At 71.6% G+C, this 57,671-nt stretch carries 51 protein-coding genes and 1 riboswitch (1 of these 52 running past the window's edge); of the genes, 22 read left to right on the top strand and 29 right to left on the bottom strand.

Annotated elements, in window-relative coordinates:
• A protein-coding gene (locus AWC30_RS14930) for a CocE/NonD family hydrolase (protein WP_085111021.1) crosses the window boundary here: on the bottom strand, positions 1-750 show its beginning. 1,044 nt of this gene lie to the left of the window's left edge; the window shows 750 of its 1,794 coding nt (coding positions 1-750); its start codon is at positions 748-750; its stop codon lies beyond the left edge, outside the window.
• Positions 751-884: 134 nt separating this feature from the next.
• Entirely contained in the window at positions 885-1,364 is a 480-nt protein-coding gene (gene bfr, locus AWC30_RS14925; RefSeq protein ID WP_085111072.1) for a bacterioferritin, read from the bottom strand.
• 265 nt (positions 1,365-1,629) lie between these two features.
• Here bfr and AWC30_RS14920 point away from each other — a divergent pair, with 265 nt between their 5' ends.
• Complete coding sequence (locus tag AWC30_RS14920; RefSeq protein ID WP_066854981.1) at positions 1,630-1,833, top strand: (2Fe-2S)-binding protein; 204 nt, start codon at positions 1,630-1,632, stop codon at positions 1,831-1,833.
• 3 nt (positions 1,834-1,836) lie between these two features.
• Here AWC30_RS14920 and AWC30_RS14915 read toward each other — a convergent pair whose 3' ends face one another.
• Both AWC30_RS14915 and AWC30_RS14910 read right to left on the bottom strand, forming a co-directional pair.
• The gene (locus AWC30_RS14915) at positions 1,837-2,595 is read right to left on the bottom strand and encodes an enoyl-CoA hydratase/isomerase family protein (RefSeq protein ID WP_085111020.1); all 759 of its coding nucleotides are present in this window, start codon (positions 2,593-2,595) and stop codon (positions 1,837-1,839) included.
• Between the two features lie 10 nt (positions 2,596-2,605).
• Positions 2,606-3,565 (bottom strand): hydrogen peroxide-inducible genes activator, encoded by a 960-nt coding sequence (locus AWC30_RS14910; RefSeq protein ID WP_085111019.1) that lies wholly within the window; start codon positions 3,563-3,565, stop codon positions 2,606-2,608.
• 106 nt (positions 3,566-3,671) lie between these two features.
• Between AWC30_RS14910 and AWC30_RS14905 the strand changes: the two genes are divergently transcribed.
• The 6 genes from AWC30_RS14905 (at position 3,672) to AWC30_RS14880 (ending at position 10,177) form a co-directional block, all read left to right on the top strand.
• On the top strand, positions 3,672-4,259 hold the full coding sequence (locus AWC30_RS14905) for a peroxiredoxin (protein WP_085111018.1): 588 nt from the start codon (positions 3,672-3,674) through the stop codon (positions 4,257-4,259).
• Positions 4,260-4,271: 12 nt separating this feature from the next.
• On the top strand, positions 4,272-4,805 hold the full coding sequence (locus AWC30_RS14900; RefSeq protein ID WP_085111017.1) for an alkyl hydroperoxide reductase: 534 nt from the start codon (positions 4,272-4,274) through the stop codon (positions 4,803-4,805).
• A 29-nt stretch (positions 4,806-4,834) separates the two neighbouring features.
• Positions 4,835-5,320: a nucleoside deaminase gene (locus tag AWC30_RS14895; protein ID WP_085111016.1), complete on the top strand. Its 486-nt coding sequence runs from the start codon at positions 4,835-4,837 to the stop codon at positions 5,318-5,320.
• A 142-nt stretch (positions 5,321-5,462) separates the two neighbouring features.
• On the top strand, positions 5,463-7,550 hold the full coding sequence (locus tag AWC30_RS14890) for an adenylate/guanylate cyclase domain-containing protein (RefSeq protein ID WP_234808109.1): 2,088 nt from the start codon (positions 5,463-5,465) through the stop codon (positions 7,548-7,550).
• Positions 7,547-8,947: a mechanosensitive ion channel family protein gene (locus AWC30_RS14885; protein WP_085111014.1), complete on the top strand. Its 1,401-nt coding sequence runs from the start codon at positions 7,547-7,549 to the stop codon at positions 8,945-8,947. The genes AWC30_RS14890 and AWC30_RS14885 overlap by 4 nt, the downstream gene beginning before the upstream one ends.
• 3 nt (positions 8,948-8,950) lie before the next feature.
• A complete protein-coding gene (locus AWC30_RS14880) occupies positions 8,951-10,177 on the top strand; it encodes an alpha-hydroxy acid oxidase (RefSeq protein WP_085111013.1) in 1,227 nt (408 codons plus the stop codon).
• A gap of 8 nt (positions 10,178-10,185) precedes the next feature.
• On the opposite strand, the gene AWC30_RS17855 is transcribed toward AWC30_RS14880, so the two are convergent.
• Positions 10,186-10,335: a hypothetical protein gene (locus AWC30_RS17855; RefSeq protein ID WP_165756487.1), complete on the bottom strand. Its 150-nt coding sequence runs from the start codon at positions 10,333-10,335 to the stop codon at positions 10,186-10,188.
• Between the two features lie 184 nt (positions 10,336-10,519).
• Between AWC30_RS17855 and AWC30_RS14875 the strand changes: the two genes are divergently transcribed.
• Complete coding sequence (locus tag AWC30_RS14875) at positions 10,520-11,752, top strand: NAD(P)/FAD-dependent oxidoreductase (RefSeq protein WP_085111071.1); 1,233 nt, start codon at positions 10,520-10,522, stop codon at positions 11,750-11,752.
• Between the two features lie 7 nt (positions 11,753-11,759).
• Here the strand turns inward: AWC30_RS14875 and AWC30_RS14870 are convergent, their stop codons facing one another.
• Together AWC30_RS14870 and AWC30_RS14865 are read right to left on the bottom strand one after the other, a co-directional pair.
• The gene (locus AWC30_RS14870; RefSeq protein ID WP_085111012.1) at positions 11,760-13,232 is read right to left on the bottom strand and encodes an acetyl-CoA acetyltransferase; all 1,473 of its coding nucleotides are present in this window, start codon (positions 13,230-13,232) and stop codon (positions 11,760-11,762) included.
• Positions 13,233-13,287: 55 nt separating this feature from the next.
• A complete protein-coding gene (locus tag AWC30_RS14865; RefSeq protein WP_085111011.1) occupies positions 13,288-15,663 on the bottom strand; it encodes a CaiB/BaiF CoA transferase family protein in 2,376 nt (791 codons plus the stop codon).
• Between the two features lie 69 nt (positions 15,664-15,732).
• On the opposite strand from AWC30_RS14865, the gene AWC30_RS14860 reads away from it, so the two are divergent.
• Together AWC30_RS14860 and AWC30_RS14855 are read left to right on the top strand one after the other, a co-directional pair.
• Positions 15,733-18,108, top strand: a complete 2,376-nt coding sequence (locus tag AWC30_RS14860; protein WP_372507219.1) for a phosphoketolase family protein — start codon at positions 15,733-15,735, stop codon at positions 18,106-18,108.
• 10 nt (positions 18,109-18,118) lie between these two features.
• Positions 18,119-18,886 (top strand): CPBP family intramembrane glutamic endopeptidase, encoded by a 768-nt coding sequence (locus tag AWC30_RS14855; RefSeq protein WP_085111009.1) that lies wholly within the window; start codon positions 18,119-18,121, stop codon positions 18,884-18,886.
• A 239-nt stretch (positions 18,887-19,125) separates the two neighbouring features.
• Here the strand turns inward: AWC30_RS14855 and AWC30_RS14850 are convergent, their stop codons facing one another.
• From AWC30_RS14850 to modA, 4 genes are all read right to left on the bottom strand, one after another.
• Positions 19,126-20,061: an alanine and proline-rich secreted protein Apa gene (locus tag AWC30_RS14850; RefSeq protein WP_085111008.1), complete on the bottom strand. Its 936-nt coding sequence runs from the start codon at positions 20,059-20,061 to the stop codon at positions 19,126-19,128.
• 114 nt (positions 20,062-20,175) lie between these two features.
• A complete protein-coding gene (locus AWC30_RS14845) occupies positions 20,176-21,267 on the bottom strand; it encodes a sulfate/molybdate ABC transporter ATP-binding protein (protein WP_085111007.1) in 1,092 nt (363 codons plus the stop codon).
• Positions 21,268-22,056 carry an ABC transporter permease gene (locus tag AWC30_RS14840; protein ID WP_207568456.1) on the bottom strand — a complete coding sequence of 263 codons (789 nt, stop codon included), beginning with the start codon at positions 22,054-22,056 and terminating at the stop codon, positions 21,268-21,270.
• Between the two features lie 11 nt (positions 22,057-22,067).
• Positions 22,068-22,826 carry a molybdate ABC transporter substrate-binding protein gene (modA, locus tag AWC30_RS14835; protein ID WP_085111006.1) on the bottom strand — a complete coding sequence of 253 codons (759 nt, stop codon included), beginning with the start codon at positions 22,824-22,826 and terminating at the stop codon, positions 22,068-22,070.
• A gap of 162 nt (positions 22,827-22,988) precedes the next feature.
• Between modA and AWC30_RS14830 the strand changes: the two genes are divergently transcribed.
• Positions 22,989-23,666 (top strand): SDR family oxidoreductase, encoded by a 678-nt coding sequence (locus AWC30_RS14830; protein ID WP_207568455.1) that lies wholly within the window; start codon positions 22,989-22,991, stop codon positions 23,664-23,666.
• 127 nt (positions 23,667-23,793) lie between these two features.
• Positions 23,794-25,182: a type II NADH:quinone oxidoreductase Ndh gene (locus AWC30_RS14825; RefSeq protein ID WP_085111005.1), complete on the top strand. Its 1,389-nt coding sequence runs from the start codon at positions 23,794-23,796 to the stop codon at positions 25,180-25,182.
• Between the two features lie 15 nt (positions 25,183-25,197).
• Here the strand turns inward: AWC30_RS14825 and AWC30_RS14820 are convergent, their stop codons facing one another.
• A complete protein-coding gene (locus AWC30_RS14820; protein ID WP_085111004.1) occupies positions 25,198-25,620 on the bottom strand; it encodes a PaaI family thioesterase in 423 nt (140 codons plus the stop codon).
• A 236-nt stretch (positions 25,621-25,856) separates the two neighbouring features.
• Here AWC30_RS14820 and AWC30_RS14815 point away from each other — a divergent pair, with 236 nt between their 5' ends.
• The 9 genes from AWC30_RS14815 (at position 25,857) to AWC30_RS14775 (ending at position 37,753) form a co-directional block, all read left to right on the top strand.
• The gene (locus AWC30_RS14815; protein WP_085111003.1) at positions 25,857-26,273 is read left to right on the top strand and encodes a BlaI/MecI/CopY family transcriptional regulator; all 417 of its coding nucleotides are present in this window, start codon (positions 25,857-25,859) and stop codon (positions 26,271-26,273) included.
• A 14-nt stretch (positions 26,274-26,287) separates the two neighbouring features.
• On the top strand, positions 26,288-27,220 hold the full coding sequence (locus AWC30_RS14810) for a M56 family metallopeptidase (protein WP_085111002.1): 933 nt from the start codon (positions 26,288-26,290) through the stop codon (positions 27,218-27,220).
• A 74-nt stretch (positions 27,221-27,294) separates the two neighbouring features.
• On the top strand, positions 27,295-28,752 hold the full coding sequence (gndA, locus tag AWC30_RS14805; protein WP_085111001.1) for an NADP-dependent phosphogluconate dehydrogenase: 1,458 nt from the start codon (positions 27,295-27,297) through the stop codon (positions 28,750-28,752).
• 85 nt (positions 28,753-28,837) lie between these two features.
• Positions 28,838-30,286, top strand: a complete 1,449-nt coding sequence (locus AWC30_RS14800; RefSeq protein WP_085111000.1) for a GuaB1 family IMP dehydrogenase-related protein — start codon at positions 28,838-28,840, stop codon at positions 30,284-30,286.
• 22 nt (positions 30,287-30,308) lie between these two features.
• Positions 30,309-31,643 carry a hemolysin family protein gene (locus tag AWC30_RS14795; RefSeq protein WP_085111068.1) on the top strand — a complete coding sequence of 445 codons (1,335 nt, stop codon included), beginning with the start codon at positions 30,309-30,311 and terminating at the stop codon, positions 31,641-31,643.
• Positions 31,643-32,695, top strand: a complete 1,053-nt coding sequence (locus tag AWC30_RS14790) for a hemolysin family protein (protein ID WP_085110999.1) — start codon at positions 31,643-31,645, stop codon at positions 32,693-32,695. The genes AWC30_RS14795 and AWC30_RS14790 overlap by 1 nt, the downstream gene beginning before the upstream one ends.
• Positions 32,696-32,705: 10 nt before the next feature.
• The gene (locus tag AWC30_RS14785; protein WP_234808108.1) at positions 32,706-33,593 is read left to right on the top strand and encodes a 3-methyladenine DNA glycosylase; all 888 of its coding nucleotides are present in this window, start codon (positions 32,706-32,708) and stop codon (positions 33,591-33,593) included.
• A gap of 74 nt (positions 33,594-33,667) precedes the next feature.
• Positions 33,668-35,854 carry a malate synthase G gene (locus AWC30_RS14780; RefSeq protein ID WP_085110998.1) on the top strand — a complete coding sequence of 729 codons (2,187 nt, stop codon included), beginning with the start codon at positions 33,668-33,670 and terminating at the stop codon, positions 35,852-35,854.
• 54 nt (positions 35,855-35,908) lie between these two features.
• The gene (locus tag AWC30_RS14775; RefSeq protein ID WP_085110997.1) at positions 35,909-37,753 is read left to right on the top strand and encodes a substrate-binding domain-containing protein; all 1,845 of its coding nucleotides are present in this window, start codon (positions 35,909-35,911) and stop codon (positions 37,751-37,753) included.
• 57 nt (positions 37,754-37,810) lie between these two features.
• Here AWC30_RS14775 and gcvP read toward each other — a convergent pair whose 3' ends face one another.
• From gcvP to AWC30_RS14715, 12 genes are all read right to left on the bottom strand, one after another.
• Positions 37,811-40,672, bottom strand: a complete 2,862-nt coding sequence (gene gcvP, locus AWC30_RS14770; protein WP_085110996.1) for an aminomethyl-transferring glycine dehydrogenase — start codon at positions 40,670-40,672, stop codon at positions 37,811-37,813.
• 34 nt (positions 40,673-40,706) lie between these two features.
• A riboswitch (glycine riboswitch) is annotated at positions 40,707-40,814 on the bottom strand.
• 124 nt (positions 40,815-40,938) lie between these two features.
• Complete coding sequence (locus AWC30_RS14765) at positions 40,939-41,550, bottom strand: MerR family transcriptional regulator (RefSeq protein ID WP_066850975.1); 612 nt, start codon at positions 41,548-41,550, stop codon at positions 40,939-40,941.
• Positions 41,551-41,765: 215 nt separating this feature from the next.
• Complete coding sequence (locus tag AWC30_RS14760) at positions 41,766-42,257, bottom strand: bifunctional nuclease family protein (RefSeq protein ID WP_085110995.1); 492 nt, start codon at positions 42,255-42,257, stop codon at positions 41,766-41,768.
• A gap of 58 nt (positions 42,258-42,315) precedes the next feature.
• Positions 42,316-43,041: a transcriptional regulator FtsR gene (ftsR, locus tag AWC30_RS14755; RefSeq protein ID WP_085110994.1), complete on the bottom strand. Its 726-nt coding sequence runs from the start codon at positions 43,039-43,041 to the stop codon at positions 42,316-42,318.
• Positions 43,042-43,512, bottom strand: coding sequence for a glycogen accumulation regulator GarA (garA, locus tag AWC30_RS14750; protein ID WP_234808107.1), 471 nt, complete (start codon positions 43,510-43,512; stop codon positions 43,042-43,044).
• Between the two features lie 196 nt (positions 43,513-43,708).
• Positions 43,709-44,113: a glycine cleavage system protein GcvH gene (gene gcvH, locus AWC30_RS14745; RefSeq protein ID WP_085110992.1), complete on the bottom strand. Its 405-nt coding sequence runs from the start codon at positions 44,111-44,113 to the stop codon at positions 43,709-43,711.
• Between the two features lie 25 nt (positions 44,114-44,138).
• A complete protein-coding gene (locus AWC30_RS14740) occupies positions 44,139-44,909 on the bottom strand; it encodes a DUF881 domain-containing protein (protein WP_085110991.1) in 771 nt (256 codons plus the stop codon).
• A 7-nt stretch (positions 44,910-44,916) separates the two neighbouring features.
• Entirely contained in the window at positions 44,917-45,249 is a 333-nt protein-coding gene (locus tag AWC30_RS14735; protein WP_066850980.1) for a small basic family protein, read from the bottom strand.
• Positions 45,250-45,311: 62 nt separating this feature from the next.
• Positions 45,312-46,211 (bottom strand): DUF881 domain-containing protein, encoded by a 900-nt coding sequence (locus tag AWC30_RS14730; RefSeq protein ID WP_085110990.1) that lies wholly within the window; start codon positions 46,209-46,211, stop codon positions 45,312-45,314.
• Positions 46,204-46,791 (bottom strand): CDP-alcohol phosphatidyltransferase family protein, encoded by a 588-nt coding sequence (locus AWC30_RS14725; RefSeq protein WP_085110989.1) that lies wholly within the window; start codon positions 46,789-46,791, stop codon positions 46,204-46,206. The genes AWC30_RS14730 and AWC30_RS14725 overlap by 8 nt, the downstream gene beginning before the upstream one ends.
• Before the next feature lie 11 nt (positions 46,792-46,802).
• Positions 46,803-49,124 (bottom strand): accessory Sec system translocase SecA2, encoded by a 2,322-nt coding sequence (gene secA2 / locus AWC30_RS14720; protein WP_085110988.1) that lies wholly within the window; start codon positions 49,122-49,124, stop codon positions 46,803-46,805.
• A 50-nt stretch (positions 49,125-49,174) separates the two neighbouring features.
• Positions 49,175-50,794, bottom strand: a complete 1,620-nt coding sequence (locus AWC30_RS14715; RefSeq protein WP_085110987.1) for an acetolactate synthase — start codon at positions 50,792-50,794, stop codon at positions 49,175-49,177.
• Positions 50,795-50,893: 99 nt separating this feature from the next.
• Here AWC30_RS14715 and AWC30_RS14710 point away from each other — a divergent pair, with 99 nt between their 5' ends.
• Complete coding sequence (locus AWC30_RS14710) at positions 50,894-52,807, top strand: ABC transporter ATP-binding protein/permease (RefSeq protein ID WP_234808106.1); 1,914 nt, start codon at positions 50,894-50,896, stop codon at positions 52,805-52,807.
• Between the two features lie 6 nt (positions 52,808-52,813).
• On the opposite strand, the gene AWC30_RS14705 is transcribed toward AWC30_RS14710, so the two are convergent.
• From AWC30_RS14705 to AWC30_RS14685, 5 genes are all read right to left on the bottom strand, one after another.
• A complete protein-coding gene (locus AWC30_RS14705) occupies positions 52,814-53,614 on the bottom strand; it encodes a crotonase/enoyl-CoA hydratase family protein (protein ID WP_085111065.1) in 801 nt (266 codons plus the stop codon).
• A 13-nt stretch (positions 53,615-53,627) separates the two neighbouring features.
• Positions 53,628-55,085 carry an FAD-binding protein gene (locus AWC30_RS14700; protein ID WP_085110986.1) on the bottom strand — a complete coding sequence of 486 codons (1,458 nt, stop codon included), beginning with the start codon at positions 55,083-55,085 and terminating at the stop codon, positions 53,628-53,630.
• Between the two features lie 98 nt (positions 55,086-55,183).
• Complete coding sequence (locus AWC30_RS14695) at positions 55,184-55,807, bottom strand: Rv1815 family serine proteinase (protein WP_109562087.1); 624 nt, start codon at positions 55,805-55,807, stop codon at positions 55,184-55,186.
• Positions 55,808-55,986: 179 nt separating this feature from the next.
• Positions 55,987-56,556 (bottom strand): LysM peptidoglycan-binding domain-containing protein, encoded by a 570-nt coding sequence (locus tag AWC30_RS14690; protein WP_085110984.1) that lies wholly within the window; start codon positions 56,554-56,556, stop codon positions 55,987-55,989.
• A 51-nt stretch (positions 56,557-56,607) separates the two neighbouring features.
• Positions 56,608-57,489: a sterol desaturase family protein gene (locus tag AWC30_RS14685; RefSeq protein ID WP_085110983.1), complete on the bottom strand. Its 882-nt coding sequence runs from the start codon at positions 57,487-57,489 to the stop codon at positions 56,608-56,610.
• Positions 57,490-57,671: the final 182 nt, after the last annotated feature.

Here is a 57,671-nt window from a genome sequence, read left to right as displayed (position 1 = left end):
GTTGGCGGCGATGTCGGCGAGCACCTCCGACGGACGCATGGAGTCCCAGAACGGGCCGTCGAAGGCGGTCTCTCCCCCACTGCGAACATCGGCGGTGAGCGGTCCGAAATAGCCGCGCTGGGTGCGGCCGCGCCGGCGCACCGCCGCCCGCCCTCCCGACCTGGGACGGGGGTGATCTCCGGTGGTGAGGGCCTCCAGAGCGGGGTTGATGATGTTGAGCAGGCGGTAGGCCACGGCGTAGCCACGGATCGCCCACAGGTGGGGCACCCCGCCCATGGTGGCCGCGTCGCGGTAGAAGTCGGTCGCCGCCATCACCGGGAAGATCGCCCGCAGCGGCGACTGCTGACCGACCGCCGCGGCGGTGAACAGCTGGTTGATGCCCAGATACGACAACCCGAACAACCCGACCCGGCCGTTGGCGTTGGGCAGCGTGGCCGCCCAGTCGACCAACTCCACCCCGTCGCGGGTCTGGCGGTCCCCGAACATCTCGAAATCCCCGTCGGAGGTTCCGGTGCCACGGACGTCGACCAGCACCTCGATATAGCCGCGGGTGATCAAGTACGGGCTGGCGCCCCCACCGAGCTGCGCCGCGGGCGGAGGCGCCTTCTTGCCGTAGGGGGTGACACACACCAGCACCGGGAACGGTCCCGGCGCGGCCGTGCCGGTCGCCGGATCGGTGGGATAGTGCACCTCGGCGCGTAGGGTCACGCCGTCGCTCATCGGCACCGCGACGTTGTGGTGGACTCCCACCCCGTAGCGCGCCGGCCCCGGGGTCCACTCCGGGGTGAACGGTGGGGCGACCCGCCGTCGGGTCCGCCCTGACCGGGCACGCCTGCTCGCACGACGGCCCAACAGTGCCGCGGCCGCCGCCGCGGCACCGGCGCTCAGGACGGCGGCCGGGAGACGCACTGCGCGCTGTAGAGTTCCTCGCCGAGCTTGTCCATCAGCTGCAGCTGCGTTTCGAGGTAGTCGATGTGCTCCTCCTCGTCGGCCACGATCTTCTCCAGCAGGGCCGCGCTGGTGCTGTCCTGCTTCTCGCGGCACATGATGACCCCCGGTTTGAGCCGGTCGAGCACGTCGTATTCGATGGCCAGGTCGCTCTCGAACTGCTCGCGCAGGGTCTGGCCGATCCGCAGCGAACCCAGCCGCTGGTAGTTCGGCAGCCCGTCGAGCAGCAGAATCCGGTCGGTCAGCAGCTCGGCGTGGCGCATCTCCTCGAAGGATTCCGCGCGGGTGTGTTCGGCAACTTCGGTGAAACCCCAGCTCTCCTGCATCTTCGAGTGCAGGAAGTACTGGTTGATCGCGGTCAGCTCACTGGTGAGCTGCTCGTTGAGGAGGCGTAAGACCTCCGGATCGCCCTGCATGGTCACTCCCTTGTCGCAATCGTCTGAATAGCCAGCGGCGCCGGCGGTGCGGGCTGTGCACCGCCGAGGGCTGCGTCTTCGAATTTAGTCCAGTGCGCCACCGGGCGGCGACCTTTGGCCGCAACCGACCCCCGGGCGTGGCGCCGGTCGGTGCGGCACGCCCGCCGAGTTAGGTTAGACTCTGCTAACGAGCTTAGGTTAGACTGGGCTAACACGAGGTTCTTCTGCGAACCGGGACGCGATCAGACTGTGTAGGGGTGCATTGATGTATGTGTGTCTGTGTGTCGGTGCGACCACCCAGACCGTGTCCGATGCCGTCGCCGCGGGCGCCTCGAATTCTCGCGAGGTAGCGGCGATGTGCGGGGCCGGCTCGGACTGCGGCCGCTGCCGGTGCACCGTCCGATCCATCATCGCCACCGTTTCGGAGAGCCTCTGCCCGCCCGGCGCCAAGATGCTCGAGCTGGTCTGATCCTCACTCCCCCCGGCGGCCGGTGAAATCGGCCAGGGCATCGGCGTTGGCCTGACCGCCGAGCAGCTCGGCGAAGTGGGCGTTCTCCCGTCGGCTCGCCGCTGCGATCTCCGGCCGGATCGGCTCGACCATGGTGTGCTTGACCGCGACCAGGCTGGCGATCGGCCGGGCCGCGATGACCTCGGCGTGCCTGCGCGCCTCGGCCATCAGGTCCCCGGGCTCGCAGACGGCGAAGACCAAGCCCATCCGCCGGGCCTCGGCGGCGTCGATCCACTCCGAGGACAGCAGCATCCACGCCGCGTTCTGCCGCCCGATCAGCTGCGGCAGCAGGTACGACGAGGCCGCCTCCGGCGCCACCCCGAGGCTGGTGAACGGGCATTTCAGTCGCGCGGTCGTCGACATGAACGCCAGGTCGGCGTGTCCGAGCACGGTGGCGCCGATCCCCAGCCCGACACCGTTGACCGCGCAGATCAGCGGCTTGGGAAACCGGCTGAGCGCGTCGATCAGGCCGGTGAACCCGTGGCGGCCCGGGACGAAGTCGGGGTCGGTGACCCGGGCCTGCATCTCGGTGAGGTCGGTTCCCGCGGAGAACGCGCGCCCGGCTCCGGTCAGCAGCACCACCGCGACCGTCGGATCCTCGGCGGCGGCCAGCAGCGCCTCGGTGGTGGCGTCGTAGAGCGCCTCGTTGAAGGCGTTGAGCGCCTCGGGCCGGTTGAGGGTGAGGGTGCGCACCCGGTTGTGGTCCTCGATCTGCAGTATCACGCCCGGCAGCCTAGCCGCGCGCCGTCGACACCGCGCCGCGCCACGGCCGCACCGCGGGGTCCGCGCCGAGGGCGTCGATGAAGGCCTCGGCCAGCCGGCGGTAGTGCTCCTCGCGTCCGCTGGAGCTGCGGAACACCAGTCCGATCCGCCGGCCCGGCCGCGGGACGCCGAACCTGGCCAGGGCCAGTTGACTGCGGGCGGCCTCGACCGCAACCGCGCTCGCCGGAATCAGGGTCACCCCCAGCCCGCCCGCCACACACTGCACCGCCGTGGCCAGCGACGCCGCCCGGGTGTCGGCCACCTCGGCGCGCACGCCCGCCCCACGGCAGACCTCCAGTGTCTGATCCCGCAGGCAGTGGCCCTCGTCGAGCAGCAGCAGCGGCAGCCGGCCCAGCACCGACGGGTCCACCTTCCGCTTGCCGGCCAGCGCATGCCCGGGGGGCAGCGCCAAGACGAAATCCTCGTCGTAGAGCGGGATCTCGGTGAGTCCACCGGCCTCGGCGGGCAGTGCGAGCAGTGCGGCGTCGAGTGCGCCCTCGCGCAACGTGGTCAGCAGTCGCGCGGTCTGGTCCTCGACCACGCGCAGCTTCAACTGCGGTAACCGGTGCGCCAGTCCGGTGAGCATCGCGGGCAGCACGTAGGGCGCCACCGTCGGGATCAGCCCGACCCGCAGGGTCCCCTGCAGTGGGTCGGCGGATCCGGCCGCGGCCGCGGAGAACGCGGCGGCCGCCTCGACCACCGCCTGCGCCGGCGGCAGGAGTTGTTCGCCCTCCGGGGTGAGGAAGACCTGGCGGGTGGAGCGTTCGATCAGCTGCACGCCGAGGCCGGCTTCCAGTGCTGCCAGCGCTTGCGACAGGGTGGACTGACTGACACCGAGAGCCGTTGCCGCGCTACTGAAGTGATGGTTCTCGGCGACCGCGGCGAACGCCCGCAGCCCGGCGAGGGTGGGTTGATAGCTCTTATCGGTCATGCTTATGAGTATAGTGTGAAGTATCACCTTTCATTTATAGTGGTGATGCGGCAGTATGGGTGGTGCCGAGTTTTAACCACCTGAAGCAACTCGAAAAAGGAGTGTCATGTCTCTGTTGACCATCGGTGACCAGTTCCCCAGCTACCGGCTCACGGCGTTGGTGCCCGGAGATCTGTCGAAGGTCGACGCCAAGGCGCCGGAGGACTACTTCACCACCATCTCCAGCGACGACCACCCCGGTAAGTGGCGCGTCGTGTTCTTCTGGCCGAAGGACTTCACCTTCGTCTGCCCCACCGAGATCGCCGCGTTCGGCAAGCTGAACGACGAGTTCGCCGACCGCGACGCGCAGGTGCTCGGCGCCTCGGTGGACAACGAGTTCGTGCACTTCCAGTGGCGCGCCCAGCACGAGGACCTGAAGGACCTGCCCTTCCCGATGCTCTCCGACATCAAGCGCGAGCTGGTGGAGGCGACCGGTGTCCTCAACGACGAGGGCGTGGCCGACCGCGCGACCTTCCTGGTCGACCCGAACAACGAGATCCAGTTCGTCTCGGTTACCGCCGGCTCGGTGGGCCGCAACGTCGACGAGGTGCTGCGGGTGCTCGACGCCCTGCAGTCCGACGAGCTGTGCGCGTGCAACTGGAAGAAGGGCGACCCGACGCTCGACGCCGGTGAGCTGCTGCAAGAGTCGGTGTAAAGGAGAGCGCTGATGAGTGTCGAGAACCTCAGGAACGCCCTGCCCGAATACGCCAAGGACCTCAAGCTCAGCCTCGGCTCGCTGACCCGCACCACCGCCCTCGACGAGGAGCAGTTGTGGGGCACCCTGCTCAGCTGTGCGGCGAGCACCCGCAACCCGCGGGTGCTCGCCGACATCGGCGCCGAGGCCGCCGACATCCTGTCGGCGGAGGCCTACAACGCCGCCCTCGGTGCCGCCTCGATCATGGGCATGAACAACGTGTTCTACCGAGGCCGCGGTTTCCTCGACGGCGCCTACGACGACCTGCGTCCGGGTCTGCGGATGAACATCATCGGCAACCCCGGGGTTTCCAAGGCGAACTTCGAGCTCTGGTGCCTGGCGGTGTCGGCGATCAACGGCTGCTCGCACTGCGTGGTCGCCCACGAGAACACGCTGCGCCAGGAGGGGGTCGGCCGGGAGGCGATCTTCGAGGCGCTCAAGGCCGCCTCCATCGTCGCCGGCGTCGGTCAGGCCATCATGGCCGCCGAGGCGCTTGCCGGCAGCTGACCGCGCCAAGGCGACCGTAGACTGGCCTCGTGGCGCTGAGCGAGGCTGATCTGCAGCGGTTGGGTCGCTGCGTCGAACTGGCCGGGCAGGCCCTGGCCGAGGGCGACGAGCCGTTCGGCTCGCTGCTGGTCGACGGCGACGGGAACATCCGCGCCGAGGACCGGAACCGGACCGGCGGCGGCGACCCGACCGCACACCCGGAATTCGCGCTTGCGCGCTGGGCAGCGGAACACCTGGCGCCGGTGCAGCGGGTGCGCGCGACGGTCTACACCTCCGGCGAACACTGCCCGATGTGCGCGGCCGCCCACGGCTGGGTGGGCCTGGGCCGCATCGTGTACGCCACCTCCGCGACCCAGCTCAGCGGCTGGCTTCAGGAGTGGGGGGTCCCGGCGGCACCGGTGGCCACCCTGCCCATCGCCACCGTCGTCCCGCGGGCGGTCGTCGACGGCCCCGCCGCCGAATTCGAGGCGGAGATGAAGGCGCTCTACGCCGCGCGGTACCGGCGTTCGACCTGAGCGGCACCGGCGCTCGGGCTAGGCTGTCAGGCGACTCGGGCCCGGACGGGCCCCGGACACACCGACCGCGAAGGAACCGATGAGCGACTCTACGGCAGAGTCCCCCGGCCCCCCGCTACGCTCGGCGCTCCGCCGGGGCCGGGTGAGCATCCAGTCGAAGCTGCTGCTGATGATGCTGGTGACCAGCGTGCTGTCCGCCGCAGTGGTGGGATTCATCGGTTACCGGTCCGGCCGGGACTCGCTGGAAGCCGCCGCGATGGACCGGCTGACCTCGATCCGGTCCGCCCAGAAGCGAACGCTGCAGGCGCAATTCGACGAGATGCGCGACACGATGATCGTGAACACCCGCGGCGAGACGGTCGCCGACGCGCTCACCGCCTTCACCAACGGCTTCGCGAAACTGATCACCGCCCGGATCACCCCCACGCAGGATGACGACATCCGACGCTACTACGAGCAGACCATCGGTGAACGTGAAGAGGTGGAGACCGGCTCCCCGGTCGACATCACCGGGCTGCTGCCCATCTCGCGGGCGCAGAAGTACCTGCAACTGCGCTACACGATCACCCGTGCCGAGCAGTCGGCGGGCATCGACAACGACGACGCCGGCGACGGAAGCTCCTGGTCGGCGGCGAACGCCCGCTACAGCAACTTCTTCCGCACCATGGTGACCAGGTCCAGCTTCGAGGACGCGCTGCTGCTCGACACCCACGGCAACGTCGTCTACTCCGCCTACAAGAACGTCGACCTGGGGACCAACGTGCTCTCCGGCCCCTACCAAACCAGCAACCTGGCCGCCGCCTACCGATCGACGCTGGACTCGCGCGCGGTGGACTTCGTCGGCGTCACCGACTTCGCCGAGTACGAACCGGCCGGCGAACCGACCGCGTGGCTGCTGGCGGCGGTCAACCGCGGCTCGGAGCGCCTCGGCGTGTTGGCGCTGCAACTCCCGATCGAGAAACTCAACCGGTTGATGACCGTGGCCCAGAAGTGGCCCGGCGCCGGTCTCGGCCAGACCGGTGAGACCATCCTGGTCGGCCCGGACAACCTGATGCGCTCGGACTCGCGGGTGTTCCTCGAGGACCCCGACCGCTACCAGCGTGACGTGGTGCGCGCCGGGACCGCGCCGGAGGTCGTCGAGAAGGCCATTCGGCAGGGCGGAACCATGCTGGTGCAACCCATCTCCGAAGAATCCACCCGGCTGGCCGCCCAGGGCCAGACCGGCAACGTCATCACCCGCGACTACCTGGGCAACCAGACGCTGCAGTCCTATGCGCCGGTGACGCTGCGCGGTCTGCACTGGGTCATCGTCGCCAAGATCGACACCGCCGAGGCGTTCGCGCCGGTGGCCGCCTTCACCAGGACCCTGGTGCTGTCGACCGTGGCGATCATCTTCGTCATCTGCGTCGCCGCGATGGCACTCGCGCGCATCTTCGTCCGCCCGGTGCGCCAGCTGATGTCCGGTGCCCGGCAGGTCAGCGCCGGGGATTACGACCTGGACCTGCCGGTGCTCTCCCACGACGAACTCGGCGATCTCACGGTCGCGTTCAACAACATGGGTCGGGCCCTGACCGCCAAGGAAGACCTCATCCGCCAACAGCACGAGGAGAACGAGCGACTGTTGCGGTCGGTGATGCCCGAAGCGGCCGCCGAGCACTACCGGGACGGCGACGAGACCACCGCTATGCAACACGCGGACCTGACCGTGATCGCTGCGGAGATCGACCACCTGGACGTCTTCTCCGCGGAACTCGACTCCGACGAATCGCTGTCAGCGGTCAACACGCTGGTCCGCCAATTCGACGCCGCTGCGGAGAGCCTGGGCGTCGAGCCGGTGCAGACCCTGCACGACTGGTATCTGGCGGCGTGCGGACTGAGCGTTCCCCGCCTCGACAGTGCCAGGCGGGCAGTCGATTTCGCCGTCGAGTTGCAACACATCGTGGACCGGTTCAACCGGGAGAACGACACCGCCCTGCGCCTTCGGGTCGGCATCAACAGCGGGCCGGTCACCAGCGGACTGATCGGCCGGTCCGGCGTCGCCTACGACATGTGGGGGCCGACGGTCAACCTCGCCTACCGGCTGAAGAACGACATGACCGAGCCCGGCATCTACCTCACCTCCGCCGTCCACGAGGTCGCCGGCGACGAGAACCGGTTCGTCTCGGCGGATACCATCACCGTCAACGGTGTCGACCAGACCGTGTGGCGCCAGGTGGAGCCGGACCCGTGACCAGCGTGGTGCACGAGCCCTGGTTCTTCTGGGCGGTCGGTGTCGGACTCGGCCTGCCCCTGGCGCTGCTGATTCTCACCGAAGCGCACCAGGCGCTGCTGCGCCGCGATAGCGCCCTGGCCCGCCCGGTCGCGCTGATCCGCACCTACCTGCTGCCGCTGGCGGCGCTGCTGGTGCTGCTGGTCAAGGCCGGCGACATCTCCCCGGACGTGACCGGTGTGCGCATCGTCGCCACCCTGCTCGGCTTCGCGGTGCTGCTGCTGGTGCTCTCCGGGTTCAACGCCACCCTGTTCCAAAGCGCCCCGGCGGGATCCTGGCGGAGCCGGATGCCGGCGATCTTCCTCGAGGTCGCCCGGTTCGTGCTGATCGCGGTCGGGGTCGCGCTGATCCTGTCCTATGTCTGGGGCGCCAACGTGGGTGGGCTGTTCACCGCGCTGGGCATCACCTCGATCGTGCTCGGCCTGACGCTGCAGAACTCGGTGGGCCAGATCATCTCCGGGTTGTTGGTGCTCTTCGAGCAGCCGTTCCAGCTGGACGACTGGATCGACACGCCGTCGGGGCGGGGGCCGGTCATCGAGGTCAACTGGCGTGCCACCCATATCCGGGCGGGCACCGGCGTGCTGGTGATCCCGAACTCGGTGCTGGCGGCGGCCTCGTTCACCAACCTCAGCAAGCCCCCCGCGGAGCACTCGATCGCGGTGAGCACTGTGTTCGCACTCAGCGATGCACCCGACCGGGTGTGCCTGCTGCTGAACCGGGTCGCCGAGGCGCTGCCGCAGCGGCGGGCCGGGGCGGCGGTGAGCAGCGCACCGACCGGGGCGAACGAGTACTCGACATCGATCCCGCTGGACACCCCCGCCGACAACTGGGCGGCACGCACCACCTTTCTGCGCTGGCTGTGGTATGCCGCCCGCCGCGAGGGCCTGCACCTGGACCGGATCGCCGACGACTACGCCACCCCGGACCGGATCGAGCAGGCGCTGACCATGCTCGCCCCGATCCTGCGCCTGAACGCCGACGACCGGCACGAGTTGCGCAGTCATATCCGGCTCACCCGCTACGGAACCGACGAACTCCTGCAGGCGCCCGGGCAGGTACCCGACCATCTGACGTGCGTGCTGACCGGCCAGGTGCAAGTGAGTGCGATCGGTGCCACCGGAGCACCCGTCGCGGTCCGGACACTGACCACCGGCGGCTATCTCGGCGAGACCACCTTGACCCGCGAACCGGTTTCCACCACCGCCCGCGCGGTGGTGGAAACCGCCGTGGCCGAGGTCGACCGGCACTACCTGGCCGCCCTGGTGCACCGCAAACCCCTGCTCCTGCAGGAGATCAGCCGCACCATCGAAGAGCAGCGCGACGGGCTGCAGCGCGCGCTGGCCGGCACGGAGGCCTGACCGGTGGCCGTCCCCCGCCGGGTACCCCGGCCCGGCGAGTTGGCACCGCTGATCCGGCTGCGCCGCCCCGACCTGCACCCGGCCCGGCGCAGGCTGCGCAACGCGCTGACGATCGAGGATCTGCGGCAGATCGCCCGGCGCCGCACGCCGCGCGCGGCATTCGACTACACCGACGGTGCGGCCGACGACGAGATCTCCCTGGCCAGGGCTCGGCAAGCCTTCCGCGACATCGAGTTCCATCCGTCGGTCCTGCGCGACGTCAGCACCGTGGACACCGGATGGGACGTGCTCGGCGGACCGGTCGCGCTACCGTTCGCGATCGCCCCGACCGGCTTCACCCGGCTGATGCAGACCGAGGGTGAACTCGGCGGGGCCGCGGCCGCTGCCGCGGCGGGCATCCCCTTTTCGCTGTCGACGCTGGGCACCGCGTCGATCGAAGACGTCGCGACCGCGATACCGCAGGGAAGGCGGTGGTTTCAGCTCTACATGTGGCGCGACCGGGACCGCTCGATGGCGTTGATGGAACGCGCCGCCGCCGCCGGCTACGACACCCTGCTGATCACGGTCGACTGCCCGGTCGCCGGGGCCCGGTTGCGCGACAGCCGCAACGGCATGGCGATCCCGCCGTCGTTGACGTTGCGCACCGTGCTCGACGCGGTACCCCGGCCGGCCTGGTGGTTCAACCTGCTGACCACCGAACCGCTGGCGTTCGCCTCACTGGATCGCTGGCCGGGCACCGTCGCCCAGTACATGGACACCATGTTCGACCCCGGTGTCACCGTCGAGGACCTGGCCTGGATCAAAAGCCGGTGGCCGGGCCGCTTCGTGGTCAAGGGCATCCAGACCCTCGACGACGCCCGCCGCATGGTCGAGGTCGGTGTCGACGGGATCGTGCTGTCCAACCACGGCGGCAGGCAACTCGACCGGGCGCCGGTCCCGTTCCGGCTGCTGCCCGCGGTGGCCCGGGAACTGGGTTCCGACACCGAGATCCTCCTCGACACCGGCATCATGTCCGGCGCCGACATCGTCGCGGCGGTCGCACTCGGCGCCCGCTGCACCCTGATCGGGCGCGCCTATCTCTACGGCCTGATGGCCGGCGGCCAGGCCGGCGTCACCCGCGCGATCGAGATCCTCACCGACCAGATCACCCGCACCATGCGGCTCCTCGGCGTGACCTGCCTGGAGGAACTCACCGCCGACCACGTGACCCAGCTGCCCCGGCGGGGTTGAGCCGAGGATCAGAACCGGGGGATCTTGCCCTTGCCCGAAGCCAACCGGTCGGCGATGGTCACCGTCTGGCCGGTGAGGTGGGTGCGGGCCGGCGTCGGGTGCCGGTTGGCCTTGTAGCAGGTGCGGGTTTCCGGCGCACCGGAGCGACGGGTCGTCACGACGGGGACCCTCCTGCTGCCCGGTTCGATCGGCCCACAGCAGCCGAAACCGCCGCTGCCACGACCGATATTCGGTGTGCGCCGCGCGGGGCTTCACTAGCCTCGGATGTGCACCGGGAACAAACTCCACCGGGCACCGGTTGCGCGCAACAGCAGGTCCCCCAGCCGAACGGAGCACATGATCATGGCAGATTCGCAAACCTTCGTCATCGTCGGCGCCGGGCTGGCCGGGGCGAAGGCCGTAGAAGCCCTGCGCGACAAGGGATTCAACGGAAAAATCATACTGATCGGCGACGAGGAGCACCTGCCCTACGAACGCCCGCCGCTGTCGAAGGAATTTCTTGCCGGCAAGAAGACCCTCGCCGAGTTCACCGTGCAGACCGCCGACTGGTACCGCGGCCACGACGTCGACCTGCGGCTCGGGGTGCGCGCCACCGGCCTGGACCTCACCGGCCACACGGTGACCCTGGCCGACGGCACCACCGTCAGCTACGACAAGCTGCTGCTGGCCACCGGCTCACGGTCCCGGCGCCCACCGATCCCGGCCGGCGACGCCGCGGGCGTGCACTACCTGCGCAGCATCGACGACGCCACCGCCCTCGACGGGGTGCTCGGCGACGGCGCGTCGCTGGCGGTGATCGGCGGCGGCTGGATCGGACTGGAGGTGGCGGCCTCGGCCCGCCAGCGCGGCACCGCGGTCACCGTGGTCGAAGCCGCCGCCGCGCCGTTGCTGCGCGCCCTGGGCTCCGAACTGGGCGAGGTCTTCGCCGCGCTGCACCGGGAACACGACGTCGACCTGCGCCTGCGGGTCGGCGTCGCCGAGATCACCACCGCCGACGGGAAGGCCACCGGCCTCAAGCTCGAGGACGGCAGCGAGATCCGCGCCGACGCGGTACTGGTGGCGGTCGGGGCGCAACCGAACCTGGAACTGGCCGAACAGGCCGGGCTGGAGACCGCCGACGGCGGCGTGACCGTCGACGCCGGCCTGCGCAGCAGCGACCCGGACGTCTACGCGGTCGGCGACATCGCCGCCGCCCAGCACCCGCTGCTGGGGGCCCGGGTGCGCACCGAGCACTGGGCCAACGCACTCAAACAGCCGGCGGTGGCCGCCGCCGGGATGCTCGGCGAGGCCGCCGAGTACGCCGAACTGCCCTACTTCTTCACCGACCAGTACGACCTGGGCATGGAGTACGTCGGCCACGCCCCGAAGTACGCGAAGGTGGTGACCCGCGGTGACGTCGCGGGCCGCGAGTTCGTGGCGTTCTGGCTCGACGAGGACAGCCGGGTGCTGGCCGGGATGAACGTCAACATCTGGGAGGGCCTCGACGACATCAAGGCGCTCATCCGGGCCAAGACGGCGGTCGACCCGGACCGGCTGGCCGATCCGCAGGTCCCGGTGGGCGAGTTGGCCGGCTGACCGTCGTTCAGCGCAGGCTCCCCGAGCCGTCGGCGTGCACGGTCACCGGCGCGCCGGCCAGCTCGGTGTCGACGGTGTCGGCGGCCTCGTCGGGGTCGGCGATCCAGGCCAGCGTGCGCGCGTCGTCGGGGGTGCGCACGGTCAAAAACGCCTTCGCGGGCCGGCCGTCCCGATCGAACGGCGTCGTCCACGACTCCACCGTGCCCGGCCCGGCGTACTCCACCACGGCGACCCGGGTCGGCTCGGCGTCGACCGCCTCCTGCACGTCGGCCCAGCGGAACCCGGCCCGCGGCGGCTCGGTGCCGTACACCCCGAAACTGTGCTTGGTCAGGTAGCCGCCGTTGGCGCTGACCAGCCCGTAGCTGCCGGGTGCGGCGACGAGGCGTTCGGCCATCGTCGCGATTGAATGCATGACGTAGTTGTTCCACGGGCCGCCGGCGAAGGTCAGGCCGCCGGTGACGGTCAGCGGGCGGTCCGGGTCGTCGACGGGCAGCCCGATTTCGGCGGCGGCCACTTGCACCGCGGACGGGAAACACGAGTACAGGTCGACGTGGGCGATGTCATCGACGCCGAGCCCGGCCAGCTGCAACACCCGCGCCGCGCCGATCCGGATCGCCGGTGAGCGGTGCAGCTCCGCGCGTTCGGCGATCGCGTAGGTGTCGTGGGCGTCGGTGCCGGCCTGCGGGAAGACCCACCGTTCGGTGGGGATCCGCAGTTGCCTGGCCCGCTCCACCGAGGTGAGCAGCAGGGCCGAGCCCTGGTCGACCATGTTGTTGGAGTTCATCAGCTTGGTGTAGGGCCAGCTGATCATCCGGTTGGTGTGGCTGGGCCGCCAGATCTCCTCGGCGGTGACCGGCCGACGGATCCAGGCGTGCGGGTTGTCCACCGCGACCTCGGCGAAGCGCGCCCACAGCGCACCGATCGCCCGGCGGTGCTCCTCGATTGCGGCGCCGGCGGCGATCCGCACCCCCTGCTCGAAGAGCGGATAGACGTAGGCCGGCCGGTCCAGTCGGATCCGCTCCTCCCCCGGCCCGGCCATCGGGACGTTCTCGTCGAGGCATTCGGCGATCGGCACCGACTCGTCCTGCCGGGTCCAGGCCAGCCGCTTGTCCTGGGCCCGCAGCCGGGTGCGGGTGCGCCAGGTCTCCGCACCGGCCAGCAGGACCAGGTCGGCGCGCCCGTGCTGGATGTCCAGGCAGGTCCGGTTGAGCAGGCTCTGCGGGGTGTTGCCGCCCACCCCGGTGTAGCCGGTCGCCGGCGTGTCGGCGCCGAGGCGCTCACCCAGCAGTCGCCCCGCGTCGCGGTACTGCGCCGAAAGGATGTTGACCACCCGGATCGCGTCGACGGCCGCCAGCACCGGTTCGGCGCCGGCCCGGCGGGCGGCGGTGACCATCAGGTCGACCGGCTCGACGGTGTCGTCGTCGCGGTTGTTGACCTGCCCGTAGCCGATCAACACCGGGGTTCGCGGATCGAGCGTCATCGCAACACCTTTCACCTGGGAAGAGCACTGTCGGACGAGCGCGGCCGTGCCGTGCTCATCCGGTTGCGGAAAACAGTACGCGGGCTTCGATCAGGCGCTCGATCTCGGCGGCGGGCAGCCCCAGCACCGCAGAGCAGATCCGGCGGGTGTCGGCCCCGGCGAGCGGTGCGGGCCGGGTCGGCGCCGCCGGGATGCGCCGATACCTCGCCGGGCCGGTCTCGGCGGGCAGCGGGGTGTCGAAGAGCGGATGGACCATGTCGGCGAAGACCTTCCGGTGGTGCAGCTGCGGGTCCTCGGCCAGCTCGGGCGGGCGGTTCATCGGGGCGGCGGCGATGCCGGCGGCCTGCAATTCGGTCGCCGCCGCCGACGGCGGGCGCCGCGACGTCCAATCCGACAGCTGCGCGGTCAGCTCGGCGCGGTGTGCCCGGCGCGCGGCGCCGTCGGCGAAGCGGGGGTCGTCGGCCAGTTCGGGGCGGCCCAGCACCGCGGTGATCGCGCGCCAGTCGACGTCGTCACAGATCGACACCACACACCATTCGTCGTCGCCGGCGGCGGGAGAGACCAGGTGCAGGTCGGCGCCGTCCGAGACCGCCGCCGTGCCGTCCCGGCGGGCCGCCTCGGTGACGTAGTGGACGGCCAGCTGGTTGACGGCGACCTCGGTCTGGGCGATGTGGACGCGGACCCCCGCGCCCCGGTGATGGCGGTGGATCAGCGCCGCGAGCGCGGCGATCGCGGTGACCCGCCCGGCGACATGGTCGGGGAAGATCGTCGTCGCGTCGTAGAACGGGTGGCGGCCGCTCTCGGCCGTGCCGTCCGGGGCGGTCCACAGCCGGGTGACCCCGGTGGTGGCCCGCACCAGCGGCCCGTAACCCATCCGGTCGCTCCACGGGCCGGTGTCGCCGAACGCACTGCTCTCGGCCAGCACGATGCGCGGGTTGAGGGCGCGCAGCCGCGCGTGGTCGAAGCCGAGGCCGGCCAGCGTGCCGGGTTTGAAATTGGCGAACACCGCGTCGGATTCGGCGACCAGCCGCTCGAACAGGGCGGCGCCCTCGGCGCTGCGCAGGTCCAGCCCCAACGCCGCGCTGTTGCGGTGTGCCCAGGCGAACGATTCGCTCATCGGCTGGCCGGGCCGGGTCTGGCGCAGGCCGTCGGGATGCTCGGCGCTCTCCACCTTGATGACCTCGGCACCCAGGTCGGCGAAGAGCCTGCTGGTCTCGCCGCCGGCGACGATGATGCCCAGATCCAGGATGCGCAGCCCGGTGAACGGCCGGCCGTTCCCGGGGTCGGCGTCGGGGACGGTCGCCGGCGCGCCGGTCGCCCAGTCCGGCCGGTCGGCACCGGGCGCCGGTGCCGGTGTGCGGAACCCGGCGCGCGCACCCTCGACGGTGAAATAGCCGACCGGCACCGCGGTGTCGACGCCGGGGACCAGCTCGACGTCGGCGATCGCGCCGACCGCCCGGAAATGGTCGGAGGTCAGCGCCTCGGCCGGGTCCAGCACCGCCGCGATCGGCACCCGGTGGGACTGCCCGGCGGCCACCAGCTCCGCCCTGGTCCGGTCGGCGAACAGCGCGGCGACCAGTTCGCTGATCTGCGGCCAGGCCGCGAACCGGGCGCCGATCCGGTCGAACTTCGGGTCCTGGAACCGCTCCGGCTCGCCCAGCCAGGCGCGCAGCCCGTGCCACTGGCGCGGCGACATCACGCAGATCCGGACGTAGCCGTCCCGGCAGGCGAAGATCGGGTAGGCGTCCTGGTTGCGGGGCCGGCCCCGCCAGCGCTCCGGCGCCCGCTGGGCGGCCGCGGTCTGGCCGTGGGTGCCGAACACCGGGTCCAGGCCGACGGCCACCGCGTCGAACCGGGAGAAATCCAGGTAGTCGCCGACGCCGCAGCGCAGCCGGCGGTAGTAGGCGGCCAGCGTGGCCCAGGCGGCCTGCACCGCCGCGGTGGCCGAGGCGATCCCGGTCGGCGGCAGCACCGGTGTGCCGTGGGTGGGCCCGGACCGCGACAGCGCTCCGGACAGGGCGTAGAACACCGCGTCGGTGGCCCGCCACGACGCGCGGGGGCCGTCGGTGCCGAAGTCGCTGACCGTCACCGCGACCAGATGCCGATGCCGGTCGGTCAGCGCGGCACAGTCGAGACCGTAGGCGGCGGCACGGCCGTTGCTGTCGACGACGATGTCGGCACCGGCGGCCAACTCGGCCAGCCGGCGCCGGTCGGCCTCGGCGTCCGGGTCGAGCACGGCCGCGCGTTTGTTGGCGTTGTGCAGGCCGAACGGGATGCCGGCGCCGGCCAGTGTCGGCGCGGCGGTGCGCGCCGCATCGCCGCCGGGCGGCTCGATCTTGAGGACGTCGGCGCCCAGGTCGGCGAAGACCCGGGTCACCGCGTCGGCGTCCCCGCCGGACAGATCAAGCACCCGCACCGATTCCAGCAACACCCCGCCAGCGTAGGCAACCGGTTCGCCACGGTGCGGCACCACCGGCCGGAAATCGGGACAATGAGACAGATGACTGCTGACACCGCGCCCGCCCGCACTCTGGGCGAGGACGACCTGGCCGCCATCGACGCCTACTGGCGCGCCGCCAACTACCTGTCGGTCGGCCAGATCTACCTGCTGGACAACCCGCTGCTGCGGGAACCGCTGGCCCCCGAGCACATCAAACCGCGGCTGCTCGGGCACTGGGGCACCACCCCGGGGCTCAACCTGGTCTACGCCCACCTCAACCGGGTGATCCGGCAGCGCGACGCCGACGTCATCTACGTCACGGGCCCGGGCCACGGCGGGCCCGGCCTGGTCGCCAACGCCTACCTGGAGGGCACCTACAGCGAGGTCTACACCGGCATCGGCGAGGACACCGACGGGTTGCGCGCGCTGTTCCGGCAGTTCTCCTTCCCCGGCGGCATCCCCAGCCATGTGGCCGCGCAGACCCCGGGGTCGATCAACGAGGGCGGTGAACTCGGCTATTCGCTGGTCCACGCCTACGGCGCCGCGCTGGACAACCCCGGCCTGGTGGTGGCCTGCGTGATCGGTGACGGCGAGGCCGAAACCGGGCCGCTGGCCACCAGTTGGCACTCCAACAAGATGCTCAACCCGGCCCGTGACGGCGCGGTGCTGCCGATCCTGCACCTCAACGGCTACAAGATCGCCAACCCGACGCTGCTGGCGCGCATCCCCGAGGAGGAACTCGACAGCCTGCTGCGCGGGTACGGGCACCGGCCTATCACCGTCGCAGGCGACGAGCCCGCCGCCGTGCACCGGGCGCTGGCCGCCGCCCTCGACGAGGCGTTCGACGAGATCGCCGCCATCCAGCGCGCGGCCCGCACCGACGGGGTCGGCGAGCGGCCACGCTGGCCGATGATCGTGTTGCGCACCCCCAAGGGCTGGACCGGACCCAAGACCGTCGACGGGCTCGAGGTGGAGGGCACCTGGCGCTCGCACCAGGTGCCGCTGCCGGGCACCCGCGACAACGCCGAACACCGGACACAACTCGAGGAGTGGCTGCGCGGCTACCGGCCCGAGGAACTCTTCGACGAGGCCGGCCGGCTGCGCCCGGAGCTGCGGGCCCAGGCACCCGACGGCGACCGGCGGATGAGCGCCAACCCGCACGCCAACGGCGGCCTGCTGCTGCACGACCTGGACCTGCCCGACTTCCGCGACTACGCGGTCGCGGTGCCGCGACCGGCCACCGAGACCCAGGAGGCCACCCGGGTGCTCGGCGGGTTCCTGCGCGACGTGATGGCCCGCAACCCCGACCGGTTCCGGCTGATGGGCCCCGACGAGACCGCCTCCAACCGGCTCGACGCGGTCTACGACGCCACCGACAAGGTGTGGCTGGAACCGATCCTGCCCAGCGACGAGCACCTCTCCCCGGACGGGCGGGTGATGGAGGTGCTCTCCGAGCATCTCTGCCAGGGCTGGCTGGAGGGCTACCTGCTCACCGGCCGGCACGGCCTGTTCAGCTGCTACGAGGCGTTCGTACACATCGTCGACTCGATGTTCAACCAGCACGCCAAGTGGCTGACGGTCAGCCGGGAGCTGCCGTGGCGGCGCCCGATCGCCTCGCTGAACTACCTGCTGACCTCCCATGTGTGGCGCCAGGACCATAACGGCGCCTCGCATCAGGACCCCGGGTTCATCGACCTGGTCGCCAACAAACGCCCCGAGGTGGTGCGGGTCTACCTGCCGCCGGACGGCAACACGCTGCTGTCGGTGGCCGACCACTGCCTGCGCAGCCGCGACTACGTCAACGTCATCGTCGCCGGCAAGCAACCGCAGCTGAGCTACCTGAACATGACCGACGCCGTCGCGCACTGCACCCGCGGGCTGGGGATCTGGGAGTGGGCGAGCACCACCACCGGCGAACCCGACGTGGTGCTGGCCTGCGCCGGCGACGTGCCCACCCTGGAGACCCTCGCGGCCGCCGACATCCTGCGCCGCGAGCTGCCGGACCTGGCGGTCCGGGTGGTCAACGTCGTCGACCTGATGCGGCTGCTGCCGGATACCGACCACCCGCACGGACTCTGCGACCGGGAGTTCGACACGCTGTTCACCGCCGACAAGCCGGTCATCTTCGCCTATCACGGCTATCCGTGGCTGATCCACCGGCTGACCTACCGGCGCACCAACCACGCCGGCCTGCACGTGCGCGGCTACAAGGACCGCGGCACCACCACCACGCCGTTCGACATGGTGATGCTCAACGACCTGGACCGGTTCCACCTGGTCATGGACGTCATCGACCGGGTGCCGAGCCTGGGTGGGCGGGCCGCGGTGCTGCGCCAACGAATGGTCGACGCCCGGCTGGCCGCCCGCTCCTACACCCGCGAACACGGTGAGGACGACCCCGCGATCACCGGATGGACCTGGTCGAACAGCCGGTAAACTGGGCCGAATGCATCAGGCACCGGCCGTGGCCGCGCCCCACCCGCACCCGTTATCCCTGCAGCTCAGCGCGTTGAGCCAGGCCCGGGTCTACGTCGACATCGCGGTCGTGGTGGTGGTGTTGGCGCTGACCAACCTCATCGCGCACTTCACCACCACCTGGGCCGGGGTGGCCACCGTGCCGCTGGCCGCGGTCGGGCTGGTGGTCCTGGTCCGCGCCCGCGGGCTGGGCTGGGCGGAACTGGGCCTCGGCCGCGACCACTGGCGCTCCGGGGCGGGCTACGCGCTGGCCGCGGTCGGCGTGGTGGTCTCGGTCATCGCCGTGGGGGCGGCGCTGCCGTGGACCCGTGCGATGTTCCTCAACAACCACTACGCGACGCTGTCCGGCGCGCTGGTCGCCTCGATGATCATCATCCCGCTGCAGACGGTGATCCCCGAGGAGTTGGCGTTTCGGGGGGTGCTGCACGGCGCGCTGGACCGCGCCTGGGGGTTCCGTGGGGTCGCCGCCGCCGGATCCCTGCTGTTCGGGCTGTGGCACATCGCCACGTCGATGGGGCTGACCAGCAGCAACGTCGGGTTCACCCGGCTGTTCGGCGGCGGTGTGCTGGGCATGCTCGCCGGGGTGGTGTTGGCGGTGTTGGCCACCGGGGCCGCCGGCTTCGTGTTCACCTGGCTGCGGCGGCGCAGCGGCAGCCTGATCGCGCCGATCGCGCTGCACTGGTCACTTAACGGGATGGGCGCCCTGGCCGCCGCCCTGGTCTGGCAGCTCTCCGCCTGACCGCGGCCAACGCGTCGCGGGCGCCCGATCGCCGGCATCCCATCGCCGCAAGCGGGGATTCCGCGAGTGCAGAACCCCGAGTGAAGAACCCGCGCGTGCAGAACCCGCGAGTGAAGAACCAGGGCGCCCGAGTGTTGAACCATGGCGGAAAAACGCGTCGAGCGCCGCCGAGGAACTTCATTCGGCGACGCTCGAGGCGGTGAACCGGGCCGAGCCGCGGACGGCTCGACCGGTCCGGATCAGGCGGGCTGAGCCGGCGGAGCAGGTGGCGCAGGCGGCGGCGCGGGAGCCTCGGGCGCGGGCGGAGCACCCGGCACCGGCGGCTCACCCGGCGCGGGCGGGGCCTCCGGCGCGGTGAACGGACGGATCGACTCGGCCAGTGCCGTGGCGGCGCCCTTGTCGATCGGGTCGTTGGCGGTGCCCAGCCACACCACGAACCAACGGTTGCTGGTGGCGTCGTCGGTGCCCGCGTCGCCGACCACACCGGACCAGATCTGGCCGTTGGGCTTGGTCTCGTCGGTGAACTTCACCTCGTAAAACGACGCGTTGCCGCTGAGGTCACCGGCGGTGAGCTCACTGTTCTCCGAGTTCACTCGGGTGCCCGGGTAGGGCATGTAGAACTCACCCATGTCCGAGGCCAGCTTCGAGGCGGCCTTGGCGTTGTCGGCCTCCGAGGCGGCGTAGAGCTTGTGGTCCAGCCGGCCCAGCAGGATGCGGGTGTCGTTGGCGACCACCGGCGGCTGCCCGAACTCGCCCGGGCTGATCTCCTTGCTCAGCAGCGCCGAGCCGTAGTTGAGCTGAGTGGCGTCGGACTCCACCCAGCCGGCGGGCGGCACGAAGCTGAACCCGCCCACCGGGTTGTCGACGCGGGCCGGTTGCGGCGCGGGCGGCGGTGGCGGCGCCAGCGGGTCGGCCGGCGGCGGAGCCTGCCCGGGTGCCGGCGGCGGAGCCTCGCCGGGCGGAGGCGGCGGGGCCTCACCCGGCGCCGGCGGTGGCGCGGGCTGGTCCGCCGGTGGCGGCGCCTGCTCCGTGGTCGGCGGTGCCGGCGGCGGCGGCGGGTCGGCGAGTGCGGTCGCCGGCAACGCAATCGTCACCGCGCTGGCTCCGGTCGCCGCCGCGACCGCCAACGTCCCCCACAGTGATTTACGGTTTGATGTCGGATCCACCTGCTCCATGGCGCAAAAATCTACCGTGTTACGTCCGTGACGCAAGTTCGAATTGCAAACATCGGCGCCCAAACCCGCGCCGAACGCCACCCGACGAGGAGCGAACCCGGCCGCAAGCCGGTCTCAGCCCTCGGTGTGTCGCGCCGACGGGTGCAACGCCACCTCCTGGGCCTTCACCCCGAACCAGACCCGCAGGCCGGCGGCCAGCCCCAGCTGTGCGGCCGCCTCGGCGGTGATGTCGGCCGCCAGCCCGGGTGTGCCGTCGGACTGCTCACCGGCTCGCACCCGCACCACCGGGCCGCGCGTGTCGATCTCCGCGACGGTCACCGGGACCAGGTTGCGTGGGCTGCCCTGCGGCGGCTGTGCGAACACCGCCACCGCCGACGGCGCGAACACCGCCACCCCGGCCTGCCCGGCACCCACCTCGCCGAACCCGTGCCAGACGGTGCCGTCGACACCGCGTAGCAGGCCGTCACCGGCAATCGTGCCCGCGACCAGGTTCACCCCGGCCAGCAGCGCACCGAACGCGCTGCGCGGCGCGGCCAGCACCGCGCTGACCGGGCCGGCCTCCGCGACGCCGCCGGCCTCGAGCACCAGGATCCGATCCGCCATGCTCACCACGTCGAGCAGGTCGTGGGTGATCAGGACGGTGGCGGTGCGGGCCCCGGTCACCGCGCGGCGCAGCACCGCCCGCGCCGCACTGGCCGCGGCCACGTCCAGCCCGGCCAGCGGCTCGTCGAGCAAGAGCACCTCCGGCTCGGCGGCCAGCGCGCGGGCGATCGCGACCCGCTGGGCTTGGCCCCCGGAGAGCCGGCGCGGCTTGCGGTCGGCCAACTCCTCGGCGTCGACCTCGCGCAGCCAGCGTCGGGCGACGGCCGGAACCGACTCCCGCCCGCCCCGGCAGCGCGGTCCGAACGCGACGTTGGCGGCCACACTCAGATGCGGGAACAGCAACGGGTTCTGCAACAGCAGCCCGACCCGGCGGTCGTGGGTGGCCACCTGCACCCCGGCGGCGGTATCGGTGAGCACCCGGTCGCCCACCCGCACCAGCCCGGAGTCGGGCCGCACCAGCCCGGCGATGACGTGCAGCGCCGTCGACTTGCCCGCCCCGTTGGGCCCGACGATCGCCAGCACCTGACCGGCAGGCACGCTGAACGCGACGTCGAGGCCGCGCCCGGCGACCACGGCGCGCACCGTCAGCCCCGCCGCGTCCATCTAGCCCACCCCGGTCAGGCGGCGACTGCCCAGCCCCACCACGACCACCGCGGCCACCGCCACCAGCAGCAACGACAGCGCCACCGCGGCGTCGGCGTCGGTGACCCGCTGCAGATAGATCTCCAGTGGCAGGGTGCGGGTGACCCCTTGCCGGGAGCCGGCGAAGGTCAAGGTGGCGCCGAACTCCCCCAGCGAACGGGCGAACGCCAGCACCGCGCCGGAGGTCAACCCGGGCACCAGCAGCGGCAGCGTCACCCGCCACCACACCGTGCTGGGCCGCGCACCCAGCGTCGCGGCCACCAGTTCGTAGTCCGCGCCGGCGGTGCGCGCCGCACCCTCGAGCGCGATGACCAGAAACGGCAGGGACACGAAGGTCTGGGCCAGCACCACGGCGGTCGTGGTGAACGCGATGTCGATCCCGGCCGCGCTGAGATGACGTCCGACCAGCCCCAGCCGGCCGAACGCGTAGAGCAGCGCGATCCCGCCGACGACCGGCGGCAGCACCAGCGGCAGCAGGATCAACGGCCGCGCCAGCCGCACCGGCCGGGCCCGGCTGCGGGCCAGCACCAGTGCCATCGGCACGCCCAACACGATGCACAACAGCGTGCTGGCGGTGGCGGTCTTCAAACTCAGGCCCAGCGCGGCCAGCGAGGACGGGCTGGTCAGCAGCGACCAGAAGTTCGGCCAGTCCACCCGCAGTGCCACGGCCGCCAGCGGCAGCACCACGAACGCGGCCCCCGCCGCGGCGGGCAGATACACCCACGCCGGCAGTCCGGCAGGCCGGTTCACCAGCGTCGGCGTCAGGGCTTGGCGAAGCCGGCCCGGTCCAGAACCTTCTGGCCGGCCTCCCCGGTCACCGCGTCAACGAACTTCTGGGCCAGGTCGGTGTCGGCGGCCTTCTGCAGCACCGCGATCGGATAGACGTTGACCACGTCGTCGGATTCCGGGAACCGCACGGTGGTCACCGCGTCACCGGCGTTGAGCGCATCGGTGACATAGACCAGCCCGGCGTCGGCCTGCCCGCTGGTGACCTTGGTGAGCACGTCGGTGACGCTGGGCTCCTCACTGGCCGGGTTGAGGTGCACCGCGGTGTTGTCCTCGAGCTGGCGGGTCGCGGCGCCGCACGGCACCGGCGCCTGGCACACCACCACGTTGAGCTCGGGGCGGGCCAGGTCGGCGAAGGACTCCACGTGCTTGGGGTTGTCCGGCGCGGTGACGATCACCAGGGTGTTGGCGGCGAAATCGGTGGGGGTGCCGTCGACCAGCCCGGCCTGGACGACCTTGTCCATCTGCGCGGTGTCCGCGGAGGCGAAGACGTCGGCGCTCGCGCCCTCGGTGAGCTGGGTGGCCAGCGCCGAGGAGCCGCCGAAGTCGAATTCGACGTCCACGCCGGGATTGTCGGTCTTGAACTGCTCGGCGATCTCGGTGAACGCCGGCTTGAGCGACGCGGCCGCGAACACCGTGATCGCGGAGGCCTGGTCATCGGCGGTGCTGCACCCGCTCAGGGCGGTCGCCAGCATCGTCGAGACACCGACGGCCAGCAAGGAGATTCGACGCATGGACTGCACCCTAGTCACCGCCGACCGGGCCGCGACAGTGCCGTTCCGGTCCGGAGGCCAAACCGTGTCCCGATCGTGTCGGCCCCGGTGCGGATACTAGCTACTGTCCAGTAACATGAGCCGCGGTCGGCGCCGCGTTCGGGCGCCGCGGAAGAGGAGGTCATGGTGATGGAGGTCCTGGTAACCGGCGGCGACACCGAACTGGGTCGCACGATCGCCGAGGGCTTTCGCGACGCGGGCCACACCGTGACGCTCACCGGTCGCCGCCCTGAGGAACTGCAGGCCATCGCCCGGCAACTCGACGTCGACGCGATCGTCTGCGACAACACCGACCCGGCCAGCCTGGCCGAGGCGCGCGGGCTGTTCCCGCACCACCTCGACACCATCGTCAACGTGCCCGCCCCGCAGGCCGAGTCCGGGGACCCGCGCACCTACACCCTGGCCGACCACGCCGGAGCCTGGCGCGCCGGCCTGGACGCCACCGTGCTCGCCGCGGTGCTGACCGTGCAGACCGTCGGCGACCACCTGCGCTCGGGTGGCTCGATCGTCAGCGTGGTCGCCGACGAGGAGCAGGGCGGCGCGGTCCCCGCGGCGATGAAGGCCGCGCTGGGCAACTGGAGCGCCGGGCAGGCCGAGGCCTTCGGGACCCGCGGGATCACCGTCAACGTGGTCGCCGGCGGCCAGAGCTTCCAGCCCGGCTACGACGGCCTGACCCGCGGCACGCCGACGGTGGCCGAGGAGATCGCCCGCCTGAGCGTCTTCCTGACCACCCCGGCCGCTCGCCACATCACCGGGCAGACCCTGCACGTCAGCCACGGCGCCCTGGCCAACTTCGGCTGACCGCGGCCCGCTCCCCCACTCGGCGCCAAGGGGTGGTCGACCCCACAGCCACCCGGCGGGCGGCCGCGAAGCCGGGCGGCTACGGTTAAAGACGAACGTGCTGTCGGTGTCGAGGAGCAATCAAACCGTGAGTGCCCAACCCGAAGTCGCTGCCGAGCCCCGGCGTCGTCACCAGGTCGTCGTCATCGGATCCGGTTTCGGCGGGCTCAATGCCGTCAAAAAACTCAAACGCGCCGACGTCGACATCAAACTGATCGCCCGCACCACCCACCACCTGTTCCAGCCGTTGCTCTACCAGGTGGCCACCGGGATCATCTCCGAGGGCGAGATCGCCCCGGCCACCCGCGTCATCCTGCGCAAACAACGCAACGTGCAGGTGCTGCTCGGCGACGTCACCCGCATCGACCTGACCAACAAGGTCGTCGTCTCCGAACTGCTGGGCCACGTCTACGAGACCCCGTTCGACAGCCTGATCATCGCCGCCGGCGCGGGCCAGTCCTACTTCGGCAACGATCAGTTCGCCGAGTGGGCGCCGGGCATGAAGTCCATCGACGACGCGCTGGAGTTGCGCGGGCGCATCCTCAGCGCCTTCGAACGCGCCGAGCGCTCCAGCGACCCGGCCCGGCGCAGCAAGCTGCTGACCTTCACCGTCATCGGCGCCGGGCCCACCGGGGTGGAGATGGCCGGGCAGATCGCCGAGATGGCCGACCGCACCCTCAAGGGCACCTTCCGCAAGATCGACCCCACCAAGGCCCGGGTGATACTGCTCGACGCCTCCCCCGCGGTGCTGCCGCCGATGGGCGAGAAACTCGGGCAGCGTGCGGCCGCCCGGCTGGAGAAGATGGGCGTGGAGATCCAGCTCGGGGCGATGGTCACCGACGTGGACCGCAACGGGCTGATGGTCAAGGACCACGACGGCACCGAACGCCGGATCGAATCCACCTGCAAGGTGTGGTCGGCGGGCGTGTCGGCCAGCCCGCTGGGCCGCGACCTCGCCGAGCAGTCCGACGTCGAACTCGATCGGGCCGGCCGGGTCAAGGTGCTGCCCGACCTGTCGGTGCCCGGCCACCCGAACGTCTTCGTCGTCGGCGACATGGCCGCGGTGGACGGCGTGCCCGGGGTGGCGCAGGGCGCCATCCAGGGCGGCAAGTACGCCGCCAACCTGATCCGGGCCGAACTGCGCGGCGCCGACCCCGCCCAGCGGGAACCGTTCCAATACCTGGACAAGGGGTCGATGGCGACGGTGTCGAAGTTCTCCGCGGTGGCCAAGATCGGTCCGCTGGAGTTCAGCGGCTTTCTGGCCTGGCTGGCCTGGCTGGTGCTGCATCTGGTCTACCTGGTCGGGTTCAAATCCAAGATCAGCACGCTGCTGTCGTGGGCGATGACGTTCCTGTCCGACGCCCGCAGCCAGCTGACCATCACCGACCAGCAGGCCTTCGGCCGCACCCGGATGGAACAACTCGAGGTGTTCGCCACCGAAGCGCAGCGCGCCGAGGTGCACCGGGTCGCGAACTGACCCGTCGCGCGCCGGCTACCCGCCGTCGGTGGGCAGGTTCTGCAGCCGGACCTGGCCGCGGGCGAGCACCCGTTGCTCGGCGTCGCTGATCGTCACCAGCCACAACTGTTGGCGCCGGCCCCGATGCAGCGGCGTCGCGACCCCGTGCAGCCGCCCGGAGCGCCCGGCGCGCAGGAAATCGGTGCTGTTGTTGACGCCGACGACGTTGCCGCCACCGTGTTCGCTCAGCCAGGCGAACCCGGCCACACTGGCCATGCTCTCGATGACCGAGCAGAACACCCCACCGTGCACCAAACCCATGGGCTGCAACAGTTTCGGCGTCACATCCAGGTGTGCGCGGGCGCCGTCCGGGCCGACCTCGGTGTAGACCAGCCCCAGTTCGTTGTCGAACGGGGCGCCGAGTTCGGGCGGGACCGGGGAGGCGTCGGACGAGGGCATCTTCTGTGTCTACACCATCTGCCGAGTGCGGGCGGGCCCCGGCCGGATCGGCGCGGGGCCCGCCCGTCGAGTCGGACCGGGGGTCTCTGCAGCCCTCAGGACGCCGGCGCGGCCCGTGTAGCACTCGACGACGACAGCATAGGCAAGGCTGCCCTAACCGCGCAAGGGGGGCGGTGCGACGCCGCGTAGTGGACCGGAGTAGGCTGCAGCACATCACGGGAGGGGTGAGACGAACCATGGCCAACCTGACACGGCTGGGCGACCTGGAGCGCGCCGTGATGGACCACCTGTGGTCGGCGTCGGAGCCCCAGACGGTGCGCCAGGTGCACGAACTACTCGCGCTGCGGCGCGACCTGGCCTACACCACGGTGATGACCGTGCTGCAGCGGCTCGCCAAGAAGGACCTGGTCGTCCAGCTGCGCGACGACCGAGCCCACCGCTACTCCCCGCGCTTCAGCCGCGACGAACTGGTGGCCGGGCTCATGGTCGACGCCCTGGACCAGGTCGCCGACCGCACCGGCAGGCAGGCCGCGCTGATGCACTTCGTCGAGCGGGTCGGCGCCGCCGAGGCCGACGCCCTGCGCCGCGCGCTGGCCGAGCTGCAGACCGCCCACCGGGACGGCGACCCTACTGGCGGTCGACCGGTCGACTGAGAGACACTGACAACGTGTCCGCGCTGGCCTTCACCCTCCTCGCGCTGCTGCTGGCCGCACCGGTGCCCGCGCTGCTGGCCCGGTCGCGCTGGCCGCTGCGGGCACCCCGCGCGGCGCTGGTGCTCTGGCAGGCGATCGCCGTCGCCGCGGTGCTCTCCGCGTTCAGCGCCGGCATCGCCACCGCCAGCCGGCTGCTGATGCCCGGCCCGGACGGCCGGCCCACCGCCACCCTGGCCGGCGACATCGGCCGGCTCGGCTGGCCGCTGTGGTTCTTCTACGTCACGGTGCTGGTGCTCACCGTGCTGGTCGGGGCCCGGCTGGTGGTCGCGGTGCTGCAGGTGATGATCGGGACCCGCCGCCGCCGCGCCCGCCACCGCATGCTCGTCGACCTGGTCGGCGGCGTCTCCCCCGCCCCGCGCGGCCACCCGCCGCTGCGGGTGCTGCAGGTCCCCGAGCCGCTGGCCTACTGCCTGCCCGGTGTCCGCGCCCGGGTGGTGCTCAGCGACGGCACCCTCACCCGGCTCGACGACGACGAACTCGCCGCGATCCTCAGCCACGAACGCGCCCACCTGCGCGCCCGCCACGACCTGGTGCTGGAGGCGTTCACCGCGGTGCACGCCGCCTTCCCGCGGGTGGTGCGCAGCGCCCACGCCCTCGACGCGGTGCGGCTGCTGATCGAACTGCTCGCCGACGACGCCGCCGTCCGCACCTCCGGCCGCAGGCCGCTGGGCCGGGCCCTGGTGGCCTGCGCCGCAGGCCCGGTGCCCGCCGGCGCGCTGGGCGCGGGCACCCACACCGTGGTGCGGGTGCGTCGGCTCGCCCGGCACACCAACAGTCGGACGCTGGCCGTGCTGGCCTACGCCGCCGCCGCCGCGATCGTCGGCGTGCCCACCGTGGCCGTGGCGGTACCGTGGCTTTTCGAGCTGCAACGGCTGATGCTGCCGTGACCGCCCGCGCCCCGCTGGCGGGGTGCGCCGCGCCGGTTCCGCCCAGTCCCCGACAAGCCTTGGGAGGCGATTGAATGAGTCCGTCGGAAACCACCACAGCCACCGGCAGTGCCCAGATCGGGGTGACCGGCCTGGCGGTGATGGGCTCCAACATCGCCCGCAACTTCGCCCGGCACGGCTACACCGTGGCGCTGCACAACCGGTCGGTGGCCAAAACCGACGCGCTGCTGGCCGAGCACGGCGGCGACGGCGCCTTCGTCCGCACCGAGACGATCGGTGAATTCCTCGCCGCCCTGGAACGGCCGCGGCGGGTGCTGATCATGGTCAAGGCCGGCGCCGCCACCGACGCCGTCATCGACGAACTCGCCGCCGCGATGGAGCCCGGCGACATCGTCATCGACGGCGGCAACGCCCTGTACACCGACACCATCCGCCGGGAGAAGGCGCTGGCCGCACGCGGTTTGCACTTCGTCGGCGCCGGCATCTCCGGCGGCGAGGAGGGCGCCCTCAACGGCCCGTCGATCATGCCGGGCGGGCCTGCCGAGTCCTACGCCTCGCTGGGCCCACTGCTCGAGGAGATCTCCGCGCACGTCGACGGGGTGCCGTGCTGCACCCACATCGGCCCGGACGGCTCCGGGCACTTCGTCAAGATGGTGCACAACGGCATCGAATACGCCGACATGCAGCTCATCGGCGAGGCCTACCAGCTGCTGCGCGACGGTCTGGGGCTGACCGCGCCGCGGATCGCCGACGTCTTCGCCGAATGGAACACCGGCGATCTGGACAGCTACCTGATCGAGATCACCGCGGAGGTGCTGCGCCAGGTCGACGCGGCCACCGGGGCACCGCTGGTCGACGTCATCCTGGACCGGGCCGAACAGAAGGGCACCGGCCGCTGGACGGTCAAATCGGCGCTGGACCTCGGGGTCCCGGTCACCGGCATCGCCGAGGCGGTGTTCGCCCGGGCCCTGTCCGGCTCGGTGGAGCAGCGCGCGGCCGGCGCCGGGCTGGCCGCCGGCCGGCTCGGCGAGCGGCCCGCCGACGCCGCCGCGTTCACCGAGGACGTCCGCCAGGCGCTGTACGCCTCCAAGATCGTCGCCTACGCGCAGGGCTTCAACCAGATCCAGGCCGGCAGCGCCGAACACGGCTGGAACGTCGCCCCCGGCGACCTGGCCACGATCTGGCGCGGCGGCTGCATCATCCGGGCCAAGTTCCTCGACCGGATCAAGGACGCCTTCGACACCGACCCGGAGCTGGTCAGCCTGCTCGCCGCGCCCTACTTCCGCGCCGCGGTGGAGACCGCGATCGACAGCTGGCGGCGCGTGGTGATCACCGCCACCGGGTTGGGCATCCCGGTGCCGGGCTTCGCCTCCGCGCTGTCCTACTACGACGGCCTGCGCACCGAACGGCTGCCTGCCGCGCTCACCCAGGCCCAGCGGGACTACTTCGGCGCCCACACCTACGGTCGCACCGACCGGCCCGGCATGTTCCACACCCTGTGGAGCGGCGACCGCAGCGAGGTGCCGGCCTGACCCGCCGACCGCAGACCACCACGACGACAGGATGACCATTGGAGGACGACGATCCGGACCCGACCCGGCGGGCGGGTGAACGCGGATGAGGTTTCTGGACGGCCAACGCCCCGGGCGTGACCTGCCCTACGACCTGACCTACGACGATGTGTTCATCGTCCCCAACCGCTCGACGGTGAGCTCGCGCTTCGACGTCGACCTGGCCACCGTCGACGGCTCGGGCACCACGATCCCGGTGGTGGTGGCCAACATGACCGCCGTCGCGGGCAAGCGGATGGCCGAGACCGTGGCCCGCCGCGGCGGACTGGTGGTGCTGCCGCAGGACCTGCCGATCGCGGCGGTCCAACAGACCGTCGCGTTCGTCAAGAGCCGCGATCTGGTCGCCGACACCCCGGTGGTGCTCACCCCGGAGGACTCGGTGTCGGCCGCGCTCGCGCTGATCCACAAACGCGCCCACGGCGCAGCGGTGGTCATCGTCGACGGCCGCCCGGTCGGCCTGGTCACCGAGGCGTGCTGCGCCGGGGTGGACCGGTTCGCCCGGGTCGCCGACGTGCAACTGACCGACTTCGTCACCGCACCGGCAGGCACCGCCCCGCGCAAGGTGTTCGATCTGCTGGAGTCCGCCCCGGTCGGGATGGCGGTGCTGACCGCCGCCGACGGCCGGCTGACCGGGGTGCTCACCCGCACCGGCGCGGTCCGGGCCGAGATCTACACCCCGGCGCTGGACACGGCCGGCCGGTTGCGGGTCGCGGCCGCGATCGGCATCAACACCGACGCCGCCGTGCGTGCCGCCGCGCTCGCCGAGGCAGGCGCCGACGTGCTGGTCATCGACACCGCGCACGGCCACCAGGAGAAGATGATCGACACGGTCCGCGCGGTGGCCGGACTGGGGCTGGGGCTGCCGGTGGTCGCCGGCAACGTGGTGTCCGCGGCGGGCACCCGCGACCTGATCGAGGCCGGCGCCGACATCGTCAAGGTCGGGGTAGGCCCCGGCGCCATGTGCACCACCCGGATGATGACCGCGGTGGGTCGCCCGCAGTTCTCCGCCGTCCTCGAATGCGCCTCGGCCGCACGCGAACTCGGTGGACACGTGTGGGCCGACGGCGGGGTCCGCTTCCCCCGGGACGTGGCGTTGGCGCTCGCGGCGGGAGCGTCGAACGTGATGATCGGCTCCTGGTTCGCCGGCACCTACGAGTCCCCCGGCGACCTCCTGCACGACCGCGACGAGCGGCCCTACAAGGAGAGCTACGGCATGGCGTCGAAACGGGCGGTCGGCGCCCGCACCGCCCTGGACAGCCCCTATGACCGGGCCCGCAAAATGCTGTTCGAGGAGGGCATCTCGACCTCCCGGATGGCGGTCAGCCCCGAGCACGGCGGCGTCGAGGACCTGCTCGACCACATCACCGCCGGGGTGCGCAGCACCTGCACCTACGTCGGCGCGGCGACCCTGCCCGAACTGCACGAGCGGGTCGTCCTCGGCGTGCAGTCGGCGGCCGGGTTCGCCGAGGGGCACCCGCTGCCCCACGGGTGGTGACCGCCGCGCGATGTCCGAGCCGATGACGATCGCGCTCACCGCGGGATCGCTGCTGGCGATCCTGGCGCTGACCGCGGGAACCGCGGTCTTCGTGGCCGCCGAGTTCTCGCTGACCGCGCTGGAACGCTCCACGGTCGAGGCCAACGCCCGCCACGGCGGCCGCCGCGACCGGTTCGTCAAACGCGCCCACCACACCCTGTCCTTCCAGCTCTCCGGGGCCCAACTGGGCATCTCGATCACCACCTTGGCCACCGGCTACCTGGCCGAACCGGTGCTGGCCCGCTGGATCCGGCCCGCGCTGGGCGCCGTGGGGATACCCGCCGGCTGGGCCGGCGGAATCGCACTGTTCGTCGCGCTGCTGCTGGCCACCTCGCTGTCGATGGTCTTCGGCGAACTGGTGCCGAAGAACTTCGCGGTGGCCCGCCCGCTGCCGGCCGCCCGCGCCACCGCAGGCCCGCAGCTGTTGTTCTCGGCGCTGTTCGCCCCGGCGATCCGGTTGACCAACGGCGCCGCCAACGCGATCGTGCGCCGGATGGGCATCGAACCGGCCGAGGAACTGCGCTCGGCACGCTCCCCGCGCGAGCTGACCGCGCTGGTGCGCAGCTCGGCGCGCAGCGGCTCGCTGGACAGCGCCACCGCCGCGCTGGTGGGCCGCTCGCTGAAGTTCGGCACCCTGTCCGCCGAGGAACTGATGACCCCGCGGTCGAAGATCGTCGCGCTGGAAAGCGACGCGAGCATCGCCGACCTGGCGGCCATCGCCGCCGAGTCCGGGTTCTCCCGGTTCCCGATCGTGCGCGGCGACCTCGACGAAACCATCGGCATCGTCCACGTCAAACAGATCTTCGCGGTCCCCGCCGCGCAGCGGGCCGGCACGCCGCTGGCCGACATCGCGCAGCCGGTCGCGGTGGTGCCCTCCACCCTCGACGGCGATGCGGTGATGACCCAGATCCGGGCCAACGGCCTGCAGACCGCCATGGTCGTCGACGAATACGGCGGCACCGCGGGCATGGTCACGGTGGAGGACCTGATCGAGGAGATCGTCGGCGACGTCCGCGACGAACACGACGACGCCACCCCCGACGTCGTCGCCCTGGGCACCGGCTGGCAGGTGTCGGGGCTGCTGCGCATCGACGAGGTCGCCGCGGCCACCGGCTACCGCGGCCCGGACGGCGAGTACGACACCATCGGCGGCCTGGTGCTGCAGCAACTCGGCCACATCCCGGCCGCCGGGGAGAGCGTGGAGCTGCCCGAGTTCGACCCGGAGCTGCCGGTGCGCTGGCGGGCCCGGGTGGTGCGGATGGACGGCAGACGCATCGACCTGCTCGAGCTCACCGAGACCGGTCAGGCGGCGCACTGATGGCCGACCTCGCCGCGATCCTGCTCACGGTCGCGCTGCTGGGCGCCAACGCCTTCTTCGTCGCGGCGGAGTTCTCGCTGATCTCGGCGCGCCGCGACCGGCTGGAAGCCCTCGCCGAGCAGGGCAAGAAGAGCGCGCTGACCGTCATCGCCGCCGGCGAGCAGCTGTCGCTGATGCTGGCCGGGGCTCAGCTGGGGGTGACGGTCTGCTCCATCCTGCTCGGCCGGGTCGCCGAACCCGCGGTCGCGGCCATGCTGGGGCACTCCTTCGACCTGGTCGGCATCCCCGACCCGCTGGTGCACACGCTGGCGTTTCTGATCGCCTTGGCGATCGTGGTGACCCTGCACGTGCTGCTCGGCGAGATGGTGCCCAAGAACATCGCGCTGGCCGGGCCGGAGACCGCCGCGATGCTGATGATCCCGATCTACCTGGTCTATGTGCGCGCCGCACGGCCGTTCATCGCGTTCTACAACTGGTGCGCCAACCTGACCCTGCGCGCGCTGCGGGTGGACCCGAAGGACGAATTGGACATCACCGTCTCCACCGTCGAACTCTCCGAGATGATCGCCGAATCGGTCTCCGAGGGCCTGCTCGACCACGAGGAACACACCCGGCTCACCCGCGCCCTGCAGATCCGCTCCCGGGTGGTCGCCGACGTCGCGGTGCCGCTCGGCGACATCCGCACCGTGCCCGCCGCCGCCCCCGGCACCGGGCCCACCGTCGCCGCGGTCGAGGCCGCGCTGGCCGAGACCGGCTACTCCCGCTTCCCGGTGGTCGACCCGACCGGCGGGTTCGTCGGCTACCTGCACATCAAGGACGTGCTGGCGCTCGGCGACGACCCCAACGCCGTGCTCGCCCGCGCCGCGGTGCGCCCGCTGCCGCGGGTCCTCGAATCCCTGCCGCTGCCCGAGGCGCTGTCGCGGTTGCGGCGCACCAACAGCCATCTGGCGCTGGCCACCGGCCACGACGGCCGGGTGGTGTCGATGGTGGCACTGGAAGACCTGGTCGAGGACCTGGTCGGCACCGTCCGCGACGGCACGCACCGGATCTGATGGGCACCGCATGACCGCCACCACGACGACCCGGCGGCTCACCGCCGACCGGTGGCAGTCGCGGGCCGCCGCGCACCGCGCCCGCATCCACGCCGTGCTCGGCGACTACCTCGCCCGCCGCGCCGCCGGCGAGGCCGAGCCGGTGGTGGACTTCCTGTTCACCTACTACCGGCCGCGCCCGGCGCAGCTGCTGCGCTGGCATCCCGGCTTCGGGGTGGTGCTCACCGGCACCGACGGGCAACTGGGCGATTACCTCGGCCACCGCGGGTACACCCGCTGCGGCGACGGGGTCACCGCCGACCCGCGGTTTTTGGCCCGCCGCCGCGACACCATCGCCGCCATCGGCCGGCTGCTCACCGCCACCGCCGCCCGCCCGCCGCAGCTGTCCTGCTTCGGATTGCACGAGTGGGCGATGCTCTACCGCGGCGGCGAGGTCCGCCACCCCGGGGTGCCGCTGCGGCTGGGCCGGGCGGGCACCGACGCCGTCGTCGACGCGCTCGACCTGCGCTGCACCCACTACGACGCCTTCCGGTTCTTCAGCCCCGCCGCCGCGCCCCGCAACCGCACCGCGCTGCGCCGCGCCGACCAGGTCGACCACGAGCAACCCGGCTGCCTGCACGCGGCGATGGACCTCTACAAGCACTGCGCCCACCTGGCACCGCTGATCGACTCGGCGCTGACCGCCGACTGCTTCGCGCTGGCGCACACCGCCCGGGTGCTCGACATGCGGGCCAGCCCGTATGACCTGCGCGCGTTCGGCTACCGCCCGGTGCCGGTCGAGACCGCGGCCGGGCGCGCCGAATACGTGCGCGGCCAGACCGAGATCGCCGAGCGGGCGGCGGTGCTGCGCGCCCGGCTGCTGGAGCACTGCCGGCGGCTCGACGACACGCCGGCCTGACCCGCGTGACCGCCAAACCTACCGGCGGGTACCCCCGGTAAGGTGGACGCACTGTCGGCGGAAAGGGAGGAAGCATGACTGACCGGGTCTCGGTGGGCAATCTGCGGATCGCGCGGGTGCTCTACGACTTCGTGACCACCGAGGCGCTGCCCGGCACCGGTGTCGACCCCGACGCCTTCTGGGCGGGGGTGGACCGGGTCGTCACCGACCTCACCCCGCGTAACCGCGAACTGCTGGCGCACCGCGACGACCTGCAGGCCCAGATCGACAAGTGGCACCGCGCCCGGGTGATCGGCCCGCACGACCCCGAGGAGTACCAGCGGTTCCTCACCGACATCGGCTACCTGCGGGAGGAGCCGGCCGACGTCACCGTCACCACCGCCGACGTCGACGACGAGATCACCACCACCGCGGGCCCGCAGCTGGTGGTCCCGGTGACCAACGCCCGGTTCGCCCTCAACGCGGCCAACGCCCGCTGGGGCTCGCTGTACGACGCGCTGTACGGCACCGACGTAATCCCCGAGGACGACGGCGCGGAGAAGGGCACCAGCTACAACAAGGTGCGCGGCGACAAGGTCATCGCCTACGCGCGCGGGTTCCTCGACGAGGCGGTGCCGCTGGCCACCAGCTCCTGGACCGAGGCCACCGGCTTCGAGGTGGCCGACGGCCAGCTGATGGTGTCGCTGGGCCAGGACCGCTCGACGGTGCTCGGCGACCGGGCCGCGTTCGTCGGCTACACCGGCGAACCCGACGCCCCGACCGCGCTGCTGCTGACCCACCACGGGCTGCACCTAGAGATCCTCATCGACGCCGACTCCCCGGTCGGCTCGACCGACGCGGCCGGGATCAAGGACGTGGTGCTGGAGTCCGCGGTCACCACGATCATCGACTTCGAGGACTCCATCACCGCCGTCGACGCCGACGACAAGGTGCTCGGCTACCGCAACTGGCTGGGCCTCAACCGCGGTGACCTCTCCGAAGAGGTGTTCAAGGACGGCAAGGCGTTCACCCGGGTGCTGCACGAGGACCGCACCTACACCGCACCCGACGGCGGCGAGTTGACCCTGCCCGGGCGCAGCCTGCTGTTCGTGCGCAACGTCGGGCACCTGATGACCAACGACGCGATCGTGTTCGCCGACGGCGACGAGGTGCCGGAGGGCATCCAGGACGCCCTGTTCACCGGGCTGATCGCGATGCACGGCCTGCGCGCCGGCGACGAGAACGGCCCGTTGGTCAACAGCCGCACCGGTTCGATCTACATCGTCAAACCCAAGATGCACGGCCCCGACGAGGTGGCGTTCACCGTGGAGCTGTTCCGCCGGGTCGAGCAGGTGCTCGGGCTGCCGGAGAAGACCCTGAAGGTCGGCATCATGGATGAGGAGCGGCGCACCACGCTCAACCTCAAGGCCTGCATCGCCGCGGCCGCCGACCGGGTGGTGTTCATCAACACCGGCTTCCTGGACCGCACCGGCGACGAGATCCACACCTCGATGGAGGCCGGGCCGATGGTGCGCAAGGGCGCCATGAAGAGCCAGCCCTGGATCTCCGGCTACGAGGACAACAACGTCGACGTCGGCCTGGAGTGCGGGCTGGCCGGCCACGCCCAGATCGGCAAGGGCATGTGGACGATGACCGACCTGATGGCCGACATGATGGAGCAGAAGATCGGTCAGCCCCGCGCCGGTGCCTCCACCGCCTGGGTGCCGTCCCCGACCGCGGCCACCCTGCACGCCATCCACTACCACCAGGTGGACGTGGCGGCCGTGCAGCAGGAGCTGGCCGGTGAGCGCCGGGCCGGCCTCGACCAGCTGCTGACGATCCCGCTGGCCAAGGAGCTGGCCTGGGCTCCGGAGGAGATCCACGAGGAGGTCGACAACAACTGCCAGTCGATCCTGGGCTACGTGGTGCGCTGGGTCGGGCAGGGCGTCGGCTGCTCGAAGGTGCCGGACATCCACGACGTCGCGCTGATGGAGGACCGCGCCACCTTGCGCATCTCCAGCCAGCTGCTGGCCAACTGGCTGCGCCACGGTGTCATCACCGCCGCGGACGTGCGGGCCAGCCTGGAGCGGATGGCCGCGGTCGTCGACGAGCAGAACGCCGGGGACTCCGACTACCCGGCGATGAGTCCCGACTTCGACAACAGCATCCCGTTCCTGGCCGCCGAGGAACTGATCCTGGCGGGCACCAGCCAGCCCAACGGGTACACCGAGCCGATCCTGCACCGCAGGCGCCGGGAGTTCAAAGCCCAGTTCGGCCTTTGAAGAGACTCGGCGAGAAGGGATCCGGCCGGCAGCAACGGAGATAACGACAGCGCGATGGGCAAGCACAGCATCCCGGACCCCGACGACACCGGCGACCACTCCCCCGACGAGCCCGGTTCCGGGCCGTCGTCGCCGCGCGCCGCAGCCGCTGCCGCCCGGCTGGCCCGCGGCCGGCGCCGCATCGGCGAGTGGAGCGGCGGGCATCGCAGCGAAGGTGGGCGCCGCGGGGTCAGTGTCGGGGTGATCGCCGCCCTGGTCACGGTGATCGTGGTGGTCGCCGGGGTCATCCTGTGGAAGTTCTTCGGTGCGACGCTCGCCGACCGCTCCGGCACCGCCGCGGCCCGCTGCGTCGACGGCGACGCCACGGTCGGGGTGGTTGCCGACCCGTCAATCGCCGAGCCGATGCGGCAGTTCGCCGAGGAGTTCAGCGGCACCGGTCGCCAGGTCGGTGACCGCTGCATCACGGTGGAGGTCAAATCGGCCGCCTCCGACGCGGTGATCAACGGGTTCATCGGTGACTGGCCGGCCGACCTCGGTGAGCGGCCCGGGCTGTGGATCCCGGCCAGTTCGATCTCCGCGGCCCGGCTCAGCGCCGCCGTCGGCGCCGACACCATCAGCGACAGCCGCTCGCTGGTCGTCTCACCGGTGCTGCTGGCCATCCGGCCCGAGCTGAAACCGGCACTCGCCGACCAGGATTGGGCATCGCTGCCCCGACTGCAGACCGCCCCCGATGCGCTGGACCGCGCCCTGCCCGGCTGGGGCTCGCTGCGGTTGGCGCTGCCGGTGCGCGGCAACAGCGACGCCTCCTACCTGGCCGCCGAAGCGGTTGCGACAGCTACCGCGCCGGCCGGCGAACCGGCCGCTGCGGGCACCGCGGCGGTGCGCACCCTGCTGGGCGCCCAACCGAAGCTGGCCGACGACTCGATCGCCGAGGCGATGAACGCGCTGCTGGAGGCCGACGACCCGGCGACCGCGCCGGTGCACGCGGTGGTCACCACCGAACAGCAGGCGTTCGCCCGCGGGCAGGCCGGCACCGACCGCAGCGGCACCCTGACCACCTGGCTGCCGCCCGGGCCGGTCGCGGTGGCCGACTACCCCACCGTGTTGCTCGCCGGCAACTGGCTGTCCAGCGAGCAGGAGGCCGCGGCCAGCGAATTCGCCCGGTTCCTGCGCAAACCCGAACAGCTCGACCGCCTCGCCGAGGCCGGGTTCCGCGCCCCCGACACCGACCGGCCCGACAGCGACGTCACCGACTTCCCCGACCTGCCCGACACCCTGGCGGTCGGCGATGACAGCGCCCGCGCCACCATCGCCACCGTGCTCACCGCACCGGTCAACGGCCCGGCGGTCTCGGTGATGCTCGACGAGTCGATGAACGAGCAGGACGGCGGAGCCACCCGGCTGGCCAACGTGACCGCCGCCCTGGGCGCGGGACTGCGCGACCTGCCGCCGGACTCCACGGTGGGCCTGTGGGTCTTCGACGGCGTGGAGGGCCGCACCGCGGTCGCCCCCGGGCCGCTGGACACCCAGCTCGACACTCTCACCGGCCGGCTGGACGGGCTCAGCGCCGGCTCCGGCGGCGCGGTGTCGTTCACCACGCTGCGACTGGTCTACGACGCGGCGTTGGCCGGCTACCGGGAGGGCCGCCCCAACTCGGTGCTGGTGATCACCACCGGCCCGCACACCGACCGGACCCTCGACGGCCCCGGCCTGCAGGACTACATCCGCGGCGCACTGGACCCGGCCCGCCCGGTCGCGGTCAACGTCCTCGACTTCGGTGACGACGCCGACCGCGCCACCTGGGAGGCGGTCGCCGAGCTCAGCGGCGGCCAATACCGGCAGCTGGCCGGCTCCGACTCCCCGGAGCTGGCCGCCACCCTGGCCGCGCTGCTGGGCTGACCGCCGGGGTCAGCTGAACGCCGTCCCCCGTCGATCAGCTGAACACCGCTCGGCTGATCAGCTGAACGCCTCGATAGGCGGGCAGGAGCAGACCAGGTTGCGGTCGCCGTAGGCGCCGTCGATGCGGCGCACCGGCGGCCACACCTTCGGCCGGTACCGCACGCCCAGCGGGTAGGCGGCCTGCTCACGGGTGTAGGGGTGCGCCCACTCCTCGGCCACCAGGCACTCGGCGGTGTGCGGCGCCCCGCGCAGCGGGTTGTCCTCCACCGGCCACTCCCCCGACGCCACCCGGTCGATCTCGCCGCGGATGGCGATCATCGCCGCGCAGAACGCGTCCAGCTCGGCCAGGCTCTCGCTCTCGGTGGGCTCGACCATCAGCGTGCCCGCGACCGGGAAACTCATCGTCGGTGCGTGGAAACCGTAGTCGGCCAACCGTTTCGCGACATCGTCGACGGTGACACCGGTCGCCTTGGTCAGCGGCCGCAGGTCCAGGATGCATTCGTGGGCGACCATGCCGTTGTTGCCGGTGTAGAGCACCGGGTAGTACTCGTCGAGGCGGCGGGCCAGATAGTTGGCCGAGGCGATCGCGGTCAGCGACGCGGCCCGCAGCCCGCCGGCGCCCATCATCCGGATGTAGGCCCAGGTGATCGGCAGGATCGACGCCGAACCGAACGGGGCGGAGGAGACCGCCGGGCCGCCACCGACCTCCCCGGCGTAGGGGCCGTCGCCGCCCTGCGGGTCACCGGGCAGGAACTCCGCCAGGTGGGCGCGCACCGCGACCGGACCCACCCCCGGCCCGCCCCCGCCGTGCGGGATGCAGAACGTCTTGTGCAGGTTCAGATGGCTGACGTCCCCGCCGAACCGGCCCGGCCGGGCCAGCCCGACCAGCGCGTTGAGGTTGGCCCCGTCGACGTAGACCTGCCCGCCGGCGTCGTGCACGGCGGCGCAGATCTCCTCGATGTCCTGTTCGTAGACGCCGTGGGTGGACGGGTAGGTGATCATCAGCGCGGCCAGCGACCCGGCGTGCTCGGCGATCTTGGCGCGCAGGTCGTCGAGGTCGACGTCACCGTTGTCGCGGCAGGCCACCACCACCACCCGCAACCCGGCCAGCGCGGCCGACGCCGCGTTGGTGCCGTGCGCGCTCGACGGGATCAGGCAGACGTCGCGGTGGCCCTCCCCGCGCCCGGCGAGGTAGGCCTGGATGGCCAGCAGGCCGGCATACTCGCCCTGCGAGCCGGCGTTGGGTTGCAGCGACACCGCGTCGTAGCCGGTCATCTGCGCCAGCCAGGACGCCAGCTGGTCGATCAGCCGGCGCAGCCCCGGGGTGTCGGAGGCCGGGGCGAACGGGTGCAACCGGGCGAAGCCGGGCCAGGTGATCGGCTCCATCTCGGCGGCCGCGTTCAGCTTCATCGTGCACGACCCGAGCGGGATCATGCTGCGGTCCAAGGCGATGTCCTTGTCCGCCAGCGCACGCAGGTAGCGCATCATCGCCGTCTCGGTGCGGTAGTCGCGGAACGCCGGATGCTCCAGGAACGTCGAGGTGCGGGCGACCGCGGCGAGTCGGTCGGCGCCGCCGGACCGGCCCGGCGCGGCCCCGAACGCCGCCAGCACCGACGCGACGTGGGCGTCGGTGGTCGCCTCGTCGCAGGAGACCGAGACGTGATCGGCGTCGACGCGCCACAGGTTGATGCCGTCGGCCTTGGCGGCGGCGACCACGTCGTCGGCCCGCCCCGGGACCCTCGCGAGCACCGTGTCGAAGAAGTCGTCGTGCACCACCGCGTCGCCGAGTCCGTCGGCCAGCGCGGCGGCGTGCTGATGCACCCGCCGCGCGATCGCGGTGAGCCCCTCGGCCCCGTGATAGCTGGCGTACATGGCGGCGACCACCGCCAGCAGTGCCTGCGCGGTGCAGATGTTGGAGGTGGCCCGGTCGCGGCGGATGTGCTGCTCGCGGGTCTGCAGCGACAGCCGGTAGGCCGAGGTGCCGTCGGCGTCGACCGACACCCCCACCAGCCGGCCGGGCAGCTGGCGGGCGTGGACCTGGTTGACCGCCAGGTAACCGGCGTGCGGGCCGCCGAAGCCCATCGGCACCCCGAATCGCTGCGCACTGCCGAACACCACGTCGGCGCCGATCTCGCCGGGCGGGGTGATCAGGGTCAGCGCCAGCAGGTCGGCGCCGACGGCGACCAGTGCGCCGCGCTGGTGGGCCGCATCGATCAGCGACGACCAGTCGGTGACCCGGCCGCTGGCGCCGGGCAGCTGGGCGATCACGCCGAAGAACTCGCCGTCGGGCAGCCCGTCGCGCAGGTCGGCGGGCACGATCTCGATGCCCAGCGGGGTGGCGCGGGTCGCCAGCACGGTGCGGCTGTGGGCGAACAGGTCGACGTCGACGACCAACCGGTTCGAGTCCCCGCGCACCGCGCGGTGCATCAACGTCATCGCCTCGGCGGCCGCGGTGGCCTCGTCGAGCATCGAGGCGTTGGCGATCTCGCACCCGGTCAGGTCGGCGACCATGGTCTGGAAATTCAGCAGCGCCTCCAGCCGGCCCTGGCTGATCTCCGGCTGGTAGGGCGTGTAGGAGGTGTACCAGCCGGGGTTCTCCACGATGTTGCGGCGCAGCACCGGCGGGGTGAGCGTGTCGTAGTAGCCCTGCCCGATCATCGACACCGCGACGGTGTTGGCGTCGGCCATCGCCGCCAGTTCGGCCAGCGCCTGCTCCTCGGTGGCCGCGGCGGGCAGCGCCTCCAGGCCGGGGGCGACCGGGCCGTCGGCGGTGTCGGTGAGCGGGTCGAGGATGCCCGCCGGCACGGCGAGCGCGGCCAGGGCCTCCAGCGAGTCCACGCCGATCACCTCGAGCATGCCGGCGAGGGCGTCGCGGTCGGGGCCGATGTGGCGGTCAGCGAAACGGAATTCGGTGGTCAAGGCGGACTCTCCTGGGGTGGCAACCGGTGTCGGGCCCTCTCCCTCTGTCCTCACCCGTGACCGGGCGCCTGAGAGATTCGGCGCGCGGCGCCTTTCCCCATCGGCGGGCGACACGACATCGCCACTTTCCAGAGGCATCGGAGCCGGCCGCGGTCCGGGGGCCTGAGAGGTTGACGGAGAGGTGTTGCTCCTTCGGCGTCCGTGGCTGGCGGCCACGGAACTCTCCCGCGTCGGCGCGATGCACGCCCCAGCCTACCGAAGTGGGTTCAGCCGATCTTGCGGTCCCGGTTGCGTCGCCGCGAGGCCAGTTCGTCCTCCGGGGCGGCGATCGCCTCGCCGTCGGTGGCGCGCTCACCCGGGAAGTCGGCGATCGCGCCGGTCAGCTCCCGCATCGCCCCGGCCACCGCGATCCCGAACACGCCCTGCCCGCCCTGCAGCAGGTCGACGACCTCTTCGGCGGAGGTGCACTCATAGACGGTGGTGCCGTCGGAGAACAGCGTGATGTTGGCCAGGTCGGACACCCCGCGCTGGCGCAGGTGGTCGACCGCGACCCGGATGTTGTGCAGCGAGATGCCGGTGTCCAGCAGGCGCTTGACGATCTTGAGGACCAGGATGTCCTTGAACGAGTACAGCCGCTGGCTGCCGGAGCCGGCCGCGCTGCGGATCGAGGGCACCACCAGCGAGGTGCGCGCCCAGTAGTCCAGCTGGCGGTAGGTGATGCCGGCGATCTGGCAGGCGCTGGGCCCGCGGTAGCCGATCAGCTCGTCGGGGATGGAGTCGTCGGGGAACAGTCCGCCCTGCACCGGGGCGCCCACGTCGGAACGATCAGCGAGGTGATCAGCAAGGTTGAGTTGTTCTTGACGTGGCTGTTCACCCACGGGTGTGTCCTCTCGCTGATCACGCTCGGTCGCCGACCGTCGTCCTGCTCAAGTGCCTGTGAGCATACGCTTTTCGGCGGGCTGTCCGCTTGTCGTCGCTATGAAAGTATGGCCGTTCGGCGTCGGGATGCCCGGTTCCGCCCGGGCGTGTCGTCGTCCTCGCCGCAGTTGAGACGCATCCGTGACGTTGCCGTCCCCGGGAGTCTACCGGCGGCTCAGGTGGCCTTGAAGTCGTCGGGCGAAACGCTGTCGAGGAACTCCTTGAACTTCTCCACCTCGTCCTCGCGCACCCCGCCCTCGCCCTCGGTGTCGTCGTCGGGGATCAGCAGCCCGGCCTCGTCGAGCACCGCCTCCTCGACGAAGATCGGCACACCGGTGCGCAACGCGATCGCCACCGAGTCCGACGGCCGCGCCGACACCACGACGTCGTCGTCGAAGACCAGGTCGGCGTAGAACGTGCCCTCCTGCAGGTCGACGATGCGCACCTCGCGCAGGGAGTGGCCAAGGGCGACAAGCAGATCCCGGATCAGGTCGTGGGTGAGCGGGCGGGCCGGCTCGACCCCCTGCTGCTCCAGCGCGATCGCCGCGGCCTCGGCCTGCCCGATCCAGATCGGCAGGTAGCGGTCCCCGCTGGCCTCCCGCAGCAACAGCACCGGCTGATTCTGGGGCTGCTCGACACGAATGCCGACGACGTGAACCTCACCCATCTGCGTCTGCCCTCCGCCCCTGTCGCGGTATCCAACTCGCTGCCCGGAAGTCTAGTCCTCAGGGGTGCAGCACGTCGCGAACCGCCGATTTGACCAGCGCCGTGTGCAAGGTGATCGACAGCGCCGCCACCTCCCGGGCCAGCTCGTCGGCGCGGTCCCGCGCCCCGGCGGTGCCCGCCTTGACCATCGGCCCGGCGATCTGGGCGATCAGGTCGGACTGGCGGTCGGCCGCCGAGCGGAACGCCCGCAGATGCCTCGGCTCCACACCGAAGTCGGCCAGCGCGCGGGCGCATTGCAGGATGACGACCGCGTGCTCGTCGAAGAACCCGGCCGCACCGGTGGTGATCACCCCGGCGTCGAGCAGCGCGGCGAGCAGCGTCTCGTCGACGCCGGCGCGCTCCAGCAGCGTCTCGCGACTCAACCGGGTCTGGGCGGGGGCGACCGCAGCAGGGGCGGTGGCCTCCCCGCCGGCCACCAGGCGCGGCGTCCCGTACGGCGAGGCCGACGGCGGCAACTCGCCGTCCGGCTGGGCGTCGAGTTGGGCCTTGATCACCTTCAACGGCAGGTACTGGTCGCGCTGGGCGGCCAGGATGAACCGCAGCCGGGCGCAGTCGTAGGCGGTGAAGCGCCGGTAACCGGCCGCGGTGCGCTGCGGGGTGACCAGGCCCTCGGCCTCGAGGAACCGGATCTTGGAGATCGTGACATCGGGGAACTCCGGACGCAGTTCCTCCAGCACCGACCCGATCGACATTCCGGCCGGCGCGGGCGTCTCCGGTGCGGTCATCTAGCTGCCGGATCCACCGCTGTCGTCGCTCTTGGGGCCGGTGAGGAAGACCAGCCGGAACTTGCCGATCTGGACCTCGTCGCCGTTGGACAGCACCGCGGAGTCCACCGGCTCGCGGTTGACGTAGGTGCCGTTGAGGCTGCCGACGTCGACGACCTGGAACTCCTCGCCCTCCAGCCGGAACTCGGCGTGCCGGCGGCTGACGGTGACGTCGTCGAGGAAGATGTCGCTGTCGGGGTGCCGCCCCGACGAGGTGACCTGCTGGTCGAGCAGGAACCGCGAGCCGGCGTTGGGGCCGCGCTTGACCACCAGCAGCGCCGAACCGGCCGGCAGCCCCTCCACCCCGGAGACGGCGCTGTCGGAGCCGACCTGGGCCGGCGCGTCGAGCTCGCTGAGGAAATCGGCACGGAAGACCGAGGTGGTCTCCGCGGTGACGTCGTCGGAGTCCTGATTGCTGTCGTTCTCCGTCACCCGCTCCTCCTTCGTGGCTGCCTTCGCGCGCACGGCGCAACGGAATCCCGCCGCCGGCGCCGCTGTGTTGACCGTACCGCGCCGCGGCCGACAATGGTGCCGGCACGGCCGGATCGGCGGCCACCCGGTGTGGCCGTCGACGCGTCGCACCATTGCGACACCCGCGCCGCGGCGGGCGTGTCAAACCCTAACAGTGTCACTGCTCGACGCTGGCCCGGTAGCCGTCGGCGTCGAGCAGACCGGCCACCGCCTGATCGAGTGAATCGGTGTCGGCCTGCAGGTCCACCAGCCAACCCGCGCCGTAGGGGTCGGAATTGACCAGTTGCGGACTGCCGGTGAGCTCTTCGTTGACCGCCACCACCGTCGCCGACACCGGGGCGAACAGGTCCGACACCGACTTGGTGGACTCCACCTCACCGAACGACTCGCCGGCGGTGACGGTGTCGCCGACCGCGGGCAGTTGGACGAAGACCACGTCGCCGAGCGCGGACTGGGCGAAGTCGGTGATGCCCACCCGCACGGTGTCGGCGCCGGTGCGGCGCACCCACTCGTGGTCGGCGGAGTACTGCAGATCGGTCGGGACGTCGCTGGCAGAGCTCACGGTGTTCCTGTTCTGTGTGTCGGGGTTATTTCACAGGCTGAGCGTATTGGCGCTGTTTCGGTTGCCGCAAGGCGGTCACCTCGAGGTAGTCCTGCTGCTCCATCGACATCGAGCCGCCGACCACCTCGATGCTGTCGGTCGCCCCGCCGGGGATGTTCATCGCCGCGGCGAGCGTCGGCGGATCCCCGATCGCCACAACCGAATACGGCGGGTTGAGGGTCGTGTCGTCAACGACCAGCGCGCCCGGCACCCCGACCACCCAGGTGTCCACCCCGACCCGCACCGCTTGGCGCCCGTCGCTGATCTGCATCGCTTCGGCGCCGGCCGCACGCAGCTCGTTGATCACGTCCAGCACCGTCTCCGGGGTCACCCCGGGGCCGGGATCCTCGATGGTGATCGCGACGCCCGGGCCGGTCGCGGCGACCGTGCCGATCAGGATCGACAGGGCCGCCAGCCGGGCCTGGGCCGCCTCGATGGCGGCCTGGTCGCCGCTGCCCGCGGCCTGTAGCGCGGTCAGCGTGCGCTGCAGGTCGGCCACCTCGGTGTTGAGCGCGGCTTCGCGCTGGCGCAGCGAGTCCAGCAGCACCAGCAGATCGGCCGGGCGGGCGGAGTCCAGCGCGTCGCCGCTGTCGGTCTGGCGGACCTGGGTGGCGATGGCCACCCCCAGCATCACGCACAGCAGCACCGCCAGCGTCGCGAAGACCGGCTGCCTGCGCCCGCGGCGCCCGTCGCCCGCCCGGTCCGGTCCGCGGTCCTCGGGCAGTTCGTGGCGGCCGCGCTCGGCGGTGTCGCTCATCGCCGGCTCACGCCCCGAACAGCCGCCGCCGCAGCGCCGCGGCGTTGCCGAAGATGCGGATCCCGAGCACCACGATGATCGCGGTGGACAGCTGGGTGCCGACCCCGAGCTGGTCGCCGACGTAGACGATCAGCGCGGCGACCAGCACGTTGAACACGAACGACACCACGAAGACCTTCGGGTCGAAGATCTGCTCCAGGTAGGCGCGCAGACCGCCGAACACGGCGTCGAGCGCGGCGACCACCGCGATCGGCAGATACGGCTGGACGGCCTCGGGCACCGAGGGCTGGAACACCAACCCCAGCACGATGCCGAGGACAAGGGCGGCGATGCCGATCATGGTCGTCGGGGTCTCCTCTACTGGTTCGTGCGGTGGCCGGTGGTCGCTGCGGTGGGCCCCGGTCAGGGCCCGGCCGGTCGGGCGTACATCACGTCCCGGGTGGTGCCCGCGGGCAGCACCAGGCCGTCGCCGGCGGCGACGGTGACCCCCACACCATAGGAGGCCTCCAGCAGCCGCATCCGGTACAGCCCCGGGGTGCGGTCGAAGGCGGCCTGCATCTCCCGCGGACCGATCGCCAGGATGGTGTACGGGCTGGAGACGGGGGTGTTGTCGACCAGGATCGCGCCGCCGGCCTGCCGGATGGTCACGTTGGGGCCCATCCGCACGTCGTCGACCGCGATCGCCTCGGCCCCGGCCGACCACAGCGAGTTCACCACCAGCTGCAGGTCCCGGTCCAGGATGATCTGGCGGCTGCCGGCCACCCGCTGCTTGGACACGTCGGTGAGGTTGCGGCCGACGCCGGGGTCGGTGACCGTCACCGTCAGCCCCGGGCCGATCACCGCGCTGTCGGCGGCCGGCAGGGCCAGCGCGTCGAGCCCGGCGAGCAGCCGGCGGCCCTCGGCGTCACTGCGCAGCTGGCGGCGCTGCCGCTCGTTGACGTCGGTGGCCAGCGCATCGCGGTCGGCGGCCAGCGCGTCGGTGGACTGCCGGGCGCTGCGCACGTTGTCGGCCAGCACCTGCTGGGCGGCGTTCATGCTGGGCGCCATGGTGCGGGCCTGGGCGATCGCCGCGGCGAACACCACCGCGATCAGCAGCGCCGCCACCGCCCGCCACGCCCACCGCGCGGCCGGGCGGTCGGGCTCCCCGTGCCTGCGGGCCGCCGCGGCCGCGTAGCCGGGGTCGAGGTGTTCCGACAGCAGCGAGCGCAACAGCGAGGGCACCGGGAACCGGGAGGCGCGGGTGGCGTCGTGGGCGCCGCCGACCGGGTCGTAACCGCTGAGCGCGAAGAACGGTTCACTCATCGGCGACCCTGGGCAGCCGCCGCACCGTCTGCACCGACTGGGCGGCGTACAGCACGAACGTCCACAGATACATGCCCAGCCCCCAGATCAGGAACGCCCACCCGCAGGCCGACAGCACCCGGCCCCACAGCGCGTCGAGCTGGCCGAGCAGGATCAGCGGGAACGCCGACATCAGCGCGAACGTGGCCGCCTTGCCCAGGTAGATCACCGGCAGCGCGGTCACCCCGCGGCTGCGCAGCGCGGGCAGCGCGGCGGCCAGCAGCCCGTCGCGGGCCAGCAGCAGGCCGATGATCCACCACGGCACCAGCCCGTGCAGCCCGAACAGGATGGGCACGATGACCATGTACAGCCGGTCGACGGCCGGGTCGAGCAGCTCCCCCAGCCGCGAATACTGGCCGAGCAGCCGGGCGAGTTTGCCGTCCAGCCAGTCGGTGGCCCCGCTGACCATCAGCACCACCGCGGCGGCGACCTCGGCGTCGGCCACCAGCAGCAGGTAGCCGAAGACCACGATCAGCACCAGGCGCACCCCGCTGAGCGCGTTGGGCACCGTGAGCACCCGATCCTGCGCGACCGGCTCCATAGCCCGCGACCCTAGCGGAACACCCCGGGCAGGCTCAGCGCGGCGAGCGTGTCGTCGGCCAGCGGGTTGTCGTGCACCATGTAGGTCCACGTCGAGGTGGGCCGGGCCAGCTTCGACAGGTCGATGCCGGGCTCCTCCTCGATCGCCGAGGACGTCTCGAAGGTCTGCTGGGCGGCCTCGATCGCATCGGCGGCCAGCGAGGTGAACGCGTCGACGGCCATCCGGTGGAACTCGTCGAGCGGGTTCTGCCTGCCCAGGGCCCGCAGGTGGATGCTCTCCCGGATGTCGGCCAGGTAGGCCAGGTGGTCGGCCCAGCCGCGGTCCAGGTGGTAGAGCATGATCAGCCGGCAGATCCGGGTGAGCTGTTCCTCGGAGAGGCGTTCGGAGAGTTCCTCGTACCGCTCCGGGGCCAGCTCGGCCAGCTCGGTGCGGGCGGTGTCGGTGGACAGCAGCGTGTTGCGCCGCGCGACGATGATCGCCCGCTGCTGGGCGGTGAGCTGGTTGTAGCGCCAGGTGTTGGCGTGCACGTCGAGCAGCCGGCCCTCGGCCACCCGCTGGGCGTGGTCGAGCATCGCCGCGGCCTTCCTGCCGACGATGCGGCCGTCCTCGTCGGTCTCCATCGGCAGCTTCGCCGGTTCCAGGTGGTCGGTGACCACGTCGTCCTCCCAGGAGGCGAAGAACACCGACGAGCCGGGGTCGCCCTGGCGGCCGGCCCGGCCGCGCAACTGGTTGTCCAGCCGCTCGGTGCGGTGCCGCCCGGTGCCCACCACGTGCAGCCCGCCGAGCTCGGCGACCTCGTCGTGGTCAGCCTCATCGGAGCCGCCGAGGCGGATGTCGGTGCCGCGCCCGGCCATCTGTGTGGACACCGTCACCCGGCCCAGCTTGCCGGCCTCGGCGATGATCGCCGCCTCCTCGGCGTCGTTCTTGGCGTTGAGCACCACCGCCGGTACCCCGGCCTTGACCAGCCGCTCGTGCAGGTCTTCCGATTCGGCGACGTCGTGGGTGCCGATCAGCACCGGCTGGCCGGTGGCGTGCACCTCCTTGATGTGTTCGAGGATCGCGTCGTGTTTGGCCGCCGCGGTGATGTACACCCGGTCCGGCTCGTCCTCGCGGACGGTCGGGGTGTTCGGCGGGATCGGTGAGACCCCCAGCGAGTAGAACTGGCGCAGCTGCTCCCCGGCGGCCAGCGCGGTGCCGGTCATGCCGCACACGGTCGGGTACCGGTTGACCAGCGCCTGCACCGTGATGGTGTCGAGGACCTCACCGGTCTCGGTGGTCTCGATCCCCTCCTTGGCCTCCACCGCGGCCTGCAGGCCGTCCGGCCAGCGCTGCAACTGCGCGATCCGGCCGCGTGAGGAGTTGATCAGCTGCACCTTGCCGTCCCGGACGATGTAGTGCACGTCGCGCTGCAGCAGCACATGGGCGTGCAGGGCGACGTTGACCTCGGTGAGCGTGGTGCCCACGTGCTCCTCGGAGTACAGGTCGATGCCGCCGAGCCGGGCCTCCAGTTTGCGGGCACCGGTGTCGGTGAGGTGCACGTTGCGGTGGTCGGTGTCGGCGGCGAAGTCGACCCCGGGGGTGAGCTGGCCGACCCAGCGGATGATCTCCGCGCGGGGGGTCTCCTTGTGGGTGGTTCCGGCCAGCACCAGCGGCACCAGCGCCTCGTCGACCAGCACCGAGTCGGCCTCGTCGATCAGCGCGACGTCGGGTTTGGGTGAGACCAGGTCGTCGATGTCGGTCACCAGCTGGTCGCGCAGCAGATCGAAGCCGACCTCGTTGATCGAGGCGTAGGTGATGTCGCGGCGATAGGCCTCCCGGCGCTGCTCGGCGGTGGACTCGGCGTCCACCCAGCCGACGGTCAATCCCATCGCCTCCACCAGCGGGCCCATCCATTCGGCGTCGCGGCGGGCCAGGTAGTCGTTGATCGTGATGATGTGCACCCGCCGCCCGGCCAGCGCGTACCCGGCGGCGGCGATCGCACCGGACAGCGTCTTACCCTCACCGGTGGCCATCTCGACGACGTCGCCGGCGAGCATCCGCAGCGCCCCGAGCAGCTGCACGTCGAACGGGCGCAGTCCGGTGGCGCGTTCGGCGGCCTCCCGCGCGATCGCCAGGAACTGCGGGATGTCGTCGGAGTCGGCGAGATCCTTCAGGTTGAGCAGCCCGGCGGCCTTGGCGAGCTTCGCGTCGTCGAGGCCGGCGGCCTTGTCGTCGAAGTCGCCGGAGGCACGCACCTGGTTCAGCGAATGGGACTGGTCCTTCTCGGTGGTCGCGCCGAGAAGCTTCCAGAACTTGCCGCTCAACCGGCCGGTCTTGGTACTGGTTTTGGCCACCCGCTTACCGTACGCGGCGCGCCGGCCGCAGGTGCGCCCAGACGCGCTGCTCAGCCCAGGTTGGACCGGCGCGGATAGGCCACCGCCGGGTCGGTGAGCACGTTGACCACCGCCGGCCGACCGCTGTCGAAGGCCCGGCGCAGCGCGGGCCGCAACTCGGCGGGGCGACGCACCAGTTCGCCGTGGCCGCCCAGCGCCTCGACCACGGTGTCGTAGCGGGTGCCCGGGGCCAACTCGGCGACCACCGAGTAGCCGTAGATCGCCTCCATCGGGTGCTTCTCCAGCCCCCAGATGCCGTTGTTGCCGATCACCGAGACAACCTGCACCCCGTGGCGCACCAGGGTGTCCCACTCCATGCCGGAGAAACCGAACGCGCCGTCGCCCTGCAGCAGCACCACCTGCCGGTGCGGGCGGGCCAGTTTCGCGGCCAGCGCATAGCCGGGCCCCGAGCCCAGGCAGCCGAACGGGCCGCTGTCCAGCCAGGCGCCCGGCACATGGCTGTCGATCAGCCGGCCTGCGTAGGAGCCGAAGTCGCCGCCGTCGATCACCACGATCGCGTCGCGGTCCAGCAGCGGGGCCAGCTCAGCGTAGACCCGCATCGGGTGCAGCGGCGCCCGCTCGTCGGTGAACTCGTCGCGCTCTGATTCCCGTGCCGCGGTTTCGGTTTCGCGCAGCGTTGCCGTCCAGTCGCGCGGAGCCGGGGCACCGTCGGCGAGGGCGGTCAGCGTCGCCGCCAGATCGCCGTACAGTCCCGCCGCGACGGCGCGCGGCGACGGCCGCTCCGGCTCGACCCGGTCGGCGACGATCAGCGCAGTGTCGGCGCCGAACACCGCCCCGAACCCCAGCCGGAAATCCATCGGCACCCCGACCACCAGCGCCACGTCGGCCTCCGCCAGGGCTCGGGACCGGGCCCTGGAGAACGCCAACTCATGGTCGGCTGGCAGCACGCCGCGGGCCATGCCGTTGGCCAGCACCGGGATGCCGCGCCGCTCGGCGAGCTCCCGCAGCGCGGCCTCCGCGCGTCCCCACCACACGTTGGTGCCGGCCATGATCACCGGGCGGCGCGCCCCGGCCAGCAGCTCCACCGCGCGCTGCAGGGCGGCACCGTCGGCCGGAGTGGGGTCCGGCGGGGCGCTGAGCGCGCCCGGCCCGCCCGGATCGGCGGCCTCCCCGAACGCGTGATCGAGCGGGATGTCGACGAAGCCCACCCCCGACGGCGGCCCCAGCGTCGCGCGCAGCGCGGTGTCGATGAGCCCGGGGACCGCGGCGCTCGACTCGGCGGTGGCGGCGAAGCGGGCCAGCGGCGCCACGAACGGGACGTGGTCGATCTCCTGCAGCGAGCCCATCCCCCAGCGCCCGGCCGGCGCGCGTCCGCCGAGCACCAGCAGCGGGGAGCCGTTCTGGGCGGCCGCGGCGATCGCGCTCATCCCGTTGGTGATGCCCGGACCCGCGGTCAGCGCCGCCACCCCGGGATCACGGGTGACCTTCGCCCAGCCCTCGGCGGCGAACGCGGCGGTCTGCTCGTGGCGGGTGTCGATCAGCCGGATGTCCTCGGCGCGGCAGCCGTCGTAGAACGAGAACAGGTGGCCGCCGGAGAGGGTGAACACGGTGTCGAGGCCGGCGGCGCGCAGCCGCCGGGCGGCCAGCCGGCCGGCGTGCAGGGTGTCCATTCCGGCAGCGTAGTCAGCCGCCGTGCAGCCGCGGGGCAGCTCGGCGGAGTAGCTTCTCGAGGTCACCCCGTTTGCGCCCGGCCGTGAGGAGATGCCCCGGTGGAACCGTTCGAGCCGTCGATCGACTGGGGTCACGCCCTGCCCGATTCGCTGACCTGGGTCGCGATGGCCTGGGCCGTCACCGCGCTGTGTCTGCTGCTGGTGCTGATGGTGCTGCGGACCTTCACCGGGTGGGGGCGGCAGTTCTGGCGGATCACCGGCGACTACTTCAGCGGGCCGGGCAGCGTCGCGGTGTGGGCCCACTTCGGGGTGCTGTTGTTGTCGGTGATCCTGGCGGTGCGGCTCAACGTGCTCTTCAGCTACCAGGGCAAGGACCTGTACTCCTCGCTGCAGACCGCGTTCGCCGCAGGCGGCGCCCACGACGACGCGGTCCGGCAGTCCGGCATCGACGGGTTCTGGCTGTCGATCACGGTGTTCAGTGTGATGGCGGTGCTGCACATCGCCCGGTTCATGCTCGACGTGTACCTGACCCAGCGGTTCATCGTCGCCTGGCGGGTGTGGCTGACCGACCGGCTCACCGGCAACTGGCTCGACGGGCGGGCCTACTACCGCAGCCGGTTCATCGACGCCGGCATCGACAACCCCGACCAGCGCATCCAGCAGGACATCGACGTGTTCACCGCGGGCATGGGCGCGATGCCCAACCAGCCCGCCAAGGGCACCGGCAACACCCTGCTGCTGGGCGCGGTGCAGTCGATCGTGTCGGTGATCTCGTTCGCCGCGATCCTGTGGAACCTGTCCGGCACGCTCACGGTCGGCCCGGTCGGGGTGCCGCGGGCGATGTTCTGGGTGGTGTTCGTCTACGTGCTCATCGCCTCGCTGGTCGCGTTCTGGATCGGTCGGCCGCTGATCCGGCTCAGCTTCCGCAACGAGTTGACCAACGCCGCGTTCCGCTACGCGCTGGTGCGGGTGCGCGACGCCGCCGAGGCGGTCGGCTTCTACCGCGGCGAGCGCGCCGAACGCACGCAGCTGCGCTCCTACTTCACCCCGATCATCGACAACTACCTGCGGTATGTGAACCGCACCGTCGGCTGGTTCGGCTGGAACGTGTCGATGAGTCAGGCCATCGTGCCGCTGCCGTGGGTGATCCAGGCGCCCCGGCTGTTCGACGGGCAGATCATGCTCGGCGACGTCGGCCAGACCGCCACCGCGTTCGGCAACATCCACGACTCGCTGTCGTTCTTCCGCAACGCCTACGACGACTTCGCCGGCTACCGGGCGGCCATCATCCGGCTCAACGGGCTGATCGACGCCGACGAGCGGGCCCGCGCGCTGCCGGAGATCGCCACCGCGCCCAGCACCGACGGCTCGATCACCCTCGACGGTGTCGAGGTGCGCAACCCGGCCGGCGAGCCGCTGGTCGAACGGTTGGACCTGCGGGTGCCCGGCGGCGGGGCGCTGGTGATCACCGGCGCGTCGGGCAGCGGCAAGACCACGCTGCTGCGCAGCCTGGCCCAGCTGTGGCCGTACGCGTCGGGCACCTTCCACCGCCCCGACGGCGAGGACGAGACGATGTTCTTGTCCCAGCTGCCCTACGTGCCGCTGGGCGACCTGCGCACGGTGGTGGCCTACCCGCGCCCGGCGGCCGACGTCGGCGACGACGAACTGGCGGCCGTGCTGGACGCGGTGGCGCTGCCGCACCTGGTGGGCCGGCTCGACGAGAGCGCCGATTGGGCCAAGGTGCTCTCCCCCGGCGAGCAGCAGCGGGTGGCGTTCGCGCGGGTGCTGCTGGCCCGGCCCAAGGCGGTGTTCCTCGACGAGGCCAGCTCCGCACTGGACGAGGGCCTGGAGTACACGCTGTACCGGCTGCTGCGCACCCGGCTGCCGGAGACGGTCGTGGTCAGCGTCAGCCACCGCGGCACCGTCGAGCAGCACCACGACCGGCAATTGAAACTGCTCGGCGGCGGCGCGTGGCGCCTCGGCGACGTCGAGGAACCGGCCGCGCGGGTGTAGCGGCGCTCAGCGCACCCGCCGGTCGACGAAGCGGGGCGCTTCCTTGGCGAAGTTGGCGGCCCGGGCGATCCGGTGGTTGGCCCCGCGCAGCAGCCGCAGCTGGGTCACGGTCTCGGTCCAGAACGCCCGGCGCGGCGACTTGGTCCAGGTGTCGTGCAGCAGTCGTTTGGTCAGCGCCAGCGCGTCCGGGGATCGGGTGAGCAGCTGGGCGGCAAGGGCGTCGGCGTCGGCGCCGGGATCGGTCGAGACCCCGCTGACCAACCCGTACTCACCGGCGGTACGCCCGTCGATGATCTCCGCGGTCATCGTCAGCCGTTTGGCGACGTCCATTCCGACCAGCTCGCGCAGCGTGACGGTGCCGGTCATGTCCGGCACCAGCCCCCACTTGCCCTCCATCACCGACAGTTCGCAGTCGGGGGTGGCGAACCGGAAGTCGGCGGCGAGTGCGAGCTGCAGCCCGCCGCCGAAGCAGTGGCCGTGCAGCACCGCGATCACCGGCACCGGCAGCTGGCGCCAGGACCAGCAGGCCCGCTGGAACAGGTTGGTGGTCTGGCCCGGCACCTTGAGGCCGGACAGCAGGAATTTGGTCGGCGACGCGCCGACCGAGGCGAAGTCCAGCCCGGCGCAGAACGCGTTGCCCGCCCCGGTGAGGATCACCACCCGCACCGAGCGGTCGGCGGCCACCTTCTTCGCGGTGCCCACCAGCGCGGTCAGCATCGGCAGGTCCAGCCCGTTGTACTTCTCGGCGCGGTTGAGGGTCACGTGCGCGACACCCTCCCGCACGTCCAGCACGACTCGATCGGTCATGCCGGCCATCTTCTCACCGGGCCCGGCCCGCGGCGTGCGCCCCGGCCCGGCGGCCGAAGAACGAGCCCTCCCCCAGTTGGGTGCCCGACGCGTACCCCTTGCCGTCCTGGGCGATGTTGGCCGCGCACGCCCCCACCGCGTACAGCCCGGGCACCACGCTGCCGTCGGCGCGGCGCACCTCGGCGTCGACGGTGGTGGACAGCCCGCCCAGGGTGAACCCGGCGTACATGGCCTTGCCCAGCGACAGGTCGAAGGCGCCCCACGGCCCGGTGTCCTGCGCGGCCAGGAACTCGGGCTGCTTGTGGAAGTCGGGGTCCTCGCCGCGGGCGGCGAAGGAGTTGTAGCGGTCCATGGTCTCCACCAGGTTGCCGGTCGGGATCCCCAGGGCCGCTTCCATTTCCGGGATCGTCTCCCAGCCGTCGATCAGTGGCACCAGTGGCACCTGCGGTTTGCGCAGGTGTGCCTCGTCGACGATGAGGAACGCCGCGCTGTCGGGCTGGTCCATCACGAACCCGGAGGTGCGCGAGTGGTAGGAGTCCTCGGCGACGAAGCGCCGGCCGAGCTTGTTGACGATCACCCCGGTGAGCAGGATCGCCGGCGGATACGCCGGTGCGGTGATGAACACCTGGTCCATGTGCTCGGTGGCGCCGCCCGCCGAGACGCCCATCCGGATGCCCAGCCCGTCGTCGTAGGTGTTGCCGAGCACGAACGGTTTCTCGGCGAGTTTGGGGGTGTGGGCGGCCACCATCTGCGGGTTCATCACGAAGCCGCCTGCGGCGATGATCACCGAGCGGGCCCGGATGGTGCCGGTCTGGCCGAAGTGTTTCCAGCCCACCCCGGTCACCGCCCCGTCGTCGTCGGTGACCAAGGTGGTGGCGCCGGTCTCGTAGCGGATCTGCACCCCGAGCTCCGCGGCGCGTTCGAGCAGCAGGTCGATGACCATCTTGGCGCCCTCGGTGTCGCCGGGGGCGGGCACCTTGTGACCGCGCGGTGCTGGCACCGCCTCGTTGAGGAACGGCCACACCTTCTCGTTGCCGGTGTACATCAGTCCCTCGGTGCCGGGCTGGATCACCGCCTTCTCCGGGTAGTAGCTGCGCTCGAACCGGAAACCGAGCGACTCCAGCCAGTCGAAGTGTTCGACGCTGCCGTCGCAGTAGGCGCGGATCTTGACCGGGTCGGGATCGCGGGAGACCGCGGTCAGATACTTGTACATCTCCTCGGCGGAGTCGGGGTGGCCGGTGGCCTGCTGCACCGCGGTGCCGCCGCCGAGGTAGAAGTGGCCGCCGGCCATCGAGGTGGTGCCGCCGGCCGCCGCGGCGCGCTCCAGCACCAGCACCCGGGCGCCCGCCGCGGCCGCGGAGACCGCCGCGCAGCCGCCGCCGATGCCGAAGCCGATCACGACGACGTCGACCTCGTCGGAGTAGGAGGTCACGTCGGCCGCGCGCACGGGGGTGGGGATCTCGGTGCTCACTGCTGCTCCTGGTGATCTGGACGGCTAGCCGGACAGGTGTCTGGTCAGGTGCATCCGTCGGTGGGCAGGATAACCCAGCCGTGTCGCGCCCGGACCGGTCAGGCCGGTGCGGCGTCCTGCCGGACCTGCTCGTTGGCGGCCTGCCAGGACACCGCCGCCGGGAAGTCGCCCCAGGTGCTGTTGAACAGCCCCACCATGCGCGCCACCCCGTCGGGGCCGATCACATACACCGGCCCGCCGGAGTCCCCGCGGCCGCTGACGACGCCGTTGGTCATGGTGAACCAGCCGTTGTTGACCCGCTCGACCTCCCCGCAGCTCTCCCCGGTGATGACCCCGAAGTGGCAGACCGGGTTGCCGGCCTCCAGCGGCGGGGTGGGCTCGGCGCGCAGCACCCGCCCGCCGGGCAGGATGTCGTTGACCGCCACGTCGGGAGCCAGCGCGATCACCTCGTAGTCGGCGATCACCTCGTCGGTGTTCACCGTCGCCCCGTCGGGGGTGTTGTCCCGGAACACCGCCAGGGTGCCCAGCGGGCGCCCGGCCGCGTCGGTGACCGGCCCGCTGCCGCGGCAGTGCCCCGCGGTGAAGGCGACCCGCGCCACCGTGTCGACGTAGCCGAGCGTGCACAGGTTGTTGTCCTGATGGATCGCCATGCCCGGATAGACCAGCACCGGGTCGGCCCGCGCCGCCGGTGCAGGAGCACAGAGGATCCCGACCGCCACCATCGTGACCATGACTTCCGCCCATGTCCCCCGGCGCACCGCGACTCCGCTCGTCGGGCCGGCGCCAGCGCCGGCCGGAAATGATCGTTGCTGAGATTACCGTCGCGGACCGGCGAACCGTTACCGAAAACGGCGGCCCGGACCGAAATCCGGGCCGCCGTGAAAGACCGTCGGGGTCGCGGTTACGGGATCGTCAGCTCCTGGCCCGGGTGGATCAGGTCGGGGTTGGCGATGCCGTTGGCGTCGGCGATCTGCTGGTACTTGTTGCCGTCGCCGTAGAACTTCTCCGCGATCGCCCACAGGGTGTCCCCGGAGACGACGGTGTGGGTGCGCGGCACCGGCGGCGCGGGCGGCGCGGCGGGCTGCTCAGCGGGCTTCTCGGCGGCCGCCGGCTTCGCCTCGGGCGCGGCCGGGGCCGCGCTGGTGGCGGTCTTCGACGACCACACCGGACCATCGGCGGCGTAGAGGACCAGGTTGCGGTCGTCCTGCAGGACCAGCTTGACGTCCTTCTTGCCCTTGGTGTCGGTGTGCCACACCGGCTCCTTGGGGGTGTAGAGCACGAAGTTGCCGTCCTTCTGCACCTCGGCGCGGACGACGTCCTTGCCGTTGGTTCCGCTGGCCCACACCGGTTTCCCGTTCTCGGTGAGCACCAGGTTGCCGTCGTCCTGCAGGGTCAGCTGGTAGGCGCCGTTCTTCGAGATCAGCGATTCGCGCGAGGTCAGCTTCTCGCCGGCGTTGAGGGTGTCGGCCATGCGGGTCCTTCTCCTTGTTCGGTGGGCCCGGGCCGCGTGCCAGATGCCCGGTCAGCATTCACCCGGGAGCATAGCGGCGTCGCGCCGTTCCGGCAGCGGTGACCACCCCGGCGGCCCGAGCAGATAACCCAGCCGGTCACGCCAGCGGGTCGCCGCGGCGACATCGCGGGCGATCGCGGCGTATTCGTGGGTCTGCAGCGTCCAGATGTTGAACGTGTCGACCTGGGTGGTCAGCCCGTAGTGCGGCCGGAACGTCTCGGGCTGGAAGGTCCCCAGCAGCCGGTCCCAGATGATCAGGATGCCGCCGTAGTTCTTGTCCAGATACGGGGCGTCCATGCCGTGGTGCACCCGATGGTGCGACGGGGTGTTGAACAGGAATTCGATGGGACGGGGCAGTCGGTCGATGCGCTCGGTGTGCACCCAGAACTGGTAGATCAGGCTGACCGAGAAGCTCGCGAACACCATCCACGGCGGAACCCCCAACAGCGGCAACGGAATCCACATCAGGATCTCGCCGCTGTTGTTCCACTTCTGGCGCAGCGCGGTGGCGAAGTTGAAGTAGCGGCTGGAGTGGTGGGCCTGGTGGGTGGCCCAGACGAGCCGAACCCGGTGGGCCATCCGGTGATACAGGTAGTACAGCAGGTCCACACCGGCCAGCGCGATCACCCAGGTGTACCAGGCGGTCGCGGGCAGCTGCCATGGCGCCACATAGGCGTACAACGCCGCATAGCCCACCAGCGCCAGGGATTTCCAGGCCGCGGTGGTCGCGACCGACACCGGGCCCATCGAGATGCTGGCCCAGGCGTCGCGGTGCTGGTAGCCGCCGGGCGCCGGCCGGCCACTGTCGAGGTGTTCGAGCTTGCGCGCCGCGGCCCACTCCAGGATGAGCAGCAGCAGGAAGAACGGGATCGCGAAGAGCACCGGGTCGCGCATCGGGGGCGGCAATCCCGACCACACGGCCGAAAAGACATCGGTGGACACGGACACCGGAAGACACCTCCGAGCAGCGGCCGCGATCGCCGCCGCCGCCGAGCTTAGCCTCGATCCGTGGACTGTCCTCGCTGATGTGTTGAGGTATGGCTTTCGTGACTGTTCCGGGCTGGAGGCATGGGGTA

Source organism: Mycolicibacillus trivialis (genome assembly GCF_002102395.1).
Classification (GTDB): Bacteria; Actinomycetota; Actinomycetes; order Mycobacteriales; family Mycobacteriaceae; genus Mycobacterium; species Mycobacterium triviale.
Note: the sequence above shows the minus strand (reverse complement) of the source record. Positions and strands in the feature narration are given on the sequence as shown.

Coding starts and splice junctions, on each gene's coding strand:
- bfr (WP_085111072.1), bottom strand. CDS start 1,364: ATGCAGGGCGATCCGGAGGTCTTACGCCTCCTCAACGAGCAGCTCACC.
- AWC30_RS14920 (WP_066854981.1), top strand. CDS start 1,630: ATGTATGTGTGTCTGTGTGTCGGTGCGACCACCCAGACCGTGTCCGAT.
- AWC30_RS14910 (WP_085111019.1), bottom strand. CDS start 3,565: ATGACCGATAAGAGCTATCAACCCACCCTCGCCGGGCTGCGGGCGTTC.
- AWC30_RS14905 (WP_085111018.1), top strand. CDS start 3,672: ATGTCTCTGTTGACCATCGGTGACCAGTTCCCCAGCTACCGGCTCACG.
- AWC30_RS14900 (WP_085111017.1), top strand. CDS start 4,272: ATGAGTGTCGAGAACCTCAGGAACGCCCTGCCCGAATACGCCAAGGAC.
- AWC30_RS14875 (WP_085111071.1), top strand. CDS start 10,520: ATGGCAGATTCGCAAACCTTCGTCATCGTCGGCGCCGGGCTGGCCGGG.
- AWC30_RS14870 (WP_085111012.1), bottom strand. CDS start 13,232: ATGACGCTCGATCCGCGAACCCCGGTGTTGATCGGCTACGGGCAGGTC.
- AWC30_RS14860 (WP_372507219.1), top strand. CDS start 15,733: ATGACTGCTGACACCGCGCCCGCCCGCACTCTGGGCGAGGACGACCTG.
- AWC30_RS14855 (WP_085111009.1), top strand. CDS start 18,119: ATGCATCAGGCACCGGCCGTGGCCGCGCCCCACCCGCACCCGTTATCC.
- AWC30_RS14850 (WP_085111008.1), bottom strand. CDS start 20,061: ATGGAGCAGGTGGATCCGACATCAAACCGTAAATCACTGTGGGGGACG.
- AWC30_RS14845 (WP_085111007.1), bottom strand. CDS start 21,267: ATGGACGCGGCGGGGCTGACGGTGCGCGCCGTGGTCGCCGGGCGCGGC.
- modA (WP_085111006.1), bottom strand. CDS start 22,826: ATGCGTCGAATCTCCTTGCTGGCCGTCGGTGTCTCGACGATGCTGGCG.
- AWC30_RS14830 (WP_207568455.1), top strand. CDS start 22,989: ATGGTGATGGAGGTCCTGGTAACCGGCGGCGACACCGAACTGGGTCGC.
- AWC30_RS14820 (WP_085111004.1), bottom strand. CDS start 25,620: ATGCCCTCGTCCGACGCCTCCCCGGTCCCGCCCGAACTCGGCGCCCCG.
- AWC30_RS14815 (WP_085111003.1), top strand. CDS start 25,857: ATGGCCAACCTGACACGGCTGGGCGACCTGGAGCGCGCCGTGATGGAC.
- gndA (WP_085111001.1), top strand. CDS start 27,295: ATGAGTCCGTCGGAAACCACCACAGCCACCGGCAGTGCCCAGATCGGG.
- AWC30_RS14800 (WP_085111000.1), top strand. CDS start 28,838: ATGAGGTTTCTGGACGGCCAACGCCCCGGGCGTGACCTGCCCTACGAC.
- AWC30_RS14795 (WP_085111068.1), top strand. CDS start 30,309: ATGACGATCGCGCTCACCGCGGGATCGCTGCTGGCGATCCTGGCGCTG.
- AWC30_RS14790 (WP_085110999.1), top strand. CDS start 31,643: ATGGCCGACCTCGCCGCGATCCTGCTCACGGTCGCGCTGCTGGGCGCC.
- AWC30_RS14785 (WP_234808108.1), top strand. CDS start 32,706: ATGACCGCCACCACGACGACCCGGCGGCTCACCGCCGACCGGTGGCAG.
- AWC30_RS14780 (WP_085110998.1), top strand. CDS start 33,668: ATGACTGACCGGGTCTCGGTGGGCAATCTGCGGATCGCGCGGGTGCTC.
- AWC30_RS14775 (WP_085110997.1), top strand. CDS start 35,909: ATGGGCAAGCACAGCATCCCGGACCCCGACGACACCGGCGACCACTCC.
- AWC30_RS14760 (WP_085110995.1), bottom strand. CDS start 42,257: ATGGGTGAGGTTCACGTCGTCGGCATTCGTGTCGAGCAGCCCCAGAAT.
- ftsR (WP_085110994.1), bottom strand. CDS start 43,041: ATGACCGCACCGGAGACGCCCGCGCCGGCCGGAATGTCGATCGGGTCG.
- AWC30_RS14740 (WP_085110991.1), bottom strand. CDS start 44,909: ATGAGCGACACCGCCGAGCGCGGCCGCCACGAACTGCCCGAGGACCGC.
- AWC30_RS14735 (WP_066850980.1), bottom strand. CDS start 45,249: ATGATCGGCATCGCCGCCCTTGTCCTCGGCATCGTGCTGGGGTTGGTG.
- AWC30_RS14730 (WP_085110990.1), bottom strand. CDS start 46,211: ATGAGTGAACCGTTCTTCGCGCTCAGCGGTTACGACCCGGTCGGCGGC.
- AWC30_RS14725 (WP_085110989.1), bottom strand. CDS start 46,791: ATGGAGCCGGTCGCGCAGGATCGGGTGCTCACGGTGCCCAACGCGCTC.
- AWC30_RS14715 (WP_085110987.1), bottom strand. CDS start 50,794: ATGGACACCCTGCACGCCGGCCGGCTGGCCGCCCGGCGGCTGCGCGCC.
- AWC30_RS14705 (WP_085111065.1), bottom strand. CDS start 53,614: ATGACCGATCGAGTCGTGCTGGACGTGCGGGAGGGTGTCGCGCACGTG.
- AWC30_RS14695 (WP_109562087.1), bottom strand. CDS start 55,807: ATGGTGGCGGTCGGGATCCTCTGTGCTCCTGCACCGGCGGCGCGGGCC.
- AWC30_RS14690 (WP_085110984.1), bottom strand. CDS start 56,556: ATGGCCGACACCCTCAACGCCGGCGAGAAGCTGACCTCGCGCGAATCG.
- AWC30_RS14685 (WP_085110983.1), bottom strand. CDS start 57,489: ATGCGCGACCCGGTGCTCTTCGCGATCCCGTTCTTCCTGCTGCTGCTC.